The organism is Aminivibrio sp. (genome assembly GCF_016756745.1).
Classification (GTDB): domain Bacteria; phylum Synergistota; class Synergistia; order Synergistales; family Aminobacteriaceae; genus Aminivibrio.
The window spans coordinates 1-56206 of the sequence record NZ_JAESIH010000043.1 but is presented as its reverse complement, the minus strand read 5'-3'; the positions used below and the strand labels follow the sequence as shown (position 1 = coordinate 56206).

General features: G+C 58.8%; 52 protein-coding genes, 2 pseudogenes and 1 riboswitch (1 of these 55 cut by a window edge). Of the genes and pseudogenes, 32 read left to right on the top strand and 22 right to left on the bottom strand.

Annotated elements, in window-relative coordinates; translation table 11 throughout:
- The 3 genes and pseudogenes from JMJ95_RS05820 to JMJ95_RS13920 all read left to right on the top strand — a co-directional run.
- A protein-coding gene (locus JMJ95_RS05820) for a mandelate racemase/muconate lactonizing enzyme family protein (protein WP_290683552.1) crosses the window boundary here: on the top strand, nt 1-979 show its 3' portion. 95 nt of this gene lie to the left of the window's left edge; 979 of the gene's 1074 nt are visible here — the last part of the coding sequence; its start codon lies beyond the left edge, outside the window; it ends in the stop codon at nt 977-979.
- Between the two features lie 43 nt (nt 980-1022).
- On the top strand, nt 1023-2069 hold the full coding sequence (locus tag JMJ95_RS05815; RefSeq protein ID WP_290683551.1) for a substrate-binding domain-containing protein: 1047 nt from the start codon (nt 1023-1025) through the stop codon (nt 2067-2069).
- An 82-nt stretch (nt 2070-2151) separates the two neighbouring features.
- Nucleotides 2152-2403 (top strand): annotated as a pseudogene (locus JMJ95_RS13920) (SDR family NAD(P)-dependent oxidoreductase); the annotation flags it as partial.
- A gap of 141 nt (nt 2404-2544) precedes the next feature.
- On the opposite strand, the gene JMJ95_RS05805 reads toward JMJ95_RS13920, so the two are convergent.
- The 5 genes from JMJ95_RS05805 to JMJ95_RS05785 form a co-directional block, all read right to left on the bottom strand.
- The gene (locus tag JMJ95_RS05805) at nt 2545-3282 is read right to left on the bottom strand and encodes an ABC transporter permease (RefSeq protein WP_290683548.1); all 738 of its coding nucleotides are present in this window, start codon (nt 3280-3282) and stop codon (nt 2545-2547) included.
- Nucleotides 3279-4250, bottom strand: a complete 972-nt coding sequence (locus tag JMJ95_RS05800) for an ABC transporter ATP-binding protein (protein ID WP_290683546.1) — start codon at nt 4248-4250, stop codon at nt 3279-3281. Before JMJ95_RS05800 ends, JMJ95_RS05805 begins: the two co-directional genes overlap by 4 nt.
- Nucleotides 4247-4531: a helix-turn-helix transcriptional regulator gene (locus JMJ95_RS05795; protein WP_290683545.1), complete on the bottom strand. Its 285-nt coding sequence runs from the start codon at nt 4529-4531 to the stop codon at nt 4247-4249. The genes JMJ95_RS05800 and JMJ95_RS05795 overlap by 4 nt, the downstream gene beginning before the upstream one ends.
- A 554-nt stretch (nt 4532-5085) precedes the next feature.
- Nucleotides 5086-6819 (bottom strand): aldehyde ferredoxin oxidoreductase N-terminal domain-containing protein, encoded by a 1734-nt coding sequence (locus JMJ95_RS05790; protein ID WP_290683544.1) that lies wholly within the window; start codon nt 6817-6819, stop codon nt 5086-5088.
- A complete protein-coding gene (locus tag JMJ95_RS05785; protein WP_290683542.1) occupies nt 6816-7244 on the bottom strand; it encodes a 4Fe-4S dicluster domain-containing protein in 429 nt (142 codons plus the stop codon). The genes JMJ95_RS05790 and JMJ95_RS05785 overlap by 4 nt, the downstream gene beginning before the upstream one ends.
- Nucleotides 7245-7370: 126 nt before the next feature.
- On the opposite strand from JMJ95_RS05785, the gene JMJ95_RS05780 reads away from it, so the two are divergent.
- From JMJ95_RS05780 to JMJ95_RS05745, 8 genes are all read left to right on the top strand, one after another.
- Nucleotides 7371-7697, top strand: a complete 327-nt coding sequence (locus JMJ95_RS05780) for a hypothetical protein (RefSeq protein ID WP_290683540.1) — start codon at nt 7371-7373, stop codon at nt 7695-7697.
- Between the two features lie 124 nt (nt 7698-7821).
- Nucleotides 7822-8391: a nucleoside deaminase gene (locus JMJ95_RS05775; RefSeq protein WP_290683538.1), complete on the top strand. Its 570-nt coding sequence runs from the start codon at nt 7822-7824 to the stop codon at nt 8389-8391.
- Nucleotides 8392-8791: 400 nt separating this feature from the next.
- Nucleotides 8792-9856, top strand: a complete 1065-nt coding sequence (locus JMJ95_RS05770; protein ID WP_367153761.1) for a LacI family DNA-binding transcriptional regulator — start codon at nt 8792-8794, stop codon at nt 9854-9856.
- Between the two features lie 148 nt (nt 9857-10004).
- Nucleotides 10005-11213: a hypothetical protein gene (locus tag JMJ95_RS05765; protein WP_290683534.1), complete on the top strand. Its 1209-nt coding sequence runs from the start codon at nt 10005-10007 to the stop codon at nt 11211-11213.
- A 49-nt stretch (nt 11214-11262) separates the two neighbouring features.
- Entirely contained in the window at nt 11263-12879 is a 1617-nt protein-coding gene (locus tag JMJ95_RS05760) for a gamma-glutamyltransferase family protein (protein ID WP_290683532.1), read from the top strand.
- A 115-nt stretch (nt 12880-12994) separates the two neighbouring features.
- A complete protein-coding gene (locus JMJ95_RS05755; RefSeq protein WP_290683531.1) occupies nt 12995-13909 on the top strand; it encodes an acetamidase/formamidase family protein in 915 nt (304 codons plus the stop codon).
- Between the two features lie 473 nt (nt 13910-14382).
- Nucleotides 14383-14910, top strand: a complete 528-nt coding sequence (locus JMJ95_RS05750; protein WP_290683530.1) for a chromate transporter — start codon at nt 14383-14385, stop codon at nt 14908-14910.
- Between the two features lie 58 nt (nt 14911-14968).
- Nucleotides 14969-15493 (top strand): chromate transporter, encoded by a 525-nt coding sequence (locus JMJ95_RS05745; protein ID WP_290683528.1) that lies wholly within the window; start codon nt 14969-14971, stop codon nt 15491-15493.
- A gap of 64 nt (nt 15494-15557) precedes the next feature.
- On the opposite strand, the pseudogene JMJ95_RS05740 reads toward JMJ95_RS05745, so the two are convergent.
- The 3 genes and pseudogenes from JMJ95_RS05740 to JMJ95_RS05730 form a co-directional block, all read right to left on the bottom strand.
- A pseudogene (locus tag JMJ95_RS05740) lies at nt 15558-16166 on the bottom strand (alpha/beta hydrolase family protein).
- A gap of 483 nt (nt 16167-16649) precedes the next feature.
- Nucleotides 16650-16922 carry a MoaD family protein gene (locus JMJ95_RS05735; protein ID WP_290683526.1) on the bottom strand — a complete coding sequence of 91 codons (273 nt, stop codon included), beginning with the start codon at nt 16920-16922 and terminating at the stop codon, nt 16650-16652.
- A 519-nt stretch (nt 16923-17441) separates the two neighbouring features.
- Nucleotides 17442-19241 carry an aldehyde ferredoxin oxidoreductase family protein gene (locus JMJ95_RS05730; protein ID WP_290683525.1) on the bottom strand — a complete coding sequence of 600 codons (1800 nt, stop codon included), beginning with the start codon at nt 19239-19241 and terminating at the stop codon, nt 17442-17444.
- 73 nt (nt 19242-19314) lie between these two features.
- Nucleotides 19315-19425, bottom strand: a riboswitch (molybdenum cofactor riboswitch).
- 367 nt (nt 19426-19792) lie between these two features.
- Here JMJ95_RS05730 and JMJ95_RS05725 point away from each other — a divergent pair.
- The 3 genes from JMJ95_RS05725 (at nt 19793) to JMJ95_RS05715 (ending at nt 22321) form a co-directional block, all read left to right on the top strand.
- A complete protein-coding gene (locus tag JMJ95_RS05725) occupies nt 19793-20620 on the top strand; it encodes a HesA/MoeB/ThiF family protein (protein WP_290683524.1) in 828 nt (275 codons plus the stop codon).
- A gap of 440 nt (nt 20621-21060) precedes the next feature.
- On the top strand, nt 21061-21228 hold the full coding sequence (locus JMJ95_RS05720) for a hypothetical protein (protein WP_290683523.1): 168 nt from the start codon (nt 21061-21063) through the stop codon (nt 21226-21228).
- A gap of 145 nt (nt 21229-21373) precedes the next feature.
- On the top strand, nt 21374-22321 hold the full coding sequence (locus JMJ95_RS05715) for a peptidyl-prolyl cis-trans isomerase (protein ID WP_290683522.1): 948 nt from the start codon (nt 21374-21376) through the stop codon (nt 22319-22321).
- Nucleotides 22322-22466: 145 nt separating this feature from the next.
- Here JMJ95_RS05715 and JMJ95_RS05710 read toward each other — a convergent pair whose 3' ends face one another.
- Complete coding sequence (locus tag JMJ95_RS05710) at nt 22467-22778, bottom strand: hypothetical protein (RefSeq protein ID WP_290683521.1); 312 nt, start codon at nt 22776-22778, stop codon at nt 22467-22469.
- Nucleotides 22779-22963: 185 nt separating this feature from the next.
- Here JMJ95_RS05710 and JMJ95_RS05705 point away from each other — a divergent pair, with 185 nt between their 5' ends.
- The 7 genes from JMJ95_RS05705 (at nt 22964) to truD (ending at nt 29458) form a co-directional block, all read left to right on the top strand.
- Nucleotides 22964-23479, top strand: coding sequence for a DUF2179 domain-containing protein (locus JMJ95_RS05705; protein ID WP_290683520.1), 516 nt, complete (start codon nt 22964-22966; stop codon nt 23477-23479).
- 42 nt (nt 23480-23521) lie between these two features.
- Nucleotides 23522-25282: a diguanylate cyclase gene (locus tag JMJ95_RS05700; protein ID WP_290683519.1), complete on the top strand. Its 1761-nt coding sequence runs from the start codon at nt 23522-23524 to the stop codon at nt 25280-25282.
- 10 nt (nt 25283-25292) lie between these two features.
- The gene (locus JMJ95_RS05695) at nt 25293-25961 is read left to right on the top strand and encodes a deoxynucleoside kinase (RefSeq protein ID WP_290683518.1); all 669 of its coding nucleotides are present in this window, start codon (nt 25293-25295) and stop codon (nt 25959-25961) included.
- Between the two features lie 9 nt (nt 25962-25970).
- Nucleotides 25971-26324, top strand: a complete 354-nt coding sequence (locus JMJ95_RS05690; RefSeq protein WP_290683517.1) for a hypothetical protein — start codon at nt 25971-25973, stop codon at nt 26322-26324.
- Between the two features lie 61 nt (nt 26325-26385).
- On the top strand, nt 26386-27786 hold the full coding sequence (locus JMJ95_RS05685) for an NAD(P)/FAD-dependent oxidoreductase (RefSeq protein ID WP_290683516.1): 1401 nt from the start codon (nt 26386-26388) through the stop codon (nt 27784-27786).
- Nucleotides 27783-28277 (top strand): hypothetical protein, encoded by a 495-nt coding sequence (locus tag JMJ95_RS05680; protein WP_290683515.1) that lies wholly within the window; start codon nt 27783-27785, stop codon nt 28275-28277. Before JMJ95_RS05685 ends, JMJ95_RS05680 begins: the two co-directional genes overlap by 4 nt.
- A 2-nt stretch (nt 28278-28279) precedes the next feature.
- The gene (gene truD, locus JMJ95_RS05675; protein ID WP_290683514.1) at nt 28280-29458 is read left to right on the top strand and encodes a tRNA pseudouridine(13) synthase TruD; all 1179 of its coding nucleotides are present in this window, start codon (nt 28280-28282) and stop codon (nt 29456-29458) included.
- Here the strand turns inward: truD and JMJ95_RS05670 are convergent.
- The 7 genes from JMJ95_RS05670 to JMJ95_RS05640 all read right to left on the bottom strand — a co-directional run bounded on the left by JMJ95_RS05670 (nt 29440) and on the right by JMJ95_RS05640 (nt 36949).
- On the bottom strand, nt 29440-29931 hold the full coding sequence (locus JMJ95_RS05670) for a hypothetical protein (RefSeq protein WP_290683513.1): 492 nt from the start codon (nt 29929-29931) through the stop codon (nt 29440-29442). The genes truD and JMJ95_RS05670 overlap by 19 nt on opposite strands.
- 47 nt (nt 29932-29978) lie before the next feature.
- Complete coding sequence (locus tag JMJ95_RS05665; RefSeq protein ID WP_290683512.1) at nt 29979-31298, bottom strand: UDP-glucose/GDP-mannose dehydrogenase family protein; 1320 nt, start codon at nt 31296-31298, stop codon at nt 29979-29981.
- On the bottom strand, nt 31295-32221 hold the full coding sequence (locus JMJ95_RS05660; protein WP_290683511.1) for a polysaccharide deacetylase family protein: 927 nt from the start codon (nt 32219-32221) through the stop codon (nt 31295-31297). The genes JMJ95_RS05665 and JMJ95_RS05660 overlap by 4 nt, the downstream gene beginning before the upstream one ends.
- 12 nt (nt 32222-32233) lie before the next feature.
- The gene (locus JMJ95_RS05655) at nt 32234-33244 is read right to left on the bottom strand and encodes a bifunctional UDP-4-keto-pentose/UDP-xylose synthase (protein ID WP_290683510.1); all 1011 of its coding nucleotides are present in this window, start codon (nt 33242-33244) and stop codon (nt 32234-32236) included.
- A gap of 100 nt (nt 33245-33344) precedes the next feature.
- On the bottom strand, nt 33345-34265 hold the full coding sequence (locus JMJ95_RS05650; RefSeq protein ID WP_290683509.1) for a formyltransferase: 921 nt from the start codon (nt 34263-34265) through the stop codon (nt 33345-33347).
- Nucleotides 34258-35196: a glycosyltransferase gene (locus JMJ95_RS05645; protein WP_290683508.1), complete on the bottom strand. Its 939-nt coding sequence runs from the start codon at nt 35194-35196 to the stop codon at nt 34258-34260. Before JMJ95_RS05645 ends, JMJ95_RS05650 begins: the two co-directional genes overlap by 8 nt.
- Nucleotides 35197-35296: 100 nt before the next feature.
- Nucleotides 35297-36949: a phospholipid carrier-dependent glycosyltransferase gene (locus tag JMJ95_RS05640; RefSeq protein WP_290683507.1), complete on the bottom strand. Its 1653-nt coding sequence runs from the start codon at nt 36947-36949 to the stop codon at nt 35297-35299.
- 152 nt (nt 36950-37101) lie between these two features.
- Between JMJ95_RS05640 and JMJ95_RS05635 the strand changes: the two genes are divergently transcribed.
- Both JMJ95_RS05635 and JMJ95_RS05630 read left to right on the top strand, forming a co-directional pair.
- Entirely contained in the window at nt 37102-37473 is a 372-nt protein-coding gene (locus JMJ95_RS05635) for an SMR family transporter (RefSeq protein WP_290683506.1), read from the top strand.
- 93 nt (nt 37474-37566) lie between these two features.
- On the top strand, nt 37567-38763 hold the full coding sequence (locus JMJ95_RS05630) for a M20 family metallopeptidase (protein WP_290683505.1): 1197 nt from the start codon (nt 37567-37569) through the stop codon (nt 38761-38763).
- Between the two features lie 393 nt (nt 38764-39156).
- On the opposite strand, the gene JMJ95_RS05625 is transcribed toward JMJ95_RS05630, so the two are convergent.
- Nucleotides 39157-39861: a transglycosylase SLT domain-containing protein gene (locus JMJ95_RS05625; RefSeq protein ID WP_290683504.1), complete on the bottom strand. Its 705-nt coding sequence runs from the start codon at nt 39859-39861 to the stop codon at nt 39157-39159.
- A gap of 366 nt (nt 39862-40227) precedes the next feature.
- On the opposite strand from JMJ95_RS05625, the gene JMJ95_RS05620 reads away from it, so the two are divergent.
- On the top strand, nt 40228-40695 hold the full coding sequence (locus JMJ95_RS05620; RefSeq protein ID WP_290683503.1) for a type II secretion system protein: 468 nt from the start codon (nt 40228-40230) through the stop codon (nt 40693-40695).
- 156 nt (nt 40696-40851) lie between these two features.
- Here the strand turns inward: JMJ95_RS05620 and JMJ95_RS05615 are convergent, their stop codons facing one another.
- Nucleotides 40852-43659 carry a UPF0182 family protein gene (locus JMJ95_RS05615; RefSeq protein ID WP_290683502.1) on the bottom strand — a complete coding sequence of 936 codons (2808 nt, stop codon included), beginning with the start codon at nt 43657-43659 and terminating at the stop codon, nt 40852-40854.
- 207 nt (nt 43660-43866) lie between these two features.
- On the opposite strand from JMJ95_RS05615, the gene JMJ95_RS05610 reads away from it, so the two are divergent.
- The 6 genes from JMJ95_RS05610 to JMJ95_RS05585 all read left to right on the top strand — a co-directional run bounded on the left by JMJ95_RS05610 (nt 43867) and on the right by JMJ95_RS05585 (nt 49307).
- Entirely contained in the window at nt 43867-44514 is a 648-nt protein-coding gene (locus JMJ95_RS05610; protein WP_290683501.1) for a GntR family transcriptional regulator, read from the top strand.
- Between the two features lie 111 nt (nt 44515-44625).
- A complete protein-coding gene (locus JMJ95_RS05605; protein ID WP_290683500.1) occupies nt 44626-45621 on the top strand; it encodes a DctP family TRAP transporter solute-binding subunit in 996 nt (331 codons plus the stop codon).
- 93 nt (nt 45622-45714) lie between these two features.
- Nucleotides 45715-46230 (top strand): TRAP transporter small permease subunit, encoded by a 516-nt coding sequence (locus tag JMJ95_RS05600; protein WP_290683499.1) that lies wholly within the window; start codon nt 45715-45717, stop codon nt 46228-46230.
- Entirely contained in the window at nt 46224-47504 is a 1281-nt protein-coding gene (locus JMJ95_RS05595) for a TRAP transporter large permease (protein ID WP_290683498.1), read from the top strand. The genes JMJ95_RS05600 and JMJ95_RS05595 overlap by 7 nt, the downstream gene beginning before the upstream one ends.
- Before the next feature lie 49 nt (nt 47505-47553).
- Nucleotides 47554-48471, top strand: a complete 918-nt coding sequence (locus JMJ95_RS05590; protein WP_290683497.1) for an isocitrate lyase/PEP mutase family protein — start codon at nt 47554-47556, stop codon at nt 48469-48471.
- Between the two features lie 74 nt (nt 48472-48545).
- On the top strand, nt 48546-49307 hold the full coding sequence (locus JMJ95_RS05585) for an aldolase/citrate lyase family protein (protein WP_290683495.1): 762 nt from the start codon (nt 48546-48548) through the stop codon (nt 49305-49307).
- 46 nt (nt 49308-49353) lie between these two features.
- Here JMJ95_RS05585 and JMJ95_RS05580 read toward each other — a convergent pair whose 3' ends face one another.
- The 4 genes from JMJ95_RS05580 to JMJ95_RS05565 are packed head-to-tail and all read right to left on the bottom strand — an operon-like array spanning nt 49354 to nt 53825.
- Nucleotides 49354-50487, bottom strand: coding sequence for an isocitrate/isopropylmalate family dehydrogenase (locus JMJ95_RS05580; protein ID WP_290683493.1), 1134 nt, complete (start codon nt 50485-50487; stop codon nt 49354-49356).
- The gene (locus tag JMJ95_RS05575; protein WP_290683491.1) at nt 50484-50999 is read right to left on the bottom strand and encodes a 3-isopropylmalate dehydratase small subunit; all 516 of its coding nucleotides are present in this window, start codon (nt 50997-50999) and stop codon (nt 50484-50486) included. Before JMJ95_RS05575 ends, JMJ95_RS05580 begins: the two co-directional genes overlap by 4 nt.
- Before the next feature lie 2 nt (nt 51000-51001).
- The gene (locus JMJ95_RS05570) at nt 51002-52291 is read right to left on the bottom strand and encodes a 3-isopropylmalate dehydratase large subunit (protein ID WP_290683489.1); all 1290 of its coding nucleotides are present in this window, start codon (nt 52289-52291) and stop codon (nt 51002-51004) included.
- The gene (locus tag JMJ95_RS05565; protein ID WP_290683487.1) at nt 52272-53825 is read right to left on the bottom strand and encodes a 2-isopropylmalate synthase; all 1554 of its coding nucleotides are present in this window, start codon (nt 53823-53825) and stop codon (nt 52272-52274) included. The genes JMJ95_RS05570 and JMJ95_RS05565 overlap by 20 nt, the downstream gene beginning before the upstream one ends.
- A 428-nt stretch (nt 53826-54253) precedes the next feature.
- Between JMJ95_RS05565 and JMJ95_RS05560 the strand changes: the two genes are divergently transcribed.
- A complete protein-coding gene (locus JMJ95_RS05560; RefSeq protein ID WP_290683485.1) occupies nt 54254-54544 on the top strand; it encodes a YhdT family protein in 291 nt (96 codons plus the stop codon).
- Complete coding sequence (gene panF / locus JMJ95_RS05555) at nt 54541-56019, top strand: sodium/pantothenate symporter (RefSeq protein WP_290683483.1); 1479 nt, start codon at nt 54541-54543, stop codon at nt 56017-56019. Before JMJ95_RS05560 ends, panF begins: the two co-directional genes overlap by 4 nt.
- Nucleotides 56020-56206: the final 187 nt, after the last annotated feature.

The window sequence follows — 56206 nt, the reverse complement described above, 5'->3', positions numbered from 1 at the left end:
TTACGTGGTGGAAGTGGAGACGGAAAATGGTGAGAAGGGGCAGGGATACCTGCTCTCCTTCCATTATTCTCCCCATGCCATTTCCGGGGCCCTGAAGGACATCCGTCCCCTGGTGCTCGGCCTCGAGCCCCATGAGACGGGGGTTCTCGCCAAAAGGGCGGCGGCGGAGCATGAATATTTCGGCTGCGAGGGGCTCCAGAAATGGGCCCTCGCAGCGGCGAACGTGGCCATGTGGGACTGCCGGGGAAGGATGCTCGGGGTGCCGGTGTGGAAGCTGCTGGGGAGCACAGTGTCCCGGGTTCCCGTCTACGGCAGCGGAGGATGGCTCTCCTACACGATCGAAGAACTCCTGGACGAGGTCACGGAGTACCGGCGGCGCGGGTTCAGCGCGGTGAAGATCAAGGTGGGCGGCGGCCTGGAGCGGGACCTGGAACGGCTCAGGAAGGTCCGGGAGGCTGTGGGGCCGGGACTGAAGATCATGATGGACGCCAACCAGGGGATGAACCTCCAGGACGCCCTCGCATTGTCGAGAAAGGCTGAGGAACTGGACATCTTCTGGTTCGAGGAACCCATCGACCACCGGGATTACGAGGGGTATGCCGTCCTCAGGAGCAGGACCTCCATATCGCTGGCCATGGGCGAGCGGGAGTATGACACCCAGGCCCTGAAGGCACTCATCGAGCGGCGGGGGATCGACCTCTGGCAGCCTGACCTGATCCGTATCGGCGGCGTGGAGGAATGGAGGAACACGGCCGCCCTCGCCGGAGCATATTCCGTCCCCGTACTGCCCCATTACTACAAGGATTATGACGTTCCCCTGCTGTGCACCATCCCCAACGGTGTGGGGGCAGAGTCCTTCGACTGGATCGATGGCATCATCGACAACACCATGAGGATTGAGGACGGGTTCGCCTATCCCCGTACGGCCCCTGGTTGGGGCTTCACCTTCAGGCGGGAGAGCCTGACGCCCTTAGAGTAGAGGGCTTGGGACGGACATTCGGACTTCGGGGGAGCGTTGCTGAATGAGCGGCATGAAGACGCGGACGACCATGAAGGACATCGCCAGGGCGGCGGGGGTTTCTTCCGTGACGGTCCACAAGGCGATCTACTCGAAAAAAGGCGTGAGCAGCGAGACAAGGGAAAAAATCCTGAGGCTCGCCGAAGCCATGGACTATTCGGTGAACGCCGCGGCGTCGTCCCTCAAGCGAGGGGCTCTGCACATTGCCGTGGTTCTGCAGAGCGTCTCCAACCCGGTGAATTATTTTTTCCGCAGCATGTGGGCCGGAATAGACAAGGTGGAGCGGGATCTCCTGGATTACCGGGTGAGGATAACCCGCTTCGAGTGCGGTGACGACTGGGAAAGCCAGGAGAAGATCCTTGCCGGCGTAGCGGAGCGGAAGGACATCGACGGTGTGGTGATCCAGTGCTGGGACGAAACCCGGCTCAACGGGACCATCGACCGCCTGTACGACCTTGGCATCCCGGTGGTGACGGCGAATTCCGATGCCGTGGGATCTAAACGCATCGCCTGCGTATCGGGCCCCAACGAAAGAATCGGGAGACTGGCCGCCGAGCTGCTGAGAGGCTTTCTTCCCGGCGGAGGAAAGATCGTGATGGTGGGGGGCAGGACTGGCGTGGAGATTCACAACGCCCACCGGCGGGGATTCCGGGCCTTCATGGAAGAGACCGGATATTCTTTTCCCATAGAGGAAGTGGGGGGCGATGGCGATCCCGGGCGGGTGAGGAAGAACTTCAACCGGGCCCTCGACGGAATCGTGAACGAAGGCGGAGTGTACGCCATCACCTCCCGGGACACCCTCCTCGCCTGTAGGGAAATAGAGGAAAGGGGCCTTGCGGACAGGGTCCGCCTTGTGGGGAGTGACGTGTTCCGGGAGCTGGTTCCTTTTTTTGAGCAGGGCATCCTCCGGGCTACGGTGTGGAAGAACCAGCAGGCCCAGGCGGAACGGGCCGTGCTCGCGCTGTACCGGCACCTGACGGGACGGCAGGCCGAATGGGATTCCATCGGCATCGGGGTGGTGCTGCGGAACAACCTGGAGGATTACCTGTAGTCTGCGGGGGTCAAGCACCGTGGTGGGCAGCCGGCACAGGGACACGCCCCAGGTACTGGAGCAAAACTGGCCGGTGTTCAGCATGGGGTGCTACGCCCAGGATTCTTCGGTGCGGACCCAGGTTGCGGACTACCGATGCAGGCTCGAGGTGGGAAACGTGACTGTTCTTCCCGGGCGCAGGGTAGATCTGCTGCGAACCGCTGCTGAAAAGCTGGGAGACAGGGCCGGGTACTTTGCCGGTGACGTGACGGACACCCGGGGTGCGGAAGAGTTTGCCCGGACGGTGGAAGAGCGGTTCGGCCCCGTGTCCGTCCTGGTGAATAACGCCGGAATCCACCATGAGCAGCCCTTTCTCGAGACGGCCTTCGAGGACTTCGACAAGGTTCTGCGGACCGGAAGCATCCTTGTCGAAAGTGCTCACGAGCAAGCCTCACTCTCATTGGATATTCCTCCACGGTTCTCTTCGTCCCGTTGTCTATGCTATCCATTTCCTCCGTATGTTCCAGAGGCTTGCCGCAAAGAGCGCGGCGCAGAAGAAAACCAGAAGCGCGAGGTCCAGCAGAATGGGCATGGAATTGCTTCCCCCGATGGCGCCATGGAGCAGATCTGCCCCATAGGTCAGGGGAATGCAGTAGGAGATTGGCCTGAGGAGCCACGGGAGCCTGCTGATCGGGAAGAAAAGCCCGCACAGAAAGATCATGGGAAATCTGAAAAAGTTTGAAAACGTCTGGGCCTCGAAGACCTCGCTGACGGAGACGGCTATGAACAATCCCAGGAAAGTGGAGGCCACGGCAATGAAGAAAACGGCGGCGAGAAAAACGGTCCATGAAATCCCGGATACATCGGCCAAAAAGACAGCCATGATCACCGGGATGAAGGCGTTGATCACCCCAAACACGATGGCGCCTCCTGTCTTGGCCAGCATGAGGACGTTCAGGGAAATGGGGGCCAGGAGAAGGCGCTCGAAGGACCGGTTTTTCTTCTCGAACGTGACGGTGACCGAAATCATGGATGTGGTCCCGAAAAGAATCGAAATGGTCACGAGGCCGGGGAGAAGGGCCGGAATGCTTTCGAGGCCGCTTCCCGACCTGATGAAGAACATCGCGGTCCATGCCAGGGGAAAGATGATTCCCCAGCTGACATTGGGCGGCTTCATGTAATAGGTCCGCATATCCTTTACGAAGATGTTCCAGAATGCCGTCAGGATATTCATCTGCCGCCACCGTTCCTTTTCCCCGTCTGCATGGTATTTGCCTCGATGCCCGTCACCTCGACGAAGACTTCCTCAAGGGACGGCCGAATCCTTCTCGCCTCGAGGACTACGGCACCGGCCTCTTCGAGAAACCGCACCACAGGCCCGACCGGTACAGGGGAATCCGCCTCCGCCCGGATCATCGTTTTTTCCGGAAGGGTGAAGGTGAGTGCGGGAAAAGATGAAGCCAGACCTTCCCGGATGGTGTCCGGTAGGCTTTCGCAGGTAAGGTGGACGACGTGCCTGTTCCGCACGGGCTGGAGGAGATTTTCCACCGTGTCGGTCCGGACGATGCGCCCCGACACGATGAAGGCGATGCGGCCGCAGAGGCGTTCGGCCTCCTCGATATAATGGGTGGTCAGGAAGATGGTGGTTCCCTTGTCATGGAGGTCCTGGATGAGCGCCCTGACTTGGCGGGCGCTTGCCACGTCGATTCCCGTGGTGGGTTCGTCGAGGAAAAGGATGCCCGGGCTGTGCATGATGCCCGCCGCTATAGTGAGTTTCCGCTTCATTCCCTTGGAGTAGACGCTGAACTTCCTGCTGCCCGCTCCTGCGAGGCCGAAAGAATCCAGGAGACCCCGGGCCCGTGCTTCCCGTTCTGCTTTTCGCATTCCGTAGAGGGCTCCGCAGAAACACAGGTTGTCGAAGCCGCTCAGCTCAGGATACAGGTTGCTTTCGTCGGGAACCACTCCGATGAGGTGCTGTGCTCCCCTGGGATTTTCAAGGCAGTCTATGCCGCCTATGCTGAATGTTCCCGAATCGGGCCGCGCAAGCCCGGTAAGCATGTTGATCGTGGTCGTTTTCCCCGCCCCGTTGGGGCCGAGAAAACCGAACAGTTCCCCCTGCCGGACGGAGAAGGAAATACCCGCCACAGCCTCCACTTCATCGAAGCGTTTTTTCAGTCTGCTAACGGTCACTGCGTCTTTCATTCTTCACCTCTCCCGAGAAAAGCCTGTGTTTCACGGAGCATCTCTTCCAGCTTCCCGGCGTTCAGCCGGTAATGGATGAAATAGCCCCTCCGTTCAGGTGTTACGAGTTGCGCCTCACGCAGTATCCTCAGGTGCTGTGAAACGGCCGGGGCTGTCATTTTCAGGCTGCATGCGATGGAGTTGACGCACAGGGAGCGCTCCTTAAGAAGATTCAATATCCGGAGCCGCGTATCCGCGGAAAGGATCTTGAACATTCCGGCCAGGCTTTCTGGGCTGGTCATGGTATCTCCTTTGATTAAGTATTTGCTGAAATACTTTATTACTATCCGGGTGAAGTGTCAAGGGGACAGGGTTTGGGATCAGGACGAGAATTATGGTCACGGTTCAGGGAAACTCCCGAAAAAGGGATCTATGGAGGAACCTGAATCCGCAGGCTTTTCAGGCAGAGGGAGTGTCGCCGGGCATACGGTGAATTCGCCCTCCCCGGGGGAGGGCGCCTGAGGGGAGAGAAACCGGCACGGATGTCGGTTTCACAGTCAGGCAGCCGGCGAACGCAGGGAGCCGCGGTGATCCCTTGGGCAGTCGTCACGGACAACAATCCGCACCCCCCGGCCAAGCGGTCCGCGTGACGCTCTCCGCGGGGGTGCGGATTTAGGGAAGCTCTGAAAAAAGAATATTTTGTCCTCACGCGACCCGATAGAATCTGATTTTTTAACACATTAATCGACCTTATTCAGAGGTTCCTTAGGAAAACTGCCTCCTCTTGTTGACCTGACGGGGAAAGAGGAAATGGAGTTCCAGGTGAACCGCGAAGAGAAGAGCCCTCTCGACAGGATCAGAGTCCCGCGAATTTCCTGTACAGCCGGAGCCGCTCCTCCAGGGATTCCCGTCCGATGAGCCCGGTGGTGGTCTGGACAGAGTACATTTTCCCCGGAATCCTCACCGACCTGTGGTCAAAGCCGCAGAGGGCCTTCCATTCGTATTTCCGGAGCAGGGCCTTTTCCGACATGGCCTGCAGAGTTTCGGCATCCCACTCCAGACCCAGGGCATCCAGGCCCCGGAGGATAACTTCTTCATCGTAGACGCCCCGGGCGAAGAGGCAGATCATGAGGGAGTTGAGCACCATGCGCCACCGGGCTTCCTTCACCTGGGTCCTTACCTGATCTTCCAGGGGCTGATCTGCGTTCAGGAGTTTCTGGTCTATGGAGTATCCCGTATCGTCCAGGTGGGAGTGACGCACGCCCATCATGCAGGTGACGGCGAAGTTCTCCCCGGTCATGTATCCGCCGGGCTCCACACCGCCGTACCGGACGGCCCATTCCTCCCCGCCGTATCTGCCGGCACAGAAGTCGCACCCCTTCTCCAGGTCTCTGTAGAATTCGCCCTGCCCTTTTACCATACGTTCGAGTACTTCAAGGTACGCCGCACCGTCGCCGAAGGAGAGGGGCAGCCCTTCCGTTTCCGCAAGGGAAAGAGTTCCCCGAAGGAATGATTCCGTGGCCCAGGCCAGGGTACAGCCCAGGGAAATGACGTCCCAGCCCTGTTTTTCTGTGACCAGGAGGAGCTTCATTATATCCTCGGGTGAGGAAAGGCTGAGCATGCTTCCCATGGCGTAGATCAGCTCGTAGTCGTAGGAGACCCTGTTCGTGCTGTAATGGTACGGGGCGAACTCTTCCCGCAGCTCGGCGAGGTGGATGCAGCCGCACTGGCAGTGGGCGCAGGCTGTGTGCTGCACCAGGAATTCCTCGGCGAACCGTTCCCCGGAGATGTCTCCGGCCCCCTCGAAGTTACCCTGGGAGAAGTTCCGGGTGGGGAGCCCCCGTATCATGGAGAGGGGGCGGACGTTGGACGCCGTTCCGAGGTCGTGGTACTTTTTCATTTCCTTTGACTTGACGACCCGGTCGTAGAGGATGTCATAGACGGCCTTGAATTCCTTCGGCCTGGCCAGGGGCAGGGTTTTCGTTCCGCTGACGACTATGGCCTTGAGGTTCTTGCTCCCCATGACGGCGCCGAGCCCGAGACGGCCGAAATGGCGGGAGCCGTCCACGGTGGCGCAGGCTATGGGAGAGAGCCGTTCTCCCGCGGGGCCGACACGGACCACGGAGATCTTCCGCCCCGTTTTGCTCTCCGCTTCCCGCAGAATCCGGTCTGTGGCCGTGGCCGACTGTCCCCAGAAAGTGGAGGCCGATTTGACGGCGACGGTGTCGTTCTCTATGGCCAGATAGGAGGGGTGCGCCGCCCTGCCGGTAATGACGATGGCGTCGATGCCCGCCTCCCGGAGGGACATGGCAAGCCGTCCCCCCGCGTGGGATTCTCCCAGCTCCCCGGAGAGAGGGGACTTAAAGAGGGCTGCGGTCTTCGTGGCCACGGGGTAGAGGGCGCTGAAGGGACCGATGGCGAAGATCACCGGGTTTTCCGGGGCCAATGGGTCGCCCTTCGGGTCTCCGTGCCGGAAAAGGAGTTCCGTGGCCGCTGCCGATCCTCCGAGCCACTCAGAAAAAACCGGGCCGTCATCGAGTATCCGACCAGTCCCGGAGCCCAGGTCGACGTGCAGGGTTCTTCCCGTCATCTCCGGTCGCCTCCTTCTGGTTTTTCGGTCATGGCGAGGACGTTGTTGGGGCAGTACTTTACGCACTGACCGCAGAAAATGCACGGAATGGGATGCCTCTCCTCCTCGTCCCACTGAAGTGCGCTGATGGCACAGGCCTTCACGCAGGCGCCGCAGGAGATGCAGAGATCTTTTTTCAGCCGTACGCCGCCGTCCGGTGCAGCCGTCAGGGCTCCCGACGGGCAGGCTTTTGCGCAGTCGGGATCTTCGCATCGGGCGCAGACACGGATGGAGAAGGCCCCCTCGACACCGGCGTACCCCTTCACCCTGAGGGCCGCCTTGCCGCTGCCTCCCACATTCCGAACCATTCGGGAGCATGCGTACATGCAGCTGAAACATCCGATGCACTGGTCCCGGTTCACAACTCTCAGGTACTGAACAGCCATAAATGTCACCTCTCAGTTTTTTCGCTCTCAGCCATAATCCCCTGTAGTTTTATCCCTGTCAACTGGTAAAATAACGGCCGGAGCGCGCGAGAACCGGTATATCCGGAAGAGAAGGAGTGAATGGTTATGAGAAAAGGGCTGTTTTTTACCGCCTTTCTCCTGGTGTTCCTCGGCAGCGTATCCGCCTGGGGGCATCCGGCATGGAAGGGGGACCTGCGGGAAATCGCCGAAGTTGACGGCGTGGTATATTCTCTCTACGCCGACCGCACAAGGCTTGTAGACGACTGTGTCCCGGGGGCGGAGCAGGTGGCGGAGACCTATGTTCACCTTGTGATCCCGGGGCAGAACCTGATCGAGATACTGCAGTGGAACATTCGTCTCGACGGGACGGAGTACCGGGTCCAGGATTCCTTTGACTATGCTCTGGATACCAAGGGTTTGGTGGACCAGTGAACGATCTTTCCCGAGTGGGCCTCGTGGAGGCCCGTTGAGACAGGATCTGTCCAGGAAAAGATCGTCGCAGTGGTGTTCAGTATTCTGTCGGAAAAGAAATAATACGCCGAAAGGGGATGATGGTGTGGAGAAGGAAAAGCTGTTGTACCGCATGCTTGATGTGATTGAGGGGGATATCGTGCCCCTTACCGCCAGGGGCGTCGCCATCGGCTGCAAGGTCTTCGGTGCGGCGGTGCTCCGGAAGGACGATCTCTCCCTGGTGGTGGCGGGGACGAATCATGAAGCCTTTTCGCCCCTTTGGCACGGCGAGGTCTATACGATCAAGCTGTTCTACGAGCTTCAGGGACATCCTGATCCCTCGGAGTGCCTTTTCCTCTCCACCCACGAACCCTGCTCCATGTGCATCTCCGCTCTCGCGTGGGCGGGCTTCCGGGACATCTACTATTTCTTCGGCTACGAGCAGACCCAGGACGATTTCAACATTCCCCACGACCTGAGAATGCTCCGGGAGGTGTTCGGGTGCGTCGCCCCCACGAAGCAGAATATCTACTACACGAGCCGGTCGCTGATGGACATAGCCCAGGGTGTCCAGGAACCGGAAAAGGCCGAGATGCGTATAGCGAAGATCCGGGAGATCTATGCCGGGCTTTCCGCGGTCTATCAGGCCGGAGAGAAGAAAATGGTCCTGAAGTAGGATTCCTGGTCCTTCCGCCGCCCCCCGCAGGGGCGGTTTTTTTTGCTCGTCTTTTTCGGGAAAGTCTGAATACGACTGCCGAGAAGAAAAGAGAGAAAGGCAAAAACATGTAAAGGCTATTTGTTTTTTTAGTGATATGCAGAATAGCTATAGTAAGGAAGCGGTGTCGCCTAAGGAACCTCTGAATAATGTCGATTAATGTGTTAAAAAAACAGATTCTATCGGGTCGCGTGAGGACAAAATATTCTTTTTTCAGAGCTTCCCTAAATTCCCGGCCTTTTGAAAAACACTCTTGACACCAGTCTAAGAGACATGTATTAATATCTCTAAATTGCAAGAAGTATGTTAACGCTAACATGTTATCGTTAACATAACATGGGCAGGCAAAAGTCGCTAAATAATGTTGCAGGCGATATGGAAGGCAGTCTTTTCAGCGAGGAGGGAATTTGCGATGGTGAGAGGATCCAATCTACGGGACGTGGCACAAAGAGCAGGGGTTTCGGTTATGACGGTATCCAGGTTTATCAATCAATCCGGATACGTGAACAGGGAAACCTCCAGACGTATTTCCCAGGCCATCAAGGAACTGCAGTACCGTCCGAACCAGATCGCAAAAAGCCTCCAGACGATGAAAACAGGCAACATCGCCGTTTTGCTGGGCAATGTTTCCAGCCCCATGTCCAGCCTGACGATCAAAGGCATCGAAAATATAAGTTTTCAGAAGGGGTACAACCTCCTTATCTGCAACACAGATTTCTCAGAAGAAAAGGAACAGAAATATCTCGATATTTTGATGCAGAAGCAGATTGACGGCATGATTCTCGCTCCCTGTTCAAACAGGAGTGAACCGTTGCAGGAAGTCCTGGACAGGGGAATCCCCCTTTTGTTTCTTGACCGGCGTGTTCCGGGCATTTCGGCCGATTACGTGGGCTTTGATTTTGAGAATGACAGTTTCAGACTGACGAGCCATCTGGTCGATGCGGGATGCAGAAAGATTGCCATTATCTGCCGGAAGGCGGACATAGTGTACGAGAGCCCGCAGTTGAAGGGATATACCCGGGCTCTTCAAGCCTCTTCGATTCCCGTCGATGAAAAGTATGTCCAGTACTGTCATTCTTCGCCCCAGAAAGGCTATGAAGCCATGGAAGAGATCACCGGAAGGTGCAGACCTGATGCCGTATATGCTACCTCGAGCGTTTTGGCGGCCGGAGTTCTGCGGTTCTGCCGGGACAGGAAGATCCGGATTCCCGGTGATTGTCTTGTCGCCTCCTTCGACTCCTTTGGGGAATATGATGACCTTATACGGCCCAATCTCACCTGCAACGAAGTGCCTGCCTTTGCTCTCGGGGTCAGCGGGGCCGAGCTTCTGACGGACCGTATTTCAGGCGGGGCTGCAGGCATGGGACCAAGGCACGTTGTGTTTCCCGGAAAACTTCTGCTGAGAGAGTCAACCTGCCGCGGATGAGAAGGGGTGCCCCAGTCCGCCGGAAATAGCGGCAGAAACGCCGAAGGGAGGGAGTGATGCGCAGCGGCAACAGTCGGGGACCTGCAATATGGTAGAACCATGGAGAGCGGACGCTGATTTGAAGCGAAAAACTGGAGGAGGGAAAACAATGGAAAATTTCATGTGGCTCTTTGTCTGTATTGCGATCTTTTCTATCGGTGACCTGATGGGGACTATTTCCAAGGCGAAAATTTCATCTGTTTTCGTCGCCATGTTTCTTTTCCTTATCGGTTTCATGACCGGCATCATTCCTCCCGATGTCATGAACAGGGCCTGGCTGACTGAAATAGGGAAATGGGCGGCGCCGTTCATTGTATTCCACATGGGCACCATGGTGCAGATGAACGAGCTGAAAAAAGAGTGGAGAACGGTCGTTATAGCTCTCTGGGGCATGTTTGTCGCAGTGGGTGCGATCTACCTCCTTATTCCCATTATCGGAAAAGCTGCAGCCTATGTGAGTATTCCCATAATCAACGGAGGCATCGTGGCAACCCAGATCATGACCACCGCAGCCATGGACAAGGCGGCTATGGTCGGAGGTTCGGCAGCGGATGTGCTGAAGCTTGCAGCTGCCCTTGGCACAGCGATCTTTGCCGTCCAGAAGCTTGTCGGCACACCTCCCACTTCCTATTGCGCCATGAAGGAAGCCAGGCTGATCGTGGAGGAGTTTCGGGCCAGGAAAGCCGCCGGAAAGCAGAAGGGAGCTTCGGGAGACGTTTCATCGGAGGGGAAGCCCGGTTTCTATGAAAGGCACAACCTGGACATCTATTACACTCCCTTCGTCTGTCTCGGCGCAACGGCCTTCTTTGCCTGGATGTCCATGTACCTCGGAAGCATTACTCCTATAAACTACTCCATCTGGGCCCTTGTTTTCGGTGTTTTTGCCTCCTACATCGGGATTGTCCCCCAGAATATCCTCGACAGGGCAAAGGCTTCCGGGCTGGTGACATGCGTCGTTTTCACGAGCATAATCCCTTCCCTCGCCAAGATCCGGCTCGAGGACCTGAAACCCCTCGCCCTGCAGACCGTCCTTATTTTCGGAGTCGTATTCCTTGCCCTCTATATCTTCATCTACCTCATCCCGATGTGGAAGGTCGTGGGCAGCAAAAATCTTGCTCTTGGCCTTTCCATGACGCAGCTCCTGGGTTTCCCCGCCTTTTACCTCATCATCAACGAGGTGGCTGCGGCAGCGAGTGAAAACGAAGAAGAGCGGCAGGCTGTACTGGGAAAACTCATTCCGGCGTTTGTCGTCTCCAATTTCATTTCGGTGACGAGCGTTTCAATCATTATTGCGGGCGTTTTCGCCCCCATGCTGTAGCCCCTTCAGGGTGCCGACGGCATGTCAAACAGGCAGAGAGGTGAATACTATGAGTGATGTGCTTTCATTTGATCCCCATCATTATCGGTATCCGTCCCACAGGAACGTTGTGTACGGTTCCAGGGGAATGGTGGCGGCTTCCCAGCCCCTTGCAGCCCAGGCGGGTCTGGATGTTCTCAAGAAGGGCGGAAACGCGGTTGATGCCGCTCTAGCCACAGCCGCGGCACTGACTGTGGTTGAGCCTACCGGAAACGGTCTGGGCAGTGATGCCTTCGCCCTGATCTGGAGAGACGGCAGGCTACATGGAATAAACGGGAGCGGCTTTGCCCCGAAGAGCTGGTCGGTGGAGTCGTACAGGTCCCGGGGCTGGGAGAAGGTTCCAACCTTTGGCTGGGCGGCGGCCACCGTACCTGGAGCCGTAGCCGCGTGGTGCGAACTCTCGAAAAAAATGGGAAGACTTTCCTTGAAGGAGGTCTTTGCTCCGGCCATCGATTATGCTCGGAAAGGATATGCCGTTTCCGTGACCACGGCCTACAACTGGGAAAAAGCGTATCAGAAATATAGTGTCATGGAGTCGCCCGAGTTCGTAGGATGGGTTCAGACGTTCGCTCCAAAGGGCCGCGCGCCCAGGGCGGGCGAAATTTTTCGGTCCGAAGGGCATGCGTCCACCCTGGAAGCCATTGCCGATTCCATGGGGGATGCCCTGTACAGGGGGGCCCTGGGAGAGAAAATCGTGGCCTTCGCAGAGAAAACAGGCGGTTTCTTCACGATGGAGGATTTCGCCGCTTTTGCTCCGGAATGGGTGGAACCCATCAGCATAAACTACAAGGGATACGACGTGTGGGAGATTCCCCCTAACGGCCAGGGAATCTGCGCCCTGATGGCGCTCAACATTCTCAAGGGGCTGGAACTCCGCGAGAGAGATTCAGCGGATACCTACCACAAGCAAATCGAAGCGATCAAACTCGCTTTCGCTGATGTACACAGATATGTGGCGGACCAGCGCTTCAGTGCCGTTCCCGTCAGGGAGATGATCAGCGAGAACTACGCCGATGCCCGGAGAAAGCTCATTGCTGAAAAGGCAACCGACTTCAGGGCAGGGGATCCCATGCGGGGGGGTACGGTGTATTTCGCTGCCGCCGACGAGGATGGTACCATGGTCTCCTTCATCCAGAGCAACTACATGGGCTTCGGTTCAGGGGTCGTATGTCCGGGAACCGGCATTGCTTTCAATAACAGGGGGGCATGTTTCACCATGGATGCGTCCCACCCCAACGTCATCGCCGGCCGCAAGCGGCCCTACAACACAATTATCCCCGCGTTCCTGACAAAGAACGGGAAACCCGTGGGGCCCTTCGGTGTCATGGGGGGCTTCATGCAGCCCCAGGGACACCTCCAGGTGATATCGAACGTGGTCGATTTCGGGATGAATCCCCAGGAAGCCCTGGATGCCCCCAGGTGGCAGTGGACAGGCGGAATGAAGGTCATCGTCGAGCCGGGATTCCCTGCTCCGGAGGCGTTGAAACTGGCTGCCATGGGCCACGAGATCGTTCCCGAAGTGACGTCCAACGATTTCGGGCGGGGGGAGATCATCTGGAAAACGGACGAAGGGTCCTACGCAGGTGCGACGGAGCCGAGAACTGACGGAAACGTGGCTGCCTGGTAGATCGTCCGGAAAAAAGGGGGCGTTCGTGTTGCGATTGCCCCCTGTTTAAAATATGGTACTCTTGATTCGGATATTTTGAAAAAAAGGGATTATAGGGGAACTGGAGGAAAAGCCCATGAAAATGATCAGTTCGGACCATCACGTTTACGCATTTTTCCCCGAGATGGAGCCTGTTCTGGAGATTTCTCCCGGGGACCGGATTCTCTTCGAGACGGACGACTGTTTTGCGGGGCAGATCAGATCGGAAAAAGACCTGTGCACGGAAATCAACTTCGACTACGTTAATCCCGCCACCGGGCCCGTGGCAGTATCGGGTGCAGGGAAGGGAGATCTTCTCGGAGTGACGATCGAAGACGTCGAGGTCGGGAAACAGGCCGTCTCCGTCGTGGTTCCAGGGGCAGGGGTTCTTCCGGGCAGGGTCGGGGCTCCCGTGACGAGAACCGTCATGATCGATGCGGAGAAGGGTACCTGTACCTTCGCCGGCATCACCCTGCCACTGAAGCCCATGATCGGTGTCATCGGGGTGGCCCCGGAAGAAGGAACCTTTCCCACGGGGACACCCGGGGCCCATGGAGGAAACATGGACACTTCCGACATCCGCAGGGGAACGACCGTCTGGTTCTCCGTGCGCCGGGAGGGAGCCATGCTGGCTCTGGGGGACTGCCACGCGGTGATGGGGGACGGAGAAATCGGATGCTCGGGGGCGGAAGTTCCTGCGAAAGTCACGGTGAAACTGGACCTGGTGAAAGGGGCTTCTTCTCCGTGGCCTTTGGCAGTGACGGAGAAGGAGATCATGGTTATCGCCTCGGAAGATACCCTGGACCAGGCCGTGGCCTCGGCGAGCGAAGTCATGACGGACCTGGTGCGGAAGGGCCTGGGCATTCCCTTCGAGGATGCCCTGATTCTCTGTTCCCTTTCCATGGACCTGAGGATCGGCCAGGTGGTGGACCCGAAGAAGACTGTCCGGGCGGTCATGCCCCTGTCGGTCCTGCCCTGGGAAAAAGCGAAGGCCGCTCTTTCGGACTGGTGAAGCCGGCCGGGAACCCTCTTCCCGGGTGATTTCCAGACCCGGGGTCACCAAGAAGACCTGAATCAGCAAATGTTTCAGGCAGAGGGAGTGCCGCCGGGCATACGGTGAATTCGCCCTCCCCAGGGGCGAAGAGATTATCCCCTGGGGGGAGGGCGCCTGAGGTGAGAGAAACCGACACGGATGTCGGTTTCACAAGCAGGCAACCGGCGAACGCGGGGAGCCGCGGGACTCGCTTGGGCAGTTGTCACGAACGACAATCCGCACCCCCCGCCCAAGCGAGTTCCGGTGACGCTCCCCGCTGGGGAGCGGATTTAGGGGAAGACCCTTCCGATTGAAAAATGCCGGAGGATCGTCTAAAATCGAAAATGCACAGTACACGGGAGATGTTCCGAGAGAGTCGCCGTTCCTGCGAAGGCTTCTTCGCAGGAACATTTTTGCCGTACATCAGGAAATGGAATGAAGGAGGAGTTGTTTTGGGAAAGGATCTTCTGGCCCTTTTCGTGTCCTTTGCGAAGACCGGGTCCGTAGCCTACGGAGGAGGCCCGTCCATGGTGCCTTTGCTGAAGGCCGAGGTGATCGAGCGCCGGAAATGGATCGGCACGGAGGATTTCATGGATGCCCTGGCCATAGGCAATGCTCTTCCCGGGCCCATCATCACCAAGATGGCCGCCGCTATCGGCTACCGTAAGGCCGGGTGGGCTGGTGCCCTGGTGGCTATTGCAGGCATCATTCTTCCGAGTGCCCTGGCCCTGCTGGTTCTGGTGGGGTTTGTCTCCCTTGTGAAGGACAACCCCCTGGTGACGAGCATGCTGAGGGGCCTCCGTCCAGTGGTGGTGGCCATGCTCGCCTATGCTGCCTGGGATATGGGGCCGAACGCCCTGAAAAACAGGACCACGTGGGTGATCTGCGCGGTTTCCCTGGCAGTCATGATTTTTACGCCCCTTCACCCCGCCCTGATCATCGTGGCCGGGGCCGTGGCGGGCATCGCGCTGAAGCTGTAGGGGCGGGTCGAGATGGTTGCCGGCAAGGGAATGCCTGCCCGGAAGGGGAGAGTGTGAGATGAACGCGGTCCTGGCGTTGTTCTGGTCTTTTCTCAAAATAGGGTGTGTGGGGTATGGCGGAGGACCGTCCATGGTGCCCCTCATCAAGGAGGAAGTGGTGAACATCCAGCAGTGGATGTCCGTCACCGACTTTGTGGATATACTGGCCATAGGGAATGCCCTCCCGGGCCCCATAGCGACAAAATTGGCGGTGGTGATAGGATATGGCGTGGACGGGGTCCTCGGAGCCCTTGCCGCCCTGGCGGGGACGGTGCTTCCGAGCGTCATCGTCCTGATCCTGCTCCTGAGGTTTGTGGCCATGATCAGCGGCAACCCTAGGGTCACGAGCATGCTGAGAGGGCTCCGTCCAGTGGTGGTGGCCCTGCTCGCCTATGCAGCCTACGACATGTCCTTCGGTTCCCTGACGGGGGTTTTGACGTGGATCATCGGAGGGGTGACCCTGCTTCTGATGATTTTCACGAAGATCCACCCCGCCCTGTTCGTGGTGGCGGGGGCAGTGGCGGGGGCCCTGCTCGGGTTGTAGCCGCAGCGGAGGTCTGAAGGGACAAAAGGGGCGGGCCCGTTTTTCGGGAGACTGCCCCTTTTTGCTATTCTTCGCCGGTGGTGAGGAACCGGTCGAACCACTCCGTCATCTTCCTCAGGCGGGTGAGCCTTGGTCTCGGACGGCCGCTCCGGCTGAGCTCGTGGTTTTCGCCCCGGAAGACGCAGATTTGCGTCTCCACGCCGTGGAGCTTGAGGGCGGTGAACATCTGGAGTCCCTGGGTGAGTTCGCACCGGTGGCCCTCCTCGGAATGGATGAAGAGGGTAGGGGTCTTCGCCCGGTCGGCGTATTTCAGGGGCGAGTGCCGCCGGAGTTTTTCATGGTCGCTTCAGATATCGGCCCCTTGCTGGTCGGGAACGAAGTAGTATCCGATGTCGGAGATGCCCATCTTGGAGATCCAGTTGCTGATGCTCCTCTGGGAGACGGCGGCCTTGAAGCGGTCCGTGTGGCCGATGATCCAATTTGTCATGTAGCCTCTGTAGGATCCGCCTGTAACTGCAAGTTTTTCTCCGTCCACGAAGGGTATGTTGTCCACGATCCAGTCGGTAAAGGTCATAAGGTCGTCGTAGTCCACGGTACCGTATTTTCCCCTGATGTCGTCGAAGCCGTTGCCCTTGCCGTTGGAGCAGAAGGGGACCTGGTCGAAGAACAGCATGCATGTCCGCATCGTAGGGGTTCTCGAAGGGGGGCGTCCACGCCCAGGGCGATCTGGGAACCGTCGGCCAGGGGGGAGAGGGAGGACAGGGCTCTCGGCAGGGTGCGGAGGTGCGCAGCCTCTCCGCCGGAGATGTCGATGACGTAGAGGGCCGTTTCCGTCTTTTCGCATCGTTCCGGCCGCTGGAGAAGAGGACTGAACGACCGTCGGGCATCCACTCGAAGGCTTTCTCCCTGCCCGAGGACGTCAGTTGCCGGAGGGAGTCTGAAACAAGGTCGTACATCCAGAGATTGGACGTGTAGCCGTTGTTGTCTTAGTCGGCCTGGTGGACGAAAAAGCAGACGGTGCTGCCGTCAGGGGAAAATTCGGGCACAAAAAAAATGCGGTACCGCAGGAGATCGGTAAGCTCGACGGGCCTTTTCACCTGGTTTTCTCCTTTGCAGGGTGGTTCCGGCAGGTTGTTACGCCGGCAAAGCGGGAGAGCTAGCCCCCCCCGATGATGGGGAAGATGGCTACGGTGTCCCCTTCGGCGAGGCGGGTTTCTCCTCCCCCGGTGTGGGCGATATTCCGCCCGTTGACAAGAACGATAATTCTGTCGGAGACCGCCTCCCCGTCAAGGGCTTCTTCCCGGAACTCCCGCCCGTAGCGGTCGGATAGCTGAAGAAGGAGTTCCATGACGGTATCGGCACCTTCTGCCATGGTTTCTTTTTCCCGGGTGAGATCCCGGATGGTGGCAAAAAACAATACCTTTATCATGGGTGCATGATATCCGAAAACGGAGGGTTTTACAAGAGTGAAAGGGCCCCCTGAATCCGCACCCTAAAAAATAAAAAACCTCTCTGGACTGTTCGGAGAACAGTGGTAAGGTAGTGTTTAGGAAGGCACAACCCGTCACCAGAGAGGTACGATCATTATAACTGAAAAGGCGAAAAAATCCACATTGAAATGAAGACCTGAATCCGCACCTCAGCGGGAGCGTCACCGGAACTCGCTTGGGCGGGGGGTGCAGATTGTCGCCTTTGACAACTGCCCAAGCGAGTTCCGCGGCTCCCTGCTTTCGCCGGCTGCCTGCCTGTGAAACCGACATCCGTGTCGGTTTCTCTCACCTCAGGCGCCCTCCCCCAGGGGCCTCTCCGCAAGGAGCGCGGAGCGAGATCTCTTCGCCCCTGGGGAGGGCGAATTCACCGTATGCCCGGCGACGCTCCCTCTGCCTGAAAAATTAGCGGATTCAGGGGGTTCCCCCGGTTCCGTGGGAGAGCCCCCTGTCAGCCGGTCTTACCTCAGTCCCAGTTCCTGGAGCTTGGCATCGGTGGGAACGCCCTTTTCATCCCATCCGCGGGCCTTATAATACTCGGGCATCATTTCGGGAAGGCGGCTGAGCATTCCCTTTGCGGGGCCGTCGGGAACGGGTTCTTTCAGCAGCCTGTCGGGCAGGGTGTCTTCCTTCGCAGGATCGAGGCCTTCCCGGAGGTTGAACATCCGTTCGATGTTCCAGATGCGGTCTCCTGCCTGCAGGACCGCGGTGCCGTCATAATCGAAACCAGTGGCTGCCTTGAGGAACGCTGCGTAATCGTCCGCTCCGAGGGCGAAGGAGGTGAAGAGACATACGCCGGAAGCGTCGATGGCCGCTGAGAGGTTCTGGAAAATCATGACCCACGTGGGTTTCGTGCTGATGTCCACCGGGTCGAGTTTCTCGGGCAGGCCGAGGACTTCGAGGGAAATGGTGTAGCCTCTCACGTGGCATCCGCCCCGGTTTGACGTAGCGTAGTTCAGGCCGATTCCCTGGATGACCCGTCCGTCATAGGCGGGCATCTCCTGCTTCTTGACCGTCATGGAGAACTCGGGATGGCCGTACATTTCGCACAGCCTGTAGGAGCCCTCGGCGAGTTTCTTGCCGAGCCCTTCCACGAGACCCATCTTTTTCGTCCAGTAGGTGACGGCGTCTTCGTTGCCGAAGCGAAGTTCGGGGCCGCCTTCCAGTTCTTCCTTTTTGATCAATCCCTTTTCGTAGAGCTCCATGGCGGCGGCGATGGTGACGCCCGCGCTGATGGTGTCGAGGCCGTATTCGTTGCAGAGATAGTTGGCCTCGATGATGGGTTCGAGCCGTTTGACGCCGCAGCAGACGCCGAAGGCGAAGATGGTCTCGTACTCAGGCCCTTCACCTTCGCGGTCTCCGACCTTGGTGACCCGGCCGCAGCCGATGGGGCAGCCGAAACAGGAGTATCTCTTGGTGAGGAAGTTCTTGGCGAGAGTTTCGCCGGACTGGATGTCCGCCTCGGGGAAGTAGGCTCCCTGCCAATTGTTCTTGGGGTAAGCGCCGAGCTGGTTGATGATGTTCACGAGGACTGCCGTTCCATAGGTGGGAAGGCCCTGGCTCGTGACGGGGTTGGTCTTCAGTTTTTCCATGGCCCCGGCGAGGACGGCCTTCATCTCGTCCTGGTTTTCAACGTACGGACGGGCGCTGCCCCTGACCACGATCGCCTTGAGGTTCTTGGAGCCCATGACGGCACCGACGCCGCTGCGGCCGGCAGCACGGTTCTTGTCGTTCATGACGGCTGCGATCTTCGAGAGCCTTTCACCGGCAGGGCCGATGCAGGTGACCTTCGCCTTGGGATCACCCACGGCCTCGAGAAGGGCATCGGTGGCCTTGTGGCTATCCTTGCCCCAGACGGCGGCGGCGTCCCGAAGCTCCACCTTGTCGTCGTTGATCCAGATGTAGGTGGGTTTGGGGGCCTTGCCCTCAAGAATGATCATGAACCAGCCCGCCCTGGCGAGCTCGGCTCCCCAGAATCCGCCGGAGTTGCTGCTCGCGATGTATCCCGTGAGAGGGCTCTTGGTGATGACCATGTACCGTCCGGCGGAGGGAGCTCCCTTGCCGGTAAGGGGGCCGTTGGCGAAAATGAGCTTGTTCTCGGGGGAGAGAGGATCAGTGCCGATGGGGAGCTCATCGTAAAGCACCTTCGTGGCGTATCCTCGGCCCCCGATGTAGTCCTTCAGAGTCTTTTCGCAGAGCTCCTCCCTCGCGACGGTTCCGTTGGAGAGATTGATGCGCAGTACTTTGCCGAACTTGTCCATAATCTCTTCGCCTCCTTGATTTTGTGCTTCCTGTGTTTTGAAAAGGCTGAAATGAAAAAAGGAGGACCACCGGCTGAAGCCGGCTGATCCTCCTTTGCAAACTCGGCAGGTCTGGAAATCGCTTTCCGGACCCAGTGCCTGCAGAATCTTCGTGAGACTGTGCAGGTCGAAGGCCTATTCTTTTTCGGGGAATAATTCTGCTCTCCCTGTTACTTTTTATACCAATTCGTGAATTCTGTCAATTATTGTATTCCTAAATCCGTTAGTTTTTCAGGGAGAGGGAGCGTAGCCGGGCATACGGTGAATTCGCCCTCCCCGGGGGCGAAGAGATTATCCCCTGGGGGGGCGCCCGAGGTGAGTGAAACCGACACGGATGTCGGTTTCACAGGCAGGCAGCAGGCGAACGCAGGGAGCCGCGGGACGCGCCCGGGCAGTTGTCACGGACGACAATCCGCACTTTCCGCCCAAGGGGCCCCCGGTAACGCTCCCCGCTGAGGTGCGGATTTAGGGTAATCTTTCCTGTATAATTCCAGAAACGGAGGTGAGTTCCGGTGAGCTGGTTTGATACAGTGGCGTATTCCGCAGAAGCGGTCGGTTCCTGGAAAATGGTCTCCTTTCTCGAGCTCAGGAAGGCCGCTGCCATGGAAGGTCTGTCCCCCGCCGAAGCTGAGATTTATTGTCTCGAAAACGGCTACGTTCCGTCGAGGTACATCCGGAGCATGGGAACGATTGGTCCCGATGGTCAGCTTCGCCTGCTCTCGTCCTGCGTGGCCGTCATCGGCTGCGGAGGTTTGGGCGGGCTCGTGGGTGACCTGCTGGCCCGGGCGGGGGTGGGTCGCCTCGTGTTTGTGGACGGCGATGTTTTCGACGAAACGAACCTGAACCGGCAGCTCCTTGCAACGGAAGAACTGCTCGGGAAGTCAAAGGCAAGGACAGCGGCGGCACGGGCCATGGAAATCAACGGCGCCGTGGATGTCGAGGGAAGGCAGTGCCGCTTCGACTCCTTTACGGCGGGGGGAATTCTCGAAGGCGTGGATCTGGCGGTGGACTGTCTCGACAGCCTCACATCCCGGAGGGTGCTGTTTGCGGAGTGCGCTTCCCGGGGGATTCCTCTGGTTTCCGGAGCCATCGCGGGGTTCTGGGGCCAGGTGGGCGTCGTGCTCCCGGGGGACGAGACGCTTACCGGCTACCTGGCGGGCGAATCGGATACGGGTGTCGAGACGGAAACAGGCAATCCTCCCTTCACCCCGGCGCTTGTGGCGGCCCTTGAGTGTGCACAGGCTGTGAAGCTCCTCACGGGGAAGGGAACGGTTCTTTCGGAGCAGCTCCTGTGGATCGACCTCGCTGATGACGAGTTTACCCGTCTGAGGCTCCGCTAGGGGGCGGGAAACTTCCGGGGCCCCATTCCTTTTGTATGTCGGGGGGAGGAGGCGGTCCACCTCGGAAATGTGGGCGTAGAGAAAAATAGGAGTCCTTCAGGAGCCATGTTTTTTGCCGCCTCTTTCATGGCTTGTTCGAGACCGGCAGGGGCCGTCCGCTGGTGCGGCAATCGAAACTGATTTACGCCACCCCCCTTCCCGGCGAGGTATTCGAGGTATCTCCGCGCCGTGAAGCTGCCGGATGTTTGGCGGCCGCTTCCGAAGAAGGCGTCCACTTCTTCCTGGGTTGTTTCCTCCCTGGAGGTCCGGAGCCGCATCCGGCGGCCCAAGCGAGCACTGGTGACACTCCCCGCTGGGGTGCGGATTTAGGCTTTTCACGGTATTGACAATCCTTCGGGCCGGAGTCAATATGAAGGCCAACCGAAGGAGGACGATAGAGAATGTTTTTTGCCCATTCCGTGGCTCCCCTGATTTTGTACGGTTGCTCCGCTGTGCTGGTTCTGCTCGGGTTCAGAAGAATCCGGCTGGGGAGTCCCCTCAAGGGTGTTATTGATATCGTGGGGGCAGGGACTATCGCCATCTTGGGGTGGTCTTTGGGAAACCCCTGATTCCGGCGATTTCTGCTTTCCCATGCCGAGGGGTGCCTCGGAAGGGGAGGTTCAGCATTTCTGCCGTTTTTTTCCCACCCGCTTGTGATACACTTTTCCAGTTTTGACGCTGTTCACTATGTTCATCATCCAAGGAGGAATTTTTATGAAAGTATTTCGTACTCTGAGTTCCGCACTGCTTGTCCTGCTTCTTCTCGCCTTTGCCGCCGGCGCTGAAACGGCGAAGATTGACGACCCGGCTCCCGAAATCAAGGCCCCGGCTCCCGAAGTCAAGGCTCCTGTCGATCCCGAGACAGTCATGGCCCGGGTGGGTGAGACGGAAATCCGGCTGAAGGACGTGAGGGAAATTCTGGGCAGGCTTGATCCCCAGAGAGCCGCCATGTACGACAACGAGATGGGGCACCGGGCCATTGTCGAGGAAATGGTCAACATGGAGCTTTTTCTTCTTCTCGGCAGGGAACTCGAGGTGGAGAAGGACCCCGGTTTCGTTGAGATGCTGGAAAACGTGAAAAAGGACATCATCCGCAGGTTCGCCGTCGACAGGGTGATGAAGGACGTGAAGGTCACTCCTGAAGAGATCGCCGAGTTCTATGAAAAGAACACGGAGAACTTCACCGTTCCCGAGAGCGTGAGAGCCTCCCATATTCTCGTGAGCGGTGATGTGGAAATGGAGAAAGTCAGGGAAGACCTGAAAGCGGGCATGTCCTTCGAAGATGCGGCGAAAAAGCATTCCATCAGCCCGTCGAAGGATCAGGGCGGAGATCTGGGCTACTTCTCCAGAGGCCAAATGGTCAAGGAGTTCGAGGATGCCGCTTTCGCCCTGAAGGTGGGCGATGTTTCCGCGGAGCCTGTGAAAACCAAGTTTGGCCTTCACCTGATCAAGCTCACAGAGAGAAAGGAAGCCTCGGTCCGCCCCCTGGACGAGGTCAGGGAAGAAATCGTAGAGGCTCTTGAAAACGATAAAAAAGGTAAGATATACCAGGAAGAGCTTGCCAGGCTGAGGGAAAAGTACAAGGTCGAGATCATCGGGGAAAAGAAGGAAGAACCGAAGGAAGAAGTGAAGGAAGATACAGTCGGGGAAACCGGCAAGTAGTAGGTTTTCCGGGGCTGCGGAAAACACTCAAAGGGGAAGCCCCTGACGGGCCTTCCCCTTTTTTGGGTCAGGGAGAGGCTCGTCCTGAAAGCGAGCCTGTTTTTGGACAGGCCCTTGGCGGTGTACATGGCCGCATCGGCGTGTTTCATGAGGTCCTGGACAGAGGGGCCGTCGTCAGGGAAGAGAGGCTGATGCCGGCGGTCACGGAAATCTCCTTTCCGGCACGGAGCACTTTTTTCGAAGCCCTCCGGAGGATGGGGGCCGCGAGATCCCCCACGGCTTCGTTCCTGTAGAGGTCTCCTGGAGACGGGCGGAGAAGAGATCCTTGTCGGGGGAGCCCTGTGGTAAGGGCGTCGAGGTAGGCCCTGTACCTCACTTCGGTTACCAAGCGCCGCCTTTCTTTCCAAGGAAAGAAAGGCGGCGCTTCAAGAAGAATGGCCGTCCGGTCCTTGTTCATTGCCCGTCACCCTCCCCCCGGGGGTGATTGCCTTCCGCCCTGATGAAGGATATGTTCTCTTGTATGATAGCGCCGCCCTTTCCGTATCAGGCCCCTTTTTCTTTTTTCGCTCTATGGTAGGATAATATGGATGTTTTGCAAGGAGGTTTTTCAATGAAGAAAATACGTCATTGCGGACGGACACAATGGACCTAGGGCTGCTTTTCATTTTCTGCGCCCGGATCGTGGATGTGAGCTGCGGAACTGTCCGCATCCTGTTTCTCGTGCGGGGAAAAAGAGCTCTTGCTGCCGCCATCGGTTTCGTGGAAGTAATGGTGTACCTGACGGCTCTGGGCCAGATCCTCGGCGGAGGAAGGGAAATGAACCTGATTCAGATGGTGGTTTACTGCGGAGGATTCTCTGCGGGGAATTTTATAGGATCCCTGGTGGAGGAACGTCTGCTCAATGCCTATGTCCTTCTTGAGCTCATAATGGACAGGACCCCGGAGACACAGGAAATGATAGAAAACATCCGGGAGGACGGCTATGGAGCCACGGTGTTGTACGGCCAGGGGAGGAGCGGCGTGAGGACGATCATCAAGATAATCTGCAGGCGAAGCGACATCCCCGTCATAAGGGCCCACACAAAAAACAGGGGATTCATCTGCATCACGGACGTCAAGGGCTGTACGGGCGGGTATTTTCGTATGCAGCGGAAGTGATTTCAAGGTGCATCCTTGGAAGGAAGGGGTAAATAAAACCCGATGAGCGAGAATTTCGAAAAGCCCCTCGGCAATGAAGGAACCGATAAAATCAACTTCCTGATCAAGAAAACCATCCGGCTCGAGAAAGACGCCGCCAGATGGAAGAGGGAGGAAGCGGCTCTGCGTGATATGGAGCGCCGGTACCTCGCCCTTTCGGAAAACCCGATTTTTATACTGATGATCTTCTCGGGAGGAAGAGTGACCTACCTGAACGGCAGAGCAGAAGCCTTCTTCGGGTTTTCCCTCAGGGAGAGGCAGAGATTCCTCCTGACGGACTACGTGGCCCCGGGATACTGCGCCGAGGCGGAAAGACTCCTGGAGCAGTGCGACGGACCCGAACTCTGGGAAAGGCGCGGGTCCTTCCCCGTGGTTTCCGAGGGAGGCACGGAAAAATGGCTCGATATGGCGGTTACCCCGGTGGAATACAAGGGTGAACCCTCCATGCTCGCCGTGGGGTGCGAGATTCCGGCCCCGGGACAAAATGATGCCGCAGAAGAAACAGGCCTTTCGGCCGGATTCCCCTGTTCCGCGGAAAACCTGCTGGCTGCGGTCACGGACAAGAACTGCGTCCTGCAGTTCATGACCGAAGGCTTTCGGAGAGAGGCCGCTCCCATGTGGAAAGAGCCCCCCGAAGCGGGGCGCTCCATGTTGGATCTCCTTCCCGAAGGGGATAGGGGGCTCCCCTTCCGCCTGGCCGTGGAAAAGGCTCTTTCCGGTGAATGCGCTGAAATAGGGCAGGAAGCGGGCGACAGGTTTTTTTCCATTTCCTTTGCCCCGGTTTTTTCACCTGAGGGGCAGATCTCGGGCGTTTCCCTCGTGCTCTGCGAAAAAACCGGGCAACGGGCTGCAGAGCGAAAAATCCGCGCCGTAGAGGAGCAATTTCGCAGACTGTTTTCCCTTGTGTCCGACCTTGGTGTCATCGTCAGCAGGGACGAGGGCCGGATCATCGAATGTAACAGGGCGTTCCTGCAAAGAACGGGCCTTTCGGGGGAACGACCTGAAGGGAAGACCTTGGATGATCTGGGACTCCTTCCCTTCGGATCATTAAAAAACGCTCTTTTCTCGGGAATCGGCGAAAACGGCTCGGTCCGGGAGATGAAGCAGTCCATTACACTTCCCTCCGGCGAAGCCGTTCCTGTCCTTCTATCCGCCATTCCCCTCGAGCGGGTCGGCAGGCAGGTTCTTCTCCTGTCCCTCCAAGAAAGGACCGTGCCTGCGGTTGAGGCACCGACCACCCCGGAGACCTTCGGGGAGAACTCTCCTCAGGAGAGGGACGGAGGCGCCGACGATCTCCTTGGTCTGCCAGACAGGGAAGAGTTCGGAAGGATCCTTTCAGCCGAGAAGGACAAAACCGGCAGATACCGGGGAAGCCTCTCCGTTATCCTGATGGATATCGACGGATTTCGGGAACTGATGGAGGAAGTGGGGGAGGATGCGGGGAAAAAGTTCCTCCGGGATTTCTGCGCCGCGGTGAAAGGCCGTATCCGCCCGACTGATCATTTCGCCCGGCTCAGCGGCGGCGAATTCGCCGTCCTTACGCCCATGAGCGGCTACCTGGCCCACCAGATGGCGGACAAGATACGGGACATGATCTGCCATTCCCGTTTCTTTACGGGGCGCGGGGTGTTCTGCAGCTTTGGTGTGTGCGAATACCGCAGGGGGATGTCCGACGAAGCCTTCCTCAAACGGGCCGGAATCGCCCTGAGGGAAGCGAAGAGGGCCGGCGGCAACCGGGCCGTTCTTGCCCCGCCCATTCCCTGAGGTGGAAGAAATGGGAAGGGTTCAGGTGGTTGTCGAAGGAATGACGGCAAGCGGGAAGTCCACCGTGGTCAACCTGCTCTCCCATCGTCTCGGCCTGCGGGTCATGCCTGAGGAATTCCGGGACCAGTACGATCTTCTCAGGAGGTTCCACCATGAGCGACGGTGGGCGTTTCCCATGCAGCTGAATTTTCTTGTCACCAGGTTTGCCCAGTATCTATGCGCCTCCGAATCGGAGAACTATATTCTTGACCGGAGTGTCTTCGGCGACAAAATATACGCAACGTTGTACTACCGGCTGGGTTATTTCCGGGACAGCCAGTTCGGAACGTATCTCATGCTCTATGATTCGCTGCTGAAGCACCTTGCCATGCCCCGGCTGATGATCGTGCTCACCTGCCCCTTCGAAGAGATAATGCGCCGGATACGGGCCAGAGGGCGGGAGGATGAACTTGCCGCGGGGGAACCCTACTGGAAATCCCTCTACGATGCCTATTCCTCTTTCCGGGAGTTCGTCCGGTCCGAGACGGGGCTTTCCAACGGAGGGCTCATGACCCTGGACCTCTCCGACCCTGCGTTCATCACCACGCCCTCGAGAGTGGACCGTTTTGTCGGAGAAGTGAAAGAACGGCTGGGCATGGAAAAGCCTCAGCCCGGAGAGAAAAGAACATCAGAGGAGTGAGGAGCGTCCGTGGCACTGAAAATTTGTGAGCATTGCTCCAAGGCCTATCTCGACGGCGGGGAGGAAGAGAAGACTCCTCTGTGTCCTGATTGTGCCGATTACCTGGAAGCGCTCTACCGGCAGGCATGGACCTGGCTTCGGGACCATTCGTCCGCCGACGGAAAACCCAGGAGGGTAACCTCTGCCAGATTGGCGGAGGTACTCGGCGTTGACGCAAAAAGTATCGAAGTGCTGGTAAAGATGGACCGCATCCAGACATCCGCTTCGTTGTCGAAAAAGGCATCCGGGAAGGACCTGGAAACCCTGAAAGCGCTCAGGCGGGGATTGTCCGGAGGCGGCAGAGAGCGGAAGGGACGCCGGTAGTGCGGCGGCTTCGCACACGACAGACGGGAGGGAACAGCGCGCCCACGGGCGCGGAAAACTTATGATATATGATGCCATAATCGTCGGATCCGGCCCTGCCGGAATTTTCGCCGCCATGGAACTTGTGCGGCACGGAAAGAAAGTCCTGATCGTCGACAAGGGGCAGGTGATCCGGGAGCGGAAGTGCCCCATCATGGAGGGAAAGAGCAAGACCTGCCTCAACTGCGAGTCCTGCAGCATCGTGTCGGGCTGGGGGGGAGCCGGGGCGGCGTCGGACGGGAAACTGACACTGACCACGGGGTTCGGCGGCAACCTGGAGGAAAACATCGGCGAAGAGGCTCTCCTCGACATGATCTCCTACGTGGACAAGACCTTTGTCGAGTACGGCGCCGACAACAACTCCTACGAACCGAAGGGCCCCGTAGTAAAGGACACCATCCGGAAGGCATCCAGCGTGGGGCTCAAGATTCTTCCCGCCAGGATACGGCACATCGGGACGGACGCCTCCCGGGAAGTGCTCAACAATATGTACGAGGATCTGCTGCAGAAATGCGACATCCTCATGAACACCTTCGTGGAGGACGTTCTCGTCGAAAACGGTCGGGCCGTGGGCATTCGCCTCGACGACGGAACCGAACGCCGGGGAGAGTACGTCATCGCCGCCCCGGGCAGGGAAGGGGCGTCGTGGCTGGCGGGACTTGTGGAGAAGCTGAAGATTCCCATTGCCTCCATGCCCGTTGATATAGGCGTCCGCGTAGAAGTGCCCGACAGTGTCTGCGAGGACCTGACCCAGTACTTCTACGAGGTCAAGTGCCTTTACAACACCCCCACCTTCGATGACCGGTGCCGCACCTTCTGCATGAACCCCTCGGGATTCGTGGTGTACGAATACAACAAGTCCCACGACCTGGTGACGGTGAACGGCCACAGTCTCAAAAACGTGAAGTCGAGGAACACCAACTTCGCCATTCTCGTGACGAAGAACTTCACCCAGCCCTTCAACGACCCCATAGGTTACGCGACCCACGTGGCGAAGCTGGCGAACATGCTCGCCGGGGGAGGCATCCTCCTGCAGAGGCTCGGCGATCTTCGTAACGGCAGGCGGTCCACCCAGTCGCGGATCGACAGGGGCATGATTACCCCGACGGCGAACGCCCAGCCCGGCGACCTGAGCCTTGTCCTCCCTCACCGCTATCTCACTGACATTGTGGAGTTCCTGGATGCCCTGAACTCCATCATGCCGGGGGTCAACCAGAACGACACGCTGCTCTACGGCGTGGAGATCAAGCTGTATTCCCTGAGGCTGGAACTGCGGAAAAATCTTCAGGTTCCCGTCATCGAGAGACTGTTCATGGCGGGAGACGGCGCCGGGGTTAGCCGGGGGATCATCCAGGCCGCAGCGAGCGGCGTGGTGGCCGCCCGGGCGATTCTCGGCCAATGGGGCGGAGATGACGGACTATGAGGAAATGTCTGTGTGCGGCGGCCCTGCTCTTCGCGCTGCTGTTCGCGGGACGGCTTTTGGCTGCCCCGACTACGGAGAGTCTTAGAAAAGCTCTTCCCCGGTTCGAGGGGTGGAAGATGGAAACACCCTTTTCCATGCCGGAGGACGGTTTTGTCACCGTGGGCGCCGATTATTACCAGGGGGACCGTTTTTTTCAGTTCATGGTGATCGCCGGCCCTGATGCCCCGTCCGCTGGCCCCCTGCCTGAAGAGCTGGAGCAGGACAGGGCGGCGGGAAGGGCTGAAACGGAGGAGGCGGTGTTTTCCTTCCTGACCCTTGGGGGGTTTCCTGCAGTGAAAGTTGAACTGAAGGACGAAAGCGGCGCCACTATCTGGGTCGACCTGGACGGGAAAGGATGGCTTCTTCTCGGGGGAGACGGAATGACGGGGGCTGAAATCGAAAAGCTTCTCGGAAAGGTGGACCTGAAAGGGTTCGCCGGATTGGTACGGTAAATATGCGAATAAAAACAACGGCAGACGATTTTTGTGTAGAGGAAGTGCTCCACTTCACCCCGGCAAAAAAGGAAATGCCCTTCCGGCTATTCCTGCTGGAAAAGGAGGGATGGAACACATCCGACGCCATCCGTGAGGCGGCATCGCGGAAAAAAGTGCCCCTCGGTGAGATCCGCTCTCTCGGCAGAAAGGACCGCCACGCCAGGACAGTCCAGTTTCTTTCCGTCCCGGAGAAGTTTGACCTCGCCTGCGAGGGGGAGGGGTTTTCCGTCCGGAGCGCGGGGTACAGCCTGAAACAGCTCGAGCCCGCCGTGCTGAAGGGCAACCGGTTTTCTCTCGTTCTCCGGGACATGGGCGATCGTGAAGCGGAAAGGGCTGAGATCAGGCTTGAACAGGTATCCCGAAGGGGATTCGCCAATTATTTCGACGACCAGCGGTTCGGCAACGTGGGAAGCAAGGGCGAGTTTTTCGGGGAGATGCTGGTGAAGAGACGCTTCGATGCCGCCCTCAGGAAGTATTTCTCCTTCTGCCACCCAGAGGCGCCGGCCTACCTGAAAAAACGGAAAGCCCTGCTCGCCGAGAAATGGGGGCAATGGGAGGAGATGGAGCCCCTCTGCACGGAGCCCCTGCTGAAGAAGATGCTGGCCCTCCTGAAGAAGAAGGGGCGGGACGGGGTACTTGCCTGTCTCAGGCTCATACCGGCCGAGGAGATGGGGATGTATTTCTCCGCTTATTCGAGCTTTCTCTGGAATGAAACCCTTTCCCGGTTTCTCCAGGGGGAGGACGGGGAGCTTTTCCCCGTTGAGCTCAGGACAGGGCAGGTGTACCAGTATGCCGGTCTTCCGGAAGAACTGCAGCGGAGGCTCCTGTCGGAACCCCTGCATACCGTGGGGCCGGACATGCCTCCTCTTCCCCCCGATCTGGAGAGGGTTTTTTACCGCCTCCTGGGCGAGCGGGGGGTGCGGCTATCCAAATTCCGCATGAAAGAGATCTCCCAGGCCTATTTCGCTTCTTTTCCGAGGCAGTGCGCCGTGCTACCGGAAGAAATGGAATGGAAAAGGGAAGAGGATGCCCTCTTCCCTGGAAAAGTCGCTCTTCGGCTCCGGTTCTTCCTGTCGAGGGGGAGCTATGCCACCATGCTGCTGAAGTCGGTGGGAAGGGTTCAGGAACCCCGGACGTAGCGGAGGAGGATCCCCCGAAGGGTTTCGGAGCCGTGCGGGTGGAGAGTCTGAGTTTCTGGTCGTCCACCGAGAGCACCGCGAGGGTCACCGAAAAAGGGGAAGTTCCGGATGTCCACCACGGGCTGAAGGCCCTGTATGGCCTGCCTGACGGCGTCGGTCTGCTCGTCGTGGTTGATCTTCAGCTCCACGTCCTTCAGCCAGAGTTCTTTGCCCTGCCGTATCTCAAGCCCCGTCTTCACCTCCGCCAGGAGGGTGAGGCCGGGGCTTTTTGCGTGGTAATATCCCCTGGCGCTGATGATTCCCGGCCTGAGGTCCACGGAAATTTTGTTCCAGTCGCTGCCGGCATACCCGCTGAGGGCGGCGTTGATGTCCCTTTCCAGAATGACCGCCTCGAGATTGCTCCGGAGGGCGTTTTTGACCACGATAGGGACCTTCGCCTTCGGGTCCCACTTCGACGGGGCGTTCAGCTCCACGAAGGATGCCCCCAGGGCCGGCTTTCCCACCCGGAAGGGGGAGTCAGTCAGACCGTTCCGCGGCCGATGGAATAATAGACGAAGCCCTGCCTCTTCATCTCCGCCGGGGAGTATTGGTTCCGACCGTCGAAAATCACGGGAGAGGCGAGGAGGGACCGTATCTTTTTGAAGTCGGGCTGCTTGTAGATGTCCCATTCGGTGACCAACACCAGGGCATCGGCGCCGTTGACGGCGTCATACTGGTTGTTGACGTAGAGAACGCCCTGGAGGTCTCCCAGGGCCTCCCTGGTTTCGTCCATGGCCTTCGGGTCATGGGCCTGCACTTTGGCTCCCGCTGCGGCGAGGTCGGCGATGAGGGCCTGGGCGGGCGCCTCCCGGACATCCGAGGTCTTCGGCTTGAAGGAGAGCCCCCAGATGCCGATGGTCTTTGCCTTCAGGCAGCCGAAGTGTCGGAGGAGCTTGCCGAAGAGGACGTGTTTCTGCCGTTCGTTGACCTCTTCCACCGCCTGGAGTATCTGCATTTCCAGCCCTTCCTTCCGGGCGAACTCCTTCAGTGCCCTGACGTCCTTCGGGAAGCACGAGCCGCCGAAGCCGCACCCGGCGTTGAGGAAGGCGTACCCGATGCGGGCATCGGAACCCATGCCCATCCTGACCTTTTCCACATCGGCTCCCAGACGCTCGCAGACGGCGGCGATCTCGTTCATGAAGGAGATCCTCGTGGCGAGCATGGCGTTGGCGGCGTACTTGGTCATTTCCGACGAGCGGATGTCCATGAAGATGATCTTTTCTGGGGGGAGGAAGCTGTAGAGCTCCTTCATGATTTCAGCTGAGCGGTCGCAGTCCACTCCCACCACCACCCTGTCCGGTTCGAGGAAGTCCCGGACGGCGGCGCCCTCCCGGAGGAATTCCGGGTTCGACGCCACGTCGAAGGGGATGTCCTCGTCCCGCTTCCCGAGCTCGGCGGCCACGGTCTGCCGGACGAAGTCGCATGTGCGCACCGGGACTGTGGACTTGACCACCACGAGCTTGTAGTCCTTCATGGAACGGCCGATAGTCTCGGCCACGGACCTTACTGCGGAGAGATCGGCACTCCCGTCCTCGAGGGAGGGAGTGCCCACAGTGATGAAGCACATGAGGGCGTCGTCGAGGGCGGAGGGCAGATCGGTGGAGAAGGAAAGCCGCCCCGCCTCCAGGTTGTTCCGGATGATCTCCTCGAGTCCCGGCTCGTAAAAGGGGACTGTTCCCCTGGAGAGAGCCTCTATTTTTTTTGCGTTTGTATCGACGCAGACCACGTCGTTTCCGAATTTCGCAAGGCAGACGCCGGTCACCAGGCCGACGTATCCCGTGCCCACCACGGCGAGCTTCATTCTTTGCCCTCCTCCCTGGCGCACTTCTGGACGGCCACCGTTCCGGATCTTCCCGGAAGCTCTCCGGGAACCACGTTGCACACGTGGACGAGAGGTTTCCGGACGGAGATCTCGTAGGCGACGTCGTGGAGCGTGCGGAACGTGACCCCTCTCGCGGCGCAGCCGTCGAGAAATTTTTCAAAGAGGGCGCTCTGGGACCGCCCTTCCATTTCAGCGTGGATGGTATGGACATTGAGGCCGGGCTGGAGCTGGTCGAGATAGAAGTCGACGATCCCGTCCCCGGGAATGTCTTCCCTGCCGTAGACTTCGTCCAGCGTGGGAAGGGTGGTGGGAATCTGCAGGGTCTTGAAGGTTCTCCCTTCCATGCGGGGGCGGAAGGCGTAGCCCGATCCCCGGATATCGCTGCAGTAGTCGAAGCCCAGTTCGTCCTGGACCGCCAGGCTTGAGGGAGTGACCTGCCACCCCGGGGCGGCGCAGCTCTTGGGCTTTTGGGAGGTGTAAAGCTCGAAGAGATCCATGGCTTTCCGGAAGTCCTCCCGGATCTGCTCCTCGGTGAGGCGGGGAAGCCGGTCCTGCCACTTTACGTGGTCCCAGCTGTGAATGCCGCAGTCGTGCCCTTCCTCCACCGCACGGATGAAGATTCCAGGTTCGGGCTGGACGATGAGGGGGGCCGGAAGGAGGGTGCCGTAGAGAAGGGTGCGGAATCCGTAGGTGGACGGCGCCTTTGTCCGGAGCATCTTCTTGAGGAATCCTTTGCGGAAGATGCGCCGGATGGCCTTGCCCGAGTTGTCCGGACCGAAGGAAAAGAAAAAGGACGCAGTGATGTTCCGGGTCCTGAAGATCTCGAGCAGCCTCGGGACTCCTTCCCGGTACCCCTTCCGGGTGTCCACGTCCGTCTTGATGACGAGAATAGTTTCTGCCACGGAATATCCCTCCTATCCTTCGACGTAACTGAGAATGGTCTTCTCCACAGCTTCCCGGAGGGGGATTTTCGGAGCCCAGCCCAGGGCTTTGCCGATGGCCTCGATGGAGGGAACTCTGTTCTGCATGTCGTCGTAGCCGTTGCCGTAATATCGCTCGGCAGGTAAGACGGTGAACTTCGCGCTTTCGGCGGCTTCCCGGAAGGCGGGGATTCCCTTCATGATGTCGATGACCAGGTGGGCCAGTTCCTTTATGGATGCGTTATTGCCCGGGTTGCCGATGTTGAAGATTTTCCCGTCGCAGGCCTTTTCATCAGCGATAATGGCCAGGAGGGCGTCGATGCCGTCGGAGACGTAGGTGAAGCTCCGGTGCTGTTCACCGCCGTTGACGAGGGTGATGGGCCTGCCGGAGAGAACATCGAAGACCATCTGGGTAATGGACCGGGCGGTCCGTTCCTCGGCGTCCCTGAAGGTGTCGAGCCTGGGGCCGATCCAGTTGAAGGGGCGAAAAAGGGTGTACCGGAGTCCCCTTTCCTGGCCGTAGGCTGCGATGACCCTGTCCATCATCTGCTTGCCGCAGCTGTAGATCCAGCGCATCTTGCAGATGGGGCCCACGATGAGGGGACTTTCGTCTTCCTTGAGGACGGTGTCGCTGCTCATGCCGTAAACTTCGGAAGTGGATGGGAAGATGACCCGCTTCTTCGCGTCCACGCACATGCGGACGATCTTCAGGTTCTGTTCGAAATCGAGCTCGAAGGTCCAGAGGGGCTTGCTGAGGTAGTAGGCCGGCTTGGCGATTCCCGCGAGGGGGAGGACCACGTCGCTTTCCGCTACGGTCTTTCTCATCCAGTCATCGGCGGTGAAGATGTCCCCCTGGGTGAAGGAGAAATTTCGGTTCCCTTCAAATTTTTCGAGGTTCATTCCTGAAAGGTCAAAGGCGTTTACCTTCCAGTCCGTTGTGTGCAGAATGCCTTCGATGAGGTGGGATCCGATGAAGCCGTTGGCCCCGAGAATCAGTATGTTCACTTTTTGAAACCTCCCAACGCTGTTCTTTTGTTCCTTGAACGAAGGGCACCCTTCGCCCCGTGCAGTATATCACGTTCTCGCGCTCCCTGGGGAACGGGGGTTATTCCAGCAGGGAGCCCTCGCAGAATGTCCCGCCGATGGTTCCGCCCTCCTGCTCCGATTCTCCTTCGAACTGGGCGCGGAGGATGAGGATGCAGCCTGTTCCGGCTTTCACCCTCAGGGGTGATCGGGAGAGAACCGTGCCCGGAGGCGTACCGTCGTCCGGCCACTCCTCCGGCAGGGCTTTCCAGACGAAGAGCTTTTTCCCTTCCCGGAAGGCGAAGGCTCCGGGAAAGGGATGGGTCACGGCCCGGACAAGATTGTATATCTCATGGGCGCTCCCTCGCCAGTCGATCTTCCCGTCGGCGGGGGTGCGCCTCCCGAAGAGGGTGGCTTCCGCCTCGTTCTGGGGGATGCGCGGCGCGGTCCCTGCGGCGATGGCGTCAAGATTTCGTGCGATCAGGAGCCTGGCTGCCCCGGCGACCTTCTTTCCCACGTCGAAGGCGGTGTCCTCGAAGAGAATGGGAACCCGCTCCCTGTCCACCATGTCCCCGGCGTCGGCGCGCCTGACCATCCGGTGGAGGGTTGCTCCCGTCTCATGCTCCCCCTTGAGGACGGCCCAGTTGATGCAGGCCCTCCCCCTGTATTTCGGCAGCAGGGAGCCGTGCATGTTGAAGGCCCCCAGGGGCGGGATCCGCAGGAATCGTTCCGGGATCATGGACCTGTAGTAAAAGGAGAAGATCACGTCGGGGCGGAGGGAGAGGAGAAGCTCGTATTCATCGTCCCCCAGGGAAGGGGGGGTATGGACAGGGACGCCCGCCTCGCGGCCCAGCTTCGCCACGGAGGGGAACCAGATTTCCTCGCCGGGGTCGTCCTCGTAGGTGAAGAGGACCTCCACCGTCACTCCCCTCCGGAGCAGTTCCTCGAGGCAGACGTACCCCACTTCGCTGTAGGCGAAAACCGCCGCCCGGAGGTCAGTCATGGTCCCATTCCCGCCGGATGACGTACCGGGGCCGCTTGCGCACCTCGGAATAGATCCGGCCGATATACTCGCCGGTGATGCCCACGCAGGACATGGTGATTCCCATGAGGAAAAAGTTGATGTTCAGCAGGGTGAAGACACCTTCCGCCTCCGGGCCCACGATGAGGCGACGCAGAAGGAGGAAAATGGCGAAGAGGAAGCTCAGTGCCGACACGGCCATGCCGATCATGGTCACCGCCTGGAGGGGAAAGAGGGAAAATCCCGTCATGAGGTCGAAATTGAGGCGGATGAGCCGGAAGATGCTGTACTTCGAGGTACCGTGCTCCCGCTCTGCGTGGCCCACGGGGATCTCCACGGGATTCACGGCGAACTTCTGGGCCAGGGCGGGGATGAAGGTGGTGCTTTCGCAGCTCTGGTTGATGATGTTGACGATATCCCGCCTGTAGCCCCGGAGCATGCAGCCGTAATCGTTCAGGTTCAGACCGGTGATCCTGTTGGTGATGGAGTTGACGATCCTGGACGTTATCTTGCGGAATTTCGGGTCCTGCCTGTTCTGCCTGACCGTTCCCACCACGTCGTGCCCCTCGTCGATCTTCGCCACGATCCGGGGGATTTCCTCCGGCGGATTTTGGAGGTCGGCGTCCAGGGTGATGATGATCTCCCCACGAGAATGGTCGAAACCGGCCATGATGGCCATGTGCTGGCCGAAATTGCCGTTGAAGTCGATGATGCGGACGGTCTTCGGGTTCTCCTTGTAAAATTCGTAGAGCAGCTGGAGGGACCTGTCCCTGCTGCCGTCGTTCACGAAGATGATCTCATAGGGCCGGTTCATCCCCTCCAGGGCGGAACGAAGGCGGGGAAAAAGGTGGGGCAGGCATTCTTCCTCGTTGTACACAGGTATGACCACAGAAACGAGGCCTGGTTCAGGCATGACGGACATCTCCTTTTTTCGGGGACTTTTCCCCGGAACGCAGAATGGGTTTTTTTAAGTTCGGCGGGCAGATCCGCCGGCGCTTTCCTGAAAAATGCTCCTAGGGGTGATTCACCAGGATAATCCGCCGTTCCGTCCTCGCCGCGACCGAGGAAATGTTGGGGGCGAGCAGGGCGAAAACTGTCTTCTCATGCTCCGAGTTGATCACCAGGATCACCCTCCTGTTCCCCCTCCAGAGTTCCTGGAGCTGCTCCGTACCGATGAACCAGAAGGGGTCCTCTTCCTGCTTCGCTCCGAACTCGAGCTCGCCGAGATAGTTGACGAGGACGATTCGCTGCTTCAGGTAGAAAGGGAGTCCCTGATCGTAGTTTCCGTACTGGGCGATCACGTCCCCGGGGCGGCGGAGTTCGGCCACGATTCCGGCCAGGTCCCTGGCGGAAATCAGTCCGTCATAGAGAGTGAACACCCTGCTGAAGGAGAACATGACAAGGAAGGCGAGAAGGCAGAGGAAGAGGGCCGGAAGGCGGAATCGGCTCTTCCTGTAGAAGTACCACCCCGCGGCGACGAAGGCCGAGAGAGCGAGAGCTACGGGAAGGGTGTAGGGCAGCAGCCTGCCTGCCGAAATCCGGCTGTTGAAGAAGGGATACACAAAGAGGGCCAGGATGAAGGGAACAAGAAAAGCGCTGTTCCACAGGAGGAACCATTTCATCCCCCGCCCGTCGCCGTCGGAGACGATTTCCCGGAAAACCCTTCCCATGAGAACGGCGAGGGGCGGGAACACGGGAATGATATAGGGAACGAGCTTGGATCTCGACAGGGAGAAAAAAAGAAAGATAACGGCAAACCACAGGAAGAGGAAGAGTTCCTCCCTCTTTTCCGTACCGATGGCGCGGATCCGGGAGGGCAGCACAGACCTGATCGCTCCGGGCAGCAGGCCCGTCCACGGGAAAAGTCCCGCAACCAGGATGGGAATGAAGAACCACACCGGTTCGTACTTCCCATGCATCTTCGTCGCGTAGCGGAGAAAATGCTCCCGGATGAAGAAGAAGTAGAAAAAATCGCTGTTTTTGACGCAGACCGCAACAAACCACGGGAGGGAGAGGGCGGCGAAGAGGATGATGCCGGGAAGGTAGAGGGCCGAGCGGACGATGTCCCACCGCCTGGTGAGGACCATGTACCAGAAGATGATCCCGCCCGGCAGGACGATGCCGATGAGCCCCTTGGTCAGAAGGGCGAGGGCCGCTCCCCCGTAGAGAAGCAGGTAGAAGCGCCTGTCCTTTTGCAGGCCGAACCAGAAACCCGTCATGGCTGCGGTGAGGAAGAAGGAGAGAGGCATGTCGGTGATGTTGATCCGGGAGAAGGTGAAATAGACAAGGCTCGTGGTCAGGATGACCGACGAGTACAGCGCCGTATCACGGTCGAACATGGACCTCGCCGTCAGGTAGGTGAGAAGGACGCCGCCGAGGGCGAGGAGGGCCGGCCAGAAGCGGCCGGAAAACTCGTTTTCCCCGAAAACCGCCTGGGCGGAAGCGGTGAGCCAGTAGTGAAGCACCGGCTTTTCGAAGTATTTGATATAGTTAAGCCTTGGGGTAATGTAGTCCCCCGTCTCCCGCATCTCCCGGGGGATTTCGGAGTACCGTCCCTCGTCTGGTTCGAGGAGACCGTAGCTGCCGAGCCCCCAGAAATAGAGAGAAAACGACAGGAGAACGAGAAGAAGCAGTTTTGCGGCGCCGCCTGGGCGAGAGAAATTCATCGAACCCATCCTTCCGGAGAATAAGTTGAAGCCGGGAATTTTATTCTACATGATACTCTTCCCGGTGTGGAAGAATTCTATACGAAGTCCCTCCGTTTTTGGAAGTATCATGGAGTATAATCCTTCAATGCACCTGAAAGAGAGGTATGTCCATGGACAGGCTCACAATTTTGCTTCTTGCCGGATCGGCGGTCTTCAACGCCTCGGCGAATACCCTCATGAAGCTGGCCTTCGGCCACCAGAAGGATCTGCTCGACGGCGGAGCGGTGAACGCCGTACTCCGCATCGTCCTCAATCCCTGGGCTGCTGCGGGGGTGGGATGTTTCGGCATATCCTTCATCTTTCTCAGCGCGGCGCTGACGAGAACCGATCTTTCCCTTGCCTATCCCTTCATGGCCGGGCTGGTGTTCCTGCTGGTCCTGTGCGTTTCCGTGGTCTTTTTTTCGGAACAGGTCTCTCTCTGGCGCCTCGCGGGAATGGCGGCCATCCTGGCGGGCATCTGGCTGATTTCGATGAAAGGCTGAACAGGAACGGGGAAATCAGGCGGAAGAGACTCTCCGCCGGAACGACGGAAAAAAGCAACGAACCGCACAAGGAGAAAGGAGAGAACCTACGTTATGACTGACTCGCCCATCATGAGAAAAGCAGTTTCCCTTTCCGGGAGACTCACGGAACTGCGGCGGAAATTCCACGCCAACCCCGAACTCCCCTGGCAGGAAAAGGAGACATCCATCTTCGTGGAGGAATACCTCGTGAACCTCGGCCTTGAGAACATCCGGAGGGGCTTCGGCGGTACCGAAAGCGGCGTAGCGGCGGACCTCAGGGGTGCGAAGCCGGGGCCGTGCGTTGCCCTGAGGGGTGACATGGACGCCCTTCCTCTCGAAGAGGAAAACGATCTTCCCTACCGCTCCACCCGCCCGGGCGTCATGCATGCCTGCGGCCACGACGCCCATACCGCCATCCTCCTCGGCGCGGCGGAGATTCTCGCCTCCATGAAGGATGATCTCTCCGGCACGGTTCGGTTCCTCTTCCAGCCCGCCGAGGAAGCGGGGTACAATTCCGGCGCCCCGAAAATGATTGAGGAAGGAGCCCTGCACGGTGTCGACGCCGTGGGAGGGCTCCATGTCTGGTCCCTCCTCCCGGCGGGGAAACTCGGCTGCCGGGTGGGGCCCATCATGGCCTCCGCTGATATCTGGGATCTCAAGATCCAGGGAAAGGGCGGCCACGGCGCCATGCCCCACAAGGCCATCGACCCCACGGTGACTGCCGCAACGGTGATTTCGACGCTCCAGACGGTGGTGAGCAGGGAGATGGACCCCCAGGAGACGGTGGTGCTCAGCGTAGGAAAAATGGAAGCGGGGACGGCGGTCAACATCATCCCTGATACGGCGAGGGTGGCCGGAAACGTGCGGACCACCAGCCGGGACGTTCGGGCCCAGATGGAGGGCATCATGAAAAGGGTCGCCGACGGCATCTGCGCCGCCATGAGATGCACCGCCGAACTTACCTATACCCCCATCTATCCCGTCACGGTGAACGATCCTGAAGTGACGGCGGTAATGCGGTCCGCGGCGGCAGAAATGCTCGGAGAGGAAAACATCGAGGAAGTCCCCGTAGCCATGGGGTCCGAGGACTTCAGTTACTACGGTGAAAAAGTCCCTGCCGCCTACGTCTTCCTGGGCATAGCGGACGAGGCAAAGGGAACGGGCAACCAGCACCACAATCCCAAATTCAACGTGAACGACGACGTCCTCCCCTCCGGCGCAGCTCTCCTCGCGGCCTTCGCTGTCCGGATGACCGAACGTTCCAGCTAGCGGAGACGAGAAAAAAAGGATTTCCGGGGAACTCCCCGGAAATCCTTTTTTTCTGCCGTCCTGTTCGGCCTCGAAGTCTATGATCTGGTCCGGGTCGGTCCTGTCGTCGACGAAAATTTCCACCCTGAACGCGCCCTTGGGCCAGGAATCCCCGCCGTTGTTGAAGGGGCTGTAGACGAAGATGACGAAGATGTCCGAGCCGTGGCCCTCGGTGTCCGATTCCACGCCGGTTTTTACGTGACTTGAAGGAAGAATCCCTCCCGTAACTTACCCGGAGGGATTCTATCACAGCGCGGGAATTAAAAACGATCGAGGGCAGTCCCCCTAAATCCGCAGGCATCGGTGACACTCCCTCTGCCTGAAAAACCTGCGGATTTAGGGTCCCTTCTCCGGTCAAAACGCCGCAACCACCTTTGCGTTCTTGACCTTCACCAGGTTCCTGGAAATCCGGCTCCAGTACACCGTGGCCGATCCCCCGTAGTAGCGCCCCAGGGCCGCTTTCGTGTCGCCGTAGGCTTTGATATAACGCGAGAGGAGAAGGCTTCCCGCCGCGATGCCCATCTCCGGATCGAGGAGATCCTCGTCTGTCATGATGCCGTTCGCCTGGAGAAGCCCGGCGTGGACCTTCCACATGACCTGCATCACCCCCGCCGCCCCAGCCGGGCTCCGCGCCTCGGGGCGGAAATGGCTTTCCGTGTTGGCTACTGCCACGAGAAGGTCAAGAGGAACATTGTACTTCAGGGAGTACTTCCAGAATGCGTTGGCCTGCACGAGGGAGGATTCACGACTCACGTCCCCGTTTTGGGACCGGATGAACCGGGAAAGGGAACCTATGCTTTCCGTGGCTGCCGCAATGGCCGTGCATGCCGTTCTGTGTGCGTCAAGGGCGGCTCCGGCCGCTGAAAGGGCGGGCGACGCGAGGGCGGACGCGGTTTTCCGCACGAGAGCCGCTGTTTCAGGCTCATCGGCCCACTGTCCCGGAAGGTGCAGTGCGGGAAAGAAAGAGCTTCCGTGCTGTCCCATGGCGGCTGTCAGGAGAAATCCAGCCGATGAAAGTATCAGAAGAGCGGCCATGCTTTTCCGGATCATGTGTTTCATGGTGCTCCCTCCCTTTTCAGGAGAAAAAATTCCTTCCGCAGAAAGAGAACTCCCGGAAGGGTTTTTGATTATAACTCAAAGGTGTTTTTTGGCAAATTTTGTCCAAAAAAGTTAACCTTTTCATGAGAAAAGTTCATACTGAAAAAGGGTATCTGAAAATTACCGTAAAAATGTGTACAAAAAGTGGAAAATCAACCGGAAAATATCATTTTCAAAGGATTTCCTGAACTTACGTTAGCTTTGAATGCGATAAAATAAAAAAACAAAAAAGAGGATTCGTCCTTTTTTTGTGTTGCCACATTAGGTTTGAATCTATAGAATAAGAAAACGTAGAGCTTTTAATCCCATTCTTCCGGAGGGGTCATCGTGGCGGAAAATGCATGGAAGAAAAAAGGATTCACCCTGGTGGAGCTTCTTATCGTCATCATCATCGTCGGGATTCTCACTTCGACCATGCTCCTTCTCATGAACAACGCCGAGGACAAGGCGGAGGCAACCGTCATCCTCAGCGATATGCGGTCCATGAAATCCGCCATGGTTATTTTCAAGCTGGAAAAGGGACGGTGGCCGGAACGTACCTCTGATGACGCCGAGATACAACGGCTGTTCGGAGGAGCCTCCCTGGAAAATTTCAGCCTCATGTCCAGCGGGGACGAGTATGCCTTTATCCGCTATGATCTCTCGAACAACAAGGGCAAATCCCCCGGAGTGAAGAAAAAACTGGCCCTCATGGCCGATTCATCCGGTCTGCTCAAGGAGGGAACTTCAGTCCCGCCGGCTACCCCCGTCTCGTACACTGAAGAGGGAACCAAGGTGGAGATGAAGGTCCGCTGATTCCGGCGGCCATGTTTTGAGCTCAGTTTTTCAGGGAGGGGCAGCTTTCTTCCCCTCTTTTTTCTTCCTTGAAATAAAACCCCGGGCCGGTACGGCGGGAACCAGAAACCCCCGACTGTAACCGGCCCGACGTGGTTCTCTTTCTCTTTTTCTTCCTCAGTTTTGAGAGTTTTGAGCCGAAATCTCCTGCATTTCCTTCAGCACCGACTCCAGTTTTTTCATTTCCCGTCCATACTTCTCCCAGTCATCCTCCCGGAGGGCCTTTCTTGCCGCGTCCCAGGCATCGGAAGCCTCCCCGGCAAGAACGGAGAGGGCCGGAGATTCGCCTTCAGGACGGACGGGTCGGAGCGGGGTCTCGCCCGCAGAGGGTAAGGGGAGAGCGGGCCGGCCGTCGGAGGGACCGAGGAGGCGGACCAGGGAATCATCCAGCGTTTCTCCCCATACAACCTTGCCTCCGGTGGAGGTGATGACACGGCGCAGTTCGGGGAGTTCGCTGTTCTCCGCTCTGAGGTACAGGGGCTGAATGTAGAGGATTCCGTTGCCTACCGGTACGACGGTCATATTGCCCCTTATAACGGAGGATCCCCTCTGGCCCCACAGGGAGAGTTGGGCGGAAATCTCGGAATTCTGGTTCGTGAGGGCCTCCACCTGGGAGGGACCGTAGATGAGCTTCTGCTTCGGGAACTGGTAGACGAGCAGTTCACCGTAATTGTCCCCGTCGGAGCGTCCCGCCATCCACGCGATCATGTTGTCCCGGTTGACGGGCATGAAGGGAGTGATGAGAACGAACTCCGATCTCTCCTCCCCGACAAGGCGCATGTTCACGTAGTAGGCCTCGATGATGCCCTTTCTGTCGGTGCTGCTGTTGCGATCCCACGAGTCTTCCTTGTTGTAAAAGGTATTGGCGTCGGTCATGTGGTAGATCCTGTAGATCTCGCTCTGGATGCTGAAAAGATCCTGGGGGTACCGGAGGTGGGCCTTCAGGCCCGAAGACATCTCGGACATGGGGCGGAAGAGGCCGGGGAAAACGCCGCTCCATGCCTTCAGCACCGGGTCGTCAGGGTCGGAGACGAAAAACTTCATGGTACCGTCATAGGCGTCCACGGTGGCTTTCACGCTGTTCCGGATATAGTTGATCGTCCCTCCCCTGCCGAGGGAGACGGGCTGGGAGTAGGGGTACCTGTCGGCGGCCGTGTAGGCATCCTGCATCCACACGAGCCGTCCTTCGGAGACCACGAGGTAGGGGTCCCGGTCGAAATAGAGAAAGGGCGCCACTCGGGTGAGTCTCTCCCGGATGTTCTGGTGGTATTTCACCCGGCTGTTTTCGGTGAAGACATCGGAGAAAAGGATCTTGAAGTCGGCGAACTTGATCGCATAGAGAATCCTCCGGAACAGGGTGCCCATGGGGACACCGCCCTTTCCTTCATAGGTGGTGCGCACGTTTGATTCTCCCATGGGGTAGTCGAACTCTTTCACGGTGGTCCCCACGAAAATGTAGGAGCTCGGTTTCTCCCCATAGTAGATTTCCGGCCTGGTGATGGAGAGGGGGACGTCCGTCTTCGGCGGAATGTCCCGGACCCAGAGCCTGGGCAGTCCCGAGCCGGCGACCTCGTTGACGGGGTTCATAACGATGCCGTAGCCGTGGGTGAACTCGAGGCGGGTGTTGATCCAGGTGGGGTTCTGCAAGCCCTTGAGGTCCAGTTCCCTCGGTGAGAGCATGACCTGCCGGTACTCTCCGTCGAAGGTGTACCGGTCGATGTCCACGTTGGAGAAGTCATAGTAGGTCCTGATCTCCTGGAGCTGCTTGTAGCTTCTCAGAAGGGGGGCATGGTCCCAGAGCCGGATGTTGTCGATGGTGTCCCTGTTCTGCTCCACGTTTTCCCAAGTGATGGAATCGTCAGGGGTGACCGTTCTCAGGGCGATGTTCGAGAGTCCGTAGGCCTTGAGGGTTGCATCGATGTTGTACTCGATGAACCGCTTCTCCCGTTCGAACTCGTTGGGTCCCACGAAATACTTCTGCACCACGGCAGGGTAAACGCCTTGCAGCAGGACTGCCGTGACCAGGACGAGTCCCGCAAGTCCCAGGGAGAATTTCCATGTCTTCCGGAGAAGGCTCACGAGGAGGGAGAGACCGAGAAGCAGCGAAAGGACCGCAAGAACGTTCAGGGCGAGGAGTTCGGCGTTCACGTCCGTATACCCTGCCCCGAAAACCACCCCGGTAGGGGAGAACAGCAGGTCGTACCTGTCCAGAAGATACCCGGCCGACCAGAGGAAAGCTCCTGCGGAGGCAAGAAGGACAAGGTGGTTCCGCATTTTTGCAGGGACGGAAAGGGACGCCAGATCCCTGTTCCTCGGCAGAAGGAAGGCCGCATAGGCGCCTCCCGCGGTCACAAGGCAGAGGAAAACGATGTTCAGGGCTTTCGCGTGGAGAAATCTCCAGAAAGGAAGACCGAAGACGTAGAAACCGATGTCATGACCGAAGATGGGGTCGGTCACGCCGAAGGGGGTGCCGTGGAAGTACCGGAGGACCATGGTCCACTCCCCGGTCATGGCCGCACCGTTGGTGAAGCCGAGGAACAAAGCGGCCGCCGCGACGGCGACTCCTGCCGCCTTCGCTCCCAGAAGCCCCTCCTGTTCGGGGTAAAGCGCCCTCAGGTTTTTCCTGGCTGCGGAGAGATTCAGCCACAGGAAGGCGGCGTAGAGCAGAAACCCCGCCCCGAAGAGGGGAAGTCGAGCAAGAAGACGGGTCCAGAAGACGGAACCGTATCCTTCGGTATCGTACCAGAGATAATCCGTATAGAAATCCGCAAGGACAGGAAGAAGCACAAACAGCACAACCGCGGCTCCTCCGGCGAGCAGGATGCCCTTGTTGATGCGGAACGGAAAGGAAGGGAACGGGCGCTTCGGGGAGGAGTCCTCCCCAGGGAACCATTCGTTGTTTGGGAACCAGTCTTTTTTTGTCATAATGATTCATTCTATAGTACTTTCCCGGGATGTCAAAACGAAGATGGCGGATACGTTTTATGGATACATTATACACTATGAGATTTTCTTGACAGACCGTCAGTGCAGTGGTACCTATATAACCGTCTGTCGACAGTAGACGATAGGTTAAGCAGGGGAGGTTTCTCCATAAACAGCATAGCGAACCATCAGTCGCTCGCGAAGGAAGTGGCGGATTTTCTCCGCCGCGAGCTTCTCATTTCAGCGAAATACCCCCAGGGGACCTTTATCCGCGAGGAGGAGCTGGCCAGGGAGCTGAACATCAGCCGTGCCCCGGTGAGAGAGGCCCTGAAGGAGCTCGAAGGGCAGGGACTTGTGCGGTCCATCCCAAGGAAGGGTTCCATGGTCCTCGGTTTTTCCCCGGAGGACGTGGAGGAGCTGTATGATATCCGTTTCGCCCTCGAAACCCAGGTTTTCGAGGCACTGGTCAAGGAGAGGCTTCTTTCCGACGATGACTGCGAACGGATGAACAGCCTTTTCAATGATCTGCTTGCCGTCGCGTCGAGCTCCATGGAGAAAGACGAGAAGGTCATCGCTTTCAGCAGGATCGATCTCGAATTCCATCTCTTTATTGCGGAACGTTCCGGGAGGCCCTGGACCATCCGGATTCTCAGGAGCGTGTATTTTCAGCTTCAGCAGGCAATGGTGCAGTACCTTGAAAGTGAGGAGGAACTGGCCTATTCGGCCCGGGAGCATTTGAAGATTATCCGGTCCCTGAAGGAAGGGGATCTCGATGCTTTGCGGGAGAGCAGGCGCTACAGCTATTTTCAGAGAAGGCTGAGGAAGCGGGAGAAGGTTGAAGCTTCCGGCATATGAGGAGAAAAGGGAGTGATGTCACCGGGCGTTTTCAATGTATACGCAGTCAGTGCCGGCGCAGATTCCGGTTCCGTTTGTACCGATGCAACCTATATGAGGAGGAGTGACACTATGTTCAGAAAAACGTTCACTGCAGCAGCGGCAATGGTTCTAGCCCTCGGGCTCTTCTGCGGCTCCGCGTTCGCAAAAGCCGAGATCAAGCTTTCGAACCAGTTCCCCCCGTCCCACCACGTTTCCAAGGGCCTCATCGTGTTTGCGGAAAAAGTGGCCGAGTATTCCAAGGGCGAGCTTACGGTGAAGATCTTCGACTCCGCCCAGCTTTTCAAGGACACTGAAATCGTGGAAGCCCTTCAGGATGGTCTTATCGAGGCAGGCCTTGTGCCCGTGAACAAGTGGTCGGGCATGATTCCCATCGCCGACGTCTTCGAGATGCCCTTCGTGTTTAAGGATCTCGAGTCCCCCAAAAAGTTCCTTGCGGCCGGCGCCGACAAGATTCTCGACGGAGAGTTCCAGAAAAAGGGCGTCAAAAACCTTTTCTGGGTTGACTACGGCTACATCCAGTTCTTCAACAACAAGCGCCCCCTGAAAAAGCCCGAGGATTTCGAGGGCCTGACCATGAGAACCTTCAGCAGCGGTGATGCAGAAACCCTGAAAGTCCTGGGCGCAGCCCCCACCGTCATGAGTTCCTCCGAAATGTACATGGCACTCCAGAGGGGCACCGTGGACGGAGCAACCACCGGCATGCCGGCGGCTGTTTCCCGGAAAGTGCATGAAGTTCAGAAGTTCATGACCATGGCGAATTACACCACCGCCCAGTTTGCCGTTCAGGGCAACCTCGACTGGTGGAACGGCCTTTCCGCCGAGCTCAAGGAGGCCGTCATGAAAGCCGGACACGATGCCGAGGAATGGATCCGCGGAGCCATCGCCGAGTCTGAAAACGCGGCAGAAAAGGTTATCCGCGAGGCCGGTGTGGAAATTTACGTTCCCACCGCTGAAGAACGGGAAGCCTTCGTGAAGGCCACCGAGTCTGTACGCAAGGCCTTCGGTGAAAAGACAGGAGAAGTCGGTCAGACACTTATCGAGATGGCCATAACGGTTTCAAAGTAATATTTCCCCGAAGAACGAGTTCCAGGATTTCCGAAACGGGAGGGGAGTCCCTCCCGCTTCTTTTCTCAAATACGAGCAAAGGGGCAGTCTCGCATGTTCAAAATCATTCGCAACGCTGTGGAAAAGGGCAACCTGATCCTCGGGTACGTCAGCGGTCTCGGCATTCTCCTCATGGGGCTCGTGCTCTTCTACGAGGTGGTCTGCCGGTATTTCTTCCGGTCCCCCACAATCTGGGCCCAGGAGATGTCCATCTATCTCTTTATGTGGACCATGCTCGCCGGGGGAGCCTACACTCTCCAGGAAGGCAAACACGTCCGTATCGACCTCGTGATCGAGCATCTTTCCCTCCGCACCCAGCACTTCCTGGAGATGATAACCAGCGTGGCGGGGATGATCTTCTGCGCGGTCATCACATGGCAGGCCTACGAGATGATCGTGGCCTCCATAGGCTATAACAAGGTTTCGGCGACCCTTCTCCGGGTGCCGATGTGGATTCCCCAGATGGCCCTCCTTCTCGGGTTCGCCCTCCTGACCCTCCAGTTCGCCATCATCATCGTCGACCGCTTCAACTCCGTCTTCGGAAAACATGAGGAGGGACAGTCATGCTGAGCTTTTCCATGGTGGTACTCCTGCTCGTCGGCGTTCTCTTCATGGGGCTCCCGGTGGCCTTTTCCCTCGGGGGCACATCCCTTATGCTCATCGCTCTCTTCGACCTTCCCATGAAGATCGTGGGGGCGACCATTTTCTCGTCCCTGGACAGTTTCACCATCCTCTCCATTCCTCTCTTCGTCCTCATGAGCCAGATCCTTCTCGACGGACGGATCGGGGACGATCTTTTCGACGTCATGAACGCCTGGGTACGGCATCTTCCCGGAGGACTCGCCATCGCCACGATCCTCGCCTGCGCCTTCTTTGCCGCCATCACGGGCTCGGGAGCGGCCACGGCGGCCACCATCGGCATGGTGGCCTACCCCGCCATGATCGAACGGGGATATGACAAGAAATTCACCCTCGGTCTTCTCGCGGCCGGAGGGACCCTGGGCATTCTCATACCGCCGAGCATCCCCCTGATCCTCTACGGCTCTATCACGGAGGAATCCGTCGGCAAGCTCTTCATCGCCGGTGTCGTTCCCGGTCTTCTGCTGACCGCTTTTTTTGTGGTGTACGCCGTTTACAAGAGCCGGAGAGGCGGGTTCACTCCCATGGAAAAAGCATCGTGGGGCGAACGGCTTCGGATCACCAGGAAAAATTTCTGGGGAATTCTCCTTCCCTTCATCATCATCGGCGGCATCTATACCGGGGTCTTTACACCCACGGAGGCGGCGGCGGTGGGACTGGTGTACGGGCTCTTCATCACCCTGGTGGTGTACCGAACGCTGAAGCTCAGTGACATTCCGGCCATCTGCCTCCGGTCCGTGACCACATCCTGCATGATCGCCATTATCATCGCGGGCGCCGTGCTCTTCGGCAGGGTCATGACCCTGCTGATGATTCCCCAGAAGCTCACGGAACTGATCATCAGCAACAACTTCTCGGTCCTCATGTTCATCCTCGCCATGAACGTCCTGATGATGATCCTGGGGTGCGTCCTGGAGACGGTGTCCATCGTCCTCCTCACCATGCCCCTGGTCACCCCCATTCTTCACGCCCTGGGCATCGACCCGATCTGGTACGCCATCGTGGTGACGGTGAACATGACGCTGGCCCTCATCACGCCGCCGGTGGGAATGAACCTCTACGTAATCAACAGCCTCAGGAAGGACATCCGGATGAGCGATATCATCTCCGGGGTTTTCCCCTTCCTTGTGATCATGATTTTCTTCCTCATACTCGTCATCGCGTTCCCCGGAATGAGCACCTGGCTTCCCTCGGTCATGCACTGAGGAGCGGGGTTTCCTCCGCCGGCGTTCTTATAATGAAAGGAGACGACCTATGAAAACGTCAAAACAGCTGAGAACCCTCCTCGAACGACCCGGCGCTGTTGTTGTTCCAGGGGTGTATGACTCGCTGAGCGCCAGGATCTGTGAAATGGCAGGTTTCGAAGCGGTCTTCCATTCCGGGTATGGAACGGCGGCTGTCAGGCTTGGTCAGCCTGACATCGGCCTGCTGACCCTCACCGAGATGGCCGCCCAGCTGAAATCCATCACCCGGGCGGTGAGAATTCCCGTCCTTGGCGACTCCGACAACGGCTTCGGCAATGCCGTGAACGCCGACAGGACCGTCCGGGAGTACATCTGGGCCGGAGCGGCGGGCCTCTTCATGGAGGACCAGGTGTCTCCCAAGCGCTGCGGCCACATGGAGGGCAAGCAGGTCATCTCCAGGGAGGAGATGATGGGGAAGCTTCGGGCAGCCATCGACGCACGGAATGAACTTGACCCCGATGTGGTGATAATGTACAGGACGGACGCCATCCACGTCACGGGATTCGAGGATGCCCTCGACCGGGCGAAAGCTGCGGTTGCCGCCGGTGTCGACATGGTCTTCGTGGAGGCCCTGGAGACCCGGGAGCAGATGGAACGGGCCGTGAAGGAAATCGGCGTGCCCCTCATGCTCAACCTCATCGAGGGGGGGAAGACTCCTCTCGTTCCCGTAAAGGAAGCGGAGGCCATGGGCTTCAAGATGATCGTTCCCGCCCTGTCGGCCCTGTTCGCTGCCGCGAGGGGTATGTACGAGGTAATGACGCAGATCCGGAAAGAAGGCGTCTCCGAGGGGTATCTTGACCGGCTCTTCACCTTCAGGGAGTTCGCCGAACTGGTCCGGCTGGACGAAATTCGTGAAATGGAGGAGAAGTACATTCCACCGAGCGTCCTGGAGGAAAAATATCGGGGGAAGAAGAAAATCGTCGAGTAAGGTTGCCGGGAAACGGAGCGCGGAGTATATAATGGAAAAGCTCTGAGATTATTACTCCAACGGAGGGATACCAAGTGATCAACCATCTGAAGCGGAAACTTGCCGAGGGCGGGGTCGCGCTCGGGACCTTCATCACCCTCAACTGCCCCGACCTCGTGGAAATCGCTGGGCTCGCAGGGTTCGACTATTGCATCATCGACACGGAGCACGGCCCAGGGAGCCCCGAATCCATCCAGCACATGATCCGGGCCGCGGAGCTCCGGGGAATGGCCCCCATCGTCCGGGTGACCGATACGGCGCCCACCACCATTCTCCGAACCCTCGACGTGGGGGCGGCGGGAATCCAGGTGCCCCAGGTGAACTCTCCCGAAACGGCGGAGAACGTGGTCCGGTCAGCCAAGTATTTTCCGAAGGGCGACCGGGGGGCGTGCCTCACCAGGTCGTCCCGGTACGGCTTCGTTCCCGGCATGGCGGAGTACTTCGAGGAGGCCAACCGAGAGACCCTGGTGGTCGTCCACTGCGAAAATCGCCAGGGGCTTGAATGCCTTGACGGCATTGCCGCCGTGGACGGCGTGGACGTCATATTCGTCGGTCCCTACGATCTCTCCCAGTCTTTCGGCATTCCGGGGCAGATTTATCATACCGTGATGGTCGACGCCGTGGCCAGGGCCCTGGCCACGGCGAAAAAAGCGGGAAAGCCTGCGGGGATCTTCGTGGGGTCGGTGGAGGAGGCAAAGGCCAGGATTGAACAGGGGTTTTCCTACATAGCCTACAGCATGGACAGCCTGATCTTCGCGGAAGTCTGCAGAAACATTGTCGGGGGGATTAGGGCCTGACGTAAAAAAGCCCGGTGCGGAATTCGCCGCACCGGGCTTTTTTACGTCACCGGATCCGTTCCAGTATGGCCTCTCCCACGGCGCGGGTCGTTCCCTGTCCGCCGAATTCCACGGGAAGATCCCCGGGAGCCGCTTCCGCAAGGAAGGCGGTGAGACTGTTCTCCACGGCTTTCGCGGCGGTCCGCTCCCCGATATGCTCAAGCAGGAGGGCCCCCGTGAGGATGGCGGCAATGGGGTTGGCCTTTCCCGTCCCGGCGATGTCCGGGGCCGACCCATGGATGGGCTCAAACATGGAAAGGCCGTCGCCGATGTCGGCTCCTGCGGCCACCCCGAGGCCTCCGGCCAGCCCGGCGAGGAGGTCGCTCACGATGTCGCCGAACATGTTGGGGGCCACCACCACCCCGTACAGGTCAGGGGTGCGCACCAGGTGGTAGCACATGGCGTCCACGTTCACTATGCCGAGCCCCACGCCGTGGCGGGCTGTCTCGTCTTTGGCGATGTCCTCCCAGAAACCGTAGATCTGGGGGAGGGCGTTCGACTTTGACGCCAGGGTGATTTTCTCCTCGCCCCGGGCCTTTGCCGCCCTGCATCCATAGGCTACCACCCTGCGGACGCCCGGCTCGGAGGCCACTCCGAGCTGGAAGGCCCCTTCCACGCCTCCGGAGAAGGTCCCTCTAAGATTACCCTCGAGAGAATAGAGCCCCCGTTTCGTGTCAAGGCTGAAGTCCGCCGTCCCTTTTTCCGTCCTGCTGCCGATGCCGATGTAAAAATCTTCCGTGTTCTCCCTGACGACGAGAGTATCCAGCCCCTTTCCTCCCTTCGGTGCCACGGGAAGGGGAACCCGGGGATAGCTCTTCGCAGGCCGGAGGTTCACGTACTGGTCGAAGTGGAACCGTATGGTGAGGAGAATCCCCCTTTCGAGGATTCCCGGCTTGACCCGGGGGTCTCCCACCGCACCAAGGAGCAGGGCGTCCATGGAACTCATCTCGTCTACGGCGGAGGCAGGCAGGATTTCCCCTGTCTTCAGGTAATGGTCGGCGCCGAAGGGGTAGTCGGCCCAGGTCAGGGAAAATCCGTGCTTCCGGCCCGCCGCCTCGAGGATCCGCGATGTTTCGCCGATGACCTCGGGGCCGATGCCGTCTCCGGGAATCCGGGCCACCACGTAGTCCTTTCCGCTCATGCTCTCTTCCTCCGCTCTTCGATCCGCCTGCGGGCGTAGGGGATGAGACCGCCTACGCTGATAAGCTCCTGGAGGAAGGGTGCGAAGGGGGCCACCCGGAAGGTCACTCCCTTGGTCCGGTTCTCGATGGTCCCGGCGACGGGGTCCACGGCCACCTCATCCCCCGTTTCGATGGAGGCGGCAGCCTCGGGGCACTCGAAGATGGGAAGGCCGACGTTGATCGCGTTCCGGTAAAATATCCGGGCGAAGGAGGCCGCGATGACGCAGCTGCACCCGGCACCCTTGATGGCCAGGGGGGCGTGTTCCCTTGAGGAACCGCAGCCGAAATTCTCCCCGGCGACGATCATGTCGCCCTTGGACATGTTGCGGACAAAGTCCTTGTCGATGTCCTCCATACAGTGTTTCCCCAGTACGGCCTCGTCGCTGGAGACGAGGTAGCGGGCGGGAATGATCACGTCAGTGTCGATATGATCTCCGTATTTCCACGCTTTTCCTGAAAAAGAATTCGTCATGGTTATTTCCCCTCCAGATTCTTGAAGAAATCTTCCGGCATAACGTCCCTCGGATCGGTGAGCCTTCCCGTAACGGCGCTCGCGGCCGCGGTGAGGGGGCTGGCGAGGATCAGCTCGCTCTTCGGGCTGCCCATGCGGCCCACGAAGTTGCGGTTGCTGGTGGAAACGCACCGTTCGCCTGCGGCGAGAATGCCCATGTGCCCTCCGAGGCAGGGACCGCATGTAGGAGTGCAGACCACGGCTCCGGCCTCGGTGAAGATGCGGAGATACCCTTTGTCCATGGCGGCGTTGTAGACTTCGTAGGAGGCCGGGATGACGATGCACCGTACGTTGGGGGCCACTTTTTTCCCCTCCATCAGCTTCGCCGCGGTTTCGACGTCTCGAAAGCGGCCGTTGGTGCAGGCCCCGATGAACACTTGGTCGATCTCGGGCGATCCGCACTCCCGGACGGGTTTCACGTTGTCGGGGGAGTGGGGCATGGCCGCCACGGGGTCCATCTCGTCAAAGTCGAAGATCTCCCGGCGGGTATAGACCGCGTCACTGTCGGGGTAGCGGGGTGTGAACTCCCGGGCCGCCCTCGACCGGGCGTACTCGATGGTTTTCTCGTCGGGGACGAAGACTCCCGTTTTGGCGCCGGCTTCCACGGCCATGTTGGCAATGGTGAACCTGTCGTCCATGGGCAGGTTTTCGATTCCCTCGCCGCCGAACTCGAGGGCCATGTACCTGGCTCCCTGGACGCTGATGCGTCCGATGAGGGAGAGGATCATATCCTTGCCGGTCACCCACCCGGGGCGCTTTCCCCGAAAATCGACCCGGATGGTGGGAGGCACCTTGAGCCATGTTTCTCCAAGGGCCCAGACGGCAGCGAGGTCCGTGCTTCCCACACCGGTGGAGAGAGCGCCAAGGGCGCCGCCGGTGCATGTATGGCTGTCCGCCCCGAGGACGATGTCCCCCGGGAGGATATAGCCCTTTTCGGGAAGGAAGGCGTGCTCAATGCCCACCCTGCCCACTTCCCAGTAGAGCATTCCCTGTTCTTTGGCGAACTCCCTGCCGTTCTTGGTCTGTTCCGCCGAAGCGATGTCCTTGTTGGGGGTGAAATGGTCGGGGAGGAGGGCACACCGCTCAGGGTCGAACACCCTTTCCGCCCCCATCTCACGGAACGCCGCCGCGGCAGGCGCCCCGGTGATGTCGTTCGCGAAGGCGAAATCCACCTTCACCTGGCAGATTTCCCCCTCTACGGCCTTCTGCGACGAATGAGCCGCTATGATTGCGCTAACCAACGTTCTTCCCATACAAACGCACTCCTTTCGATACCGCCTTCTGGAAGAGGCGGTTGATTCCGTCGATATATGCCTTGATGCTCGCTTCTATGACGTCGGTGCCGGCTCCCCGGCCGGAAACCCGGATTCCCTCGAAGAAAAGGGTAATCCTCGCTTCCCCGGTGGCGTCCGAGGCCTCGGTGACCGAGCGGATGGAATAGTTCTCCAGCTCCGGCTCGATGCCGACGATGCGGCGGATGGCCCTGTAGGCGGCGTCCACCGGCCCGTTGCCCGTGGCCGCGTCCGTGGCCTCCCGGCCGCCGTCCTCCAGGGTTACCGTGGCGGTCCCGTGTCCCCGTCCCACCTGAACGAGGAAGGTCTTCAGGACGATCCTGCGGCTTTCCGCAGCTGAGAGGATTTCGTTGTTGATCATGGCCTCGAGGTCCTCTGTGGTGACGATCTCCTTCCTGTCGCACAGGGTTTTGAAGAGAGCCATGGCTTCGGTGAGTTTCTCCTCTGAGAGGGAGAAACCCATCTCTTCCACTCTCTGCCGGAAGGCGTGCTTTCCCGAATGTTTGCCCAGGACGAGCCTGCTGCCCGGGGCACCCACGTCCTCGGGGTTCATGATCTCGTAGGTCTCCCGGTTGCAGAGCACGCCGTGCTGGTGGATGCCTGCCTCGTGGGCGAAGGCGTTCGAGCCGACGACGGCCTTGTTGGGGGGCACGGGGAATCCCGTCATCCTCGACACCAGGGAGCTGATGTCCCAGAGCTTCGTCGTGTCCAGGAATGTTTCGCAGCCGTAGCTGTCTCTCCTGGTCCGAAGCCCCATGACCACTTCTTCCAGGGACGCGTTTCCGGCCCGTTCCCCCAGGCCGTTCACCGTGCACTCCACCTGCCGGGCTCCTGCCCGCACGGCCGCCATTGAGTTCGCCACAGCCATGCCGAGGTCGTTGTGGCAGTGCACCGACCAGGTCACCCCGGGACGGTCCGTTGCCTCGATGACCGCCCTCACGAAGGCGCCGAATTCCTCGGGAACGGCGTATCCCACCGTGTCGGGTATGTTGAGGGTGGAGGCTCCGCAGTCGGCGGCCGTGCGGAAGACCTGGGCAAGGAAAACCGTGTCGGATCGGCTCGCGTCCTCGGCTGAAAACTCCACGTCTTCCACGAGGGAGCGGGCATAGGTCACCGCCTGCCCGACTTCACCGAGAACCTGTTCGGGGGTCATCTTCAGCTTGAACTCCATGTGGATGGGACTCGTGGCGATGAAGGTGTGGATTCTACCCCTTCCGGCGCTCCGGACCGCCTCGGCGGCCGAGCGGATATCCTCCTTCCTGGTCCGGGCGAGACCGGCGATGACAGGGCCTTTTACCGTGTCGGCTATGAGTTTCACCGCCTCGAAATCGCCGGGGGAGGCAGCGGGAAAGCCGGCCTCGATGATGTCCACGTTCATCTTCGCAAGCCGGAGGGCTACCTGAAGCTTCTCTTCCCTGTTCAGGTTGATCCCCGCTGCCTGTTCTCCGTCCCGGAGAGTGGTGTCGAATATCCGTACCATGTGGTTCTCCGTCATGTACGTCTCTCCTTTCATACTGTCCCCGCTGCCGGGGATAAAAAAAGGGCCGGAACCTCCTTGAGAGAGGTTCCGGCCCGGGAATGCCGTTCCGCAGCTTACCAGGCTGCCGGCGTTCCAGGGGGGAACCGGCAACCGAGGAGGAGGCACAGAGAAGAGGATACGGTACGAATGTACTGAACTGATCCTTTCATGGCTGGTTCCCTCCTTTCTTCGGGGCTTGGTAAGTTTCGATCATTTTGGGGAAGGATTCCTGAAATGTCAATACCAAAGCAAAAGAGAGATAAAAGGGGTATTTTCAAAATATGGGCTGGAATTCGCCGGAATCTCTCTTTTTCAGGAATTTCAAAGAGAGGGGTTTTACTGTAATATGGAAAGCACGGAAAAAAAGAAGTGCGGCACAGACAAGGAAAACGGAGGTGGGCGAAGTGAAGTTCAAAGAAGACAGCCGGTACCGACGGGCGAACCGTGAGGCCGTCATATCCATCGGCATGTATGTCCTGTTCTTTGCATGGTGGTATTTTACAGCTTACGGTCTCGGCTCGGGAGATCCGGGGGAATATACCTACGTCCTCGGGCTGCCGTCGTGGTTCTTTTACAGCTGCATCGTGGGGTACATCGGCATTTCCCTCCTGGTATGGGTGGTGGTGCGCCTCTTCTTCTCCGAGGATTCCATCGAGGGGACCGATCCCGAAGAGACGGGAGGCAGTAAGGGATGAACAACATGGACATGATTCTGCCCCTGGCAGTATATCTCGTCCTCGTTTTCGCCGTCGCAGTGTGGGGAAAGCGGGCCGCCGCCAAACCGTCCGACGCAAAGGGCTTTCTCGAGGAGTACTTCATCGGCGGCCGGTCCATGGGGGGCTTCGTCCTGGCCATGGCGGTGATCACCACCTACACGAGCGCCAGCAGCTTCGTCGGCGGGCCGGGTGTGGCCTACAAGCTCGGCCTCGGCTGGATCCTTCTCGCCATGATTCAGGTGCCCACGGCCTTCCTCACCCTGGGCGTCCTCGGCAAGAAATTCGCCATCGTCTCCCGGAAGGTCAATGCCGTGACCATCACGGAATACCTGAGAGCCCGCTATAAAAACGAACTCGTGGTGGTGCTCGCCTCCCTCGCCATCCTGGTGTTCTTCATGGCCTCCATGCTGGCCCAGTTCATCGGCGGGGCGAGACTTTTCCAGGCAGTGACGGGCTACCCCTATCTCGTCGGGCTCATCATCTTCGGCATCACCGTGGTGATCTATACTGCCGTGGGAGGTTTCAGGGCGGTGGTGATCACCGACACCATCCAGGGGTGCGTCATGATCTGCGCCTCCGCGGCCCTGCTGTGGGCGGTCGTGAACGCCGGAGGCGGCATGGACAGGATCATGGCCGTTCTCAGGGAAACGGACCCAGCTCTTCTCACCCCCACAGGGCCGGGAAACGCCATACCCAGACCCTTTATCCTCTCCTTCTGGGTGCTGGTCGGCTTCGCCGTGCTCGGTCTGCCCCAGACCACCCAGAAATGCCTGGGCTTCCGTGACGCCCGGTCCATGAACAACGGCATGATCATCGGCACCTTCGTGGTGGGATTCCTCATGCTGACCATGCACCTCGTCGGGGCCCTCGGGAGAGCCGTCCTGCCCGGGATCGAGGTGGGCGATCTTGCCGTGCCGACCATAACGGTGAAGCTGCTGTCCCCCTTCTGGGCAGGAGTCTTCATCGCCGGCCCCCTTGCCGCCATCATGTCCACCGTGGATTCCATGCTCATCATTTCCTCTGCGGCCATAGTGAAGGACCTCTACCACCATCATGCGGTCAAAAAGAATCTCCCGGTCACGCCGGAGAAACTGGGACGGATGAGCCTGGTCGTCACGGCGGCGATAGGCGCAATAGTTTTCCTTGCGGCCCTCCGTCCTCCGTCGCTGCTGGTGTGGATCAATCTCTTCGCCTTCGGCGGACTGGAAGCCGTCTTTTTCTGGCCCACCGTGCTGGGACTCTACTGGAAACGGGCCAATGCCGCGGGGGCGCTGCTTTCCATGGCGGCGGGCTGCGGGACCTTCATCTGGTTCATGATCGGCAAGATCCAGATCGGAGGAACCCACCAGATAGTACCTTCCTTAGCGGTGGCCTTGGCCGTCTTCATTCTCGGGTCGTATATCGGGAAAAAGCCGGACGATGCGACTCTCGCCGCTTTCTGGGGAGGAGAATGAGATGGTGAAAACCGGTGAGCAGCGCAAGGCAGACAAGGGGACCTAAATCCGCAGGCAGCGGGGAGTGTCACCGGGGAACGCTTGGGCGGGGGGTGCAGATTGTCGTCCTTGACAACTGCCCAAGCGATCAACACGGCTCCCTGCGTTCGCCGGTTGCCTGCTTGTGAAACCGACATCCGTGTCGGTT

Coding starts and splice junctions, on each gene's coding strand:
- JMJ95_RS05815 (WP_290683551.1), top strand. CDS start 1,023: ATGAGCGGCATGAAGACGCGGACGACCATGAAGGACATCGCCAGGGCG.
- JMJ95_RS05805 (WP_290683548.1), bottom strand. CDS start 3,282: ATGAATATCCTGACGGCATTCTGGAACATCTTCGTAAAGGATATGCGG.
- JMJ95_RS05800 (WP_290683546.1), bottom strand. CDS start 4,250: ATGAAAGACGCAGTGACCGTTAGCAGACTGAAAAAACGCTTCGATGAA.
- JMJ95_RS05795 (WP_290683545.1), bottom strand. CDS start 4,531: ATGACCAGCCCAGAAAGCCTGGCCGGAATGTTCAAGATCCTTTCCGCG.
- JMJ95_RS05790 (WP_290683544.1), bottom strand. CDS start 6,819: ATGACGGGAAGAACCCTGCACGTCGACCTGGGCTCCGGGACTGGTCGG.
- JMJ95_RS05785 (WP_290683542.1), bottom strand. CDS start 7,244: ATGGCTGTTCAGTACCTGAGAGTTGTGAACCGGGACCAGTGCATCGGA.
- JMJ95_RS05780 (WP_290683540.1), top strand. CDS start 7,371: ATGAGAAAAGGGCTGTTTTTTACCGCCTTTCTCCTGGTGTTCCTCGGC.
- JMJ95_RS05770 (WP_367153761.1), top strand. CDS start 8,792: ATGTTGCAGGCGATATGGAAGGCAGTCTTTTCAGCGAGGAGGGAATTT.
- JMJ95_RS05765 (WP_290683534.1), top strand. CDS start 10,005: ATGGAAAATTTCATGTGGCTCTTTGTCTGTATTGCGATCTTTTCTATC.
- JMJ95_RS05760 (WP_290683532.1), top strand. CDS start 11,263: ATGAGTGATGTGCTTTCATTTGATCCCCATCATTATCGGTATCCGTCC.
- JMJ95_RS05755 (WP_290683531.1), top strand. CDS start 12,995: ATGAAAATGATCAGTTCGGACCATCACGTTTACGCATTTTTCCCCGAG.
- JMJ95_RS05745 (WP_290683528.1), top strand. CDS start 14,969: ATGAACGCGGTCCTGGCGTTGTTCTGGTCTTTTCTCAAAATAGGGTGT.
- JMJ95_RS05735 (WP_290683526.1), bottom strand. CDS start 16,922: ATGATAAAGGTATTGTTTTTTGCCACCATCCGGGATCTCACCCGGGAA.
- JMJ95_RS05730 (WP_290683525.1), bottom strand. CDS start 19,241: ATGGACAAGTTCGGCAAAGTACTGCGCATCAATCTCTCCAACGGAACC.
- JMJ95_RS05720 (WP_290683523.1), top strand. CDS start 21,061: ATGTTTTTTGCCCATTCCGTGGCTCCCCTGATTTTGTACGGTTGCTCC.
- JMJ95_RS05715 (WP_290683522.1), top strand. CDS start 21,374: ATGAAAGTATTTCGTACTCTGAGTTCCGCACTGCTTGTCCTGCTTCTT.
- JMJ95_RS05710 (WP_290683521.1), bottom strand. CDS start 22,778: ATGAACAAGGACCGGACGGCCATTCTTCTTGAAGCGCCGCCTTTCTTT.
- JMJ95_RS05705 (WP_290683520.1), top strand. CDS start 22,964: ATGGACCTAGGGCTGCTTTTCATTTTCTGCGCCCGGATCGTGGATGTG.
- JMJ95_RS05700 (WP_290683519.1), top strand. CDS start 23,522: ATGAGCGAGAATTTCGAAAAGCCCCTCGGCAATGAAGGAACCGATAAA.
- JMJ95_RS05695 (WP_290683518.1), top strand. CDS start 25,293: ATGGGAAGGGTTCAGGTGGTTGTCGAAGGAATGACGGCAAGCGGGAAG.
- JMJ95_RS05685 (WP_290683516.1), top strand. CDS start 26,386: ATGATATATGATGCCATAATCGTCGGATCCGGCCCTGCCGGAATTTTC.
- JMJ95_RS05680 (WP_290683515.1), top strand. CDS start 27,783: ATGAGGAAATGTCTGTGTGCGGCGGCCCTGCTCTTCGCGCTGCTGTTC.
- truD (WP_290683514.1), top strand. CDS start 28,280: ATGCGAATAAAAACAACGGCAGACGATTTTTGTGTAGAGGAAGTGCTC.
- JMJ95_RS05665 (WP_290683512.1), bottom strand. CDS start 31,298: ATGAAGCTCGCCGTGGTGGGCACGGGATACGTCGGCCTGGTGACCGGC.
- JMJ95_RS05650 (WP_290683509.1), bottom strand. CDS start 34,265: ATGACTGACCTCCGGGCGGCGGTTTTCGCCTACAGCGAAGTGGGGTAC.
- JMJ95_RS05645 (WP_290683508.1), bottom strand. CDS start 35,196: ATGCCTGAACCAGGCCTCGTTTCTGTGGTCATACCTGTGTACAACGAG.
- JMJ95_RS05640 (WP_290683507.1), bottom strand. CDS start 36,949: ATGAATTTCTCTCGCCCAGGCGGCGCCGCAAAACTGCTTCTTCTCGTT.
- JMJ95_RS05635 (WP_290683506.1), top strand. CDS start 37,102: ATGGACAGGCTCACAATTTTGCTTCTTGCCGGATCGGCGGTCTTCAAC.
- JMJ95_RS05630 (WP_290683505.1), top strand. CDS start 37,567: ATGACTGACTCGCCCATCATGAGAAAAGCAGTTTCCCTTTCCGGGAGA.
- JMJ95_RS05625 (WP_290683504.1), bottom strand. CDS start 39,861: ATGAAACACATGATCCGGAAAAGCATGGCCGCTCTTCTGATACTTTCA.
- JMJ95_RS05615 (WP_290683502.1), bottom strand. CDS start 43,659: ATGACAAAAAAAGACTGGTTCCCAAACAACGAATGGTTCCCTGGGGAG.
- JMJ95_RS05605 (WP_290683500.1), top strand. CDS start 44,626: ATGTTCAGAAAAACGTTCACTGCAGCAGCGGCAATGGTTCTAGCCCTC.
- JMJ95_RS05600 (WP_290683499.1), top strand. CDS start 45,715: ATGTTCAAAATCATTCGCAACGCTGTGGAAAAGGGCAACCTGATCCTC.
- JMJ95_RS05595 (WP_290683498.1), top strand. CDS start 46,224: ATGCTGAGCTTTTCCATGGTGGTACTCCTGCTCGTCGGCGTTCTCTTC.
- JMJ95_RS05590 (WP_290683497.1), top strand. CDS start 47,554: ATGAAAACGTCAAAACAGCTGAGAACCCTCCTCGAACGACCCGGCGCT.
- JMJ95_RS05580 (WP_290683493.1), bottom strand. CDS start 50,487: ATGAGCGGAAAGGACTACGTGGTGGCCCGGATTCCCGGAGACGGCATC.
- JMJ95_RS05575 (WP_290683491.1), bottom strand. CDS start 50,999: ATGACGAATTCTTTTTCAGGAAAAGCGTGGAAATACGGAGATCATATC.
- JMJ95_RS05570 (WP_290683489.1), bottom strand. CDS start 52,291: ATGGGAAGAACGTTGGTTAGCGCAATCATAGCGGCTCATTCGTCGCAG.
- JMJ95_RS05565 (WP_290683487.1), bottom strand. CDS start 53,825: ATGACGGAGAACCACATGGTACGGATATTCGACACCACTCTCCGGGAC.
- panF (WP_290683483.1), top strand. CDS start 54,541: ATGAACAACATGGACATGATTCTGCCCCTGGCAGTATATCTCGTCCTC.